At 59.0% G+C, this 56254-nt stretch carries 57 protein-coding genes and 1 pseudogene (1 of these 58 cut by a window edge); 27 read left to right on the forward strand and 31 right to left on the reverse strand.

Annotated features, from left to right (window positions below; genetic code table 11):
• The coding region (locus ABMC88_RS15650) for a hypothetical protein (RefSeq protein WP_349577822.1) at window positions 1-2406 on the forward strand (2406 nt) is incomplete at its 5' end.
• On the opposite strand, the gene ABMC88_RS15655 is transcribed toward ABMC88_RS15650, so the two are convergent.
• The 3 genes from ABMC88_RS15655 to pcaQ all read right to left on the reverse strand — a co-directional run bounded on the left by ABMC88_RS15655 (window position 2403) and on the right by pcaQ (window position 4347).
• Window positions 2403-3002, reverse strand: coding sequence for an ATPase (locus ABMC88_RS15655; protein ID WP_349577823.1), 600 nt, complete (start codon window positions 3000-3002; stop codon window positions 2403-2405). The genes ABMC88_RS15650 and ABMC88_RS15655 overlap by 4 nt on opposite strands.
• The gene (locus ABMC88_RS15660) at window positions 3002-3355 is read right to left on the reverse strand and encodes a TA system antitoxin ParD family protein (protein ID WP_349577824.1); all 354 of its coding nucleotides are present in this window, start codon (window positions 3353-3355) and stop codon (window positions 3002-3004) included. Before ABMC88_RS15660 ends, ABMC88_RS15655 begins: the two co-directional genes overlap by 1 nt.
• A gap of 92 nt (window positions 3356-3447) precedes the next feature.
• Window positions 3448-4347: a pca operon transcription factor PcaQ gene (gene pcaQ, locus ABMC88_RS15665; protein WP_349577825.1), complete on the reverse strand. Its 900-nt coding sequence runs from the start codon at window positions 4345-4347 to the stop codon at window positions 3448-3450.
• A gap of 95 nt (window positions 4348-4442) precedes the next feature.
• Between pcaQ and pobA the strand changes: the two genes are divergently transcribed.
• From pobA to pcaG, 4 genes are read left to right on the forward strand one after another with little or no spacing between them, the layout of a single operon-like run.
• The gene (gene pobA, locus ABMC88_RS15670; RefSeq protein WP_349577826.1) at window positions 4443-5612 is read left to right on the forward strand and encodes a 4-hydroxybenzoate 3-monooxygenase; all 1170 of its coding nucleotides are present in this window, start codon (window positions 4443-4445) and stop codon (window positions 5610-5612) included.
• 22 nt (window positions 5613-5634) lie between these two features.
• On the forward strand, window positions 5635-6015 hold the full coding sequence (gene pcaC / locus ABMC88_RS15675; protein ID WP_349577827.1) for a 4-carboxymuconolactone decarboxylase: 381 nt from the start codon (window positions 5635-5637) through the stop codon (window positions 6013-6015).
• Window positions 6012-6746: a protocatechuate 3,4-dioxygenase subunit beta gene (pcaH, locus tag ABMC88_RS15680; protein ID WP_349577828.1), complete on the forward strand. Its 735-nt coding sequence runs from the start codon at window positions 6012-6014 to the stop codon at window positions 6744-6746. The genes pcaC and pcaH overlap by 4 nt, the downstream gene beginning before the upstream one ends.
• Window positions 6747-6748: 2 nt before the next feature.
• Window positions 6749-7363 (forward strand): protocatechuate 3,4-dioxygenase subunit alpha, encoded by a 615-nt coding sequence (gene pcaG, locus ABMC88_RS15685; RefSeq protein ID WP_349577829.1) that lies wholly within the window; start codon window positions 6749-6751, stop codon window positions 7361-7363.
• On the opposite strand, the gene ABMC88_RS15690 is transcribed toward pcaG, so the two are convergent.
• Both ABMC88_RS15690 and paaZ read right to left on the reverse strand, forming a co-directional pair.
• Window positions 7360-8142 (reverse strand): PaaX family transcriptional regulator C-terminal domain-containing protein, encoded by a 783-nt coding sequence (locus tag ABMC88_RS15690; protein WP_349577830.1) that lies wholly within the window; start codon window positions 8140-8142, stop codon window positions 7360-7362. The genes pcaG and ABMC88_RS15690 overlap by 4 nt on opposite strands.
• Before the next feature lie 38 nt (window positions 8143-8180).
• Window positions 8181-10217, reverse strand: coding sequence for a phenylacetic acid degradation bifunctional protein PaaZ (paaZ, locus tag ABMC88_RS15695; protein WP_349577831.1), 2037 nt, complete (start codon window positions 10215-10217; stop codon window positions 8181-8183).
• A gap of 116 nt (window positions 10218-10333) precedes the next feature.
• On the opposite strand from paaZ, the gene paaI reads away from it, so the two are divergent.
• Genes paaI through ABMC88_RS15710 form a run of 3 tightly spaced genes read left to right on the forward strand, consistent with a single transcriptional unit; the run spans window position 10334 to window position 12699 of the window.
• A complete protein-coding gene (paaI, locus tag ABMC88_RS15700; protein WP_349577910.1) occupies window positions 10334-10759 on the forward strand; it encodes a hydroxyphenylacetyl-CoA thioesterase PaaI in 426 nt (141 codons plus the stop codon).
• A gap of 30 nt (window positions 10760-10789) precedes the next feature.
• Window positions 10790-12100: a phenylacetate--CoA ligase PaaK gene (gene paaK / locus ABMC88_RS15705; RefSeq protein WP_349577832.1), complete on the forward strand. Its 1311-nt coding sequence runs from the start codon at window positions 10790-10792 to the stop codon at window positions 12098-12100.
• A 2-nt stretch (window positions 12101-12102) separates the two neighbouring features.
• The gene (locus ABMC88_RS15710) at window positions 12103-12699 is read left to right on the forward strand and encodes a TetR/AcrR family transcriptional regulator (protein ID WP_349577833.1); all 597 of its coding nucleotides are present in this window, start codon (window positions 12103-12105) and stop codon (window positions 12697-12699) included.
• Between the two features lie 4 nt (window positions 12700-12703).
• On the opposite strand, the gene ABMC88_RS15715 is transcribed toward ABMC88_RS15710, so the two are convergent.
• The 11 genes from ABMC88_RS15715 to dctP all read right to left on the reverse strand — a co-directional run bounded on the left by ABMC88_RS15715 (window position 12704) and on the right by dctP (window position 23340).
• Window positions 12704-13774, reverse strand: a complete 1071-nt coding sequence (locus ABMC88_RS15715; RefSeq protein ID WP_349577834.1) for a 2Fe-2S iron-sulfur cluster-binding protein — start codon at window positions 13772-13774, stop codon at window positions 12704-12706.
• Between the two features lie 14 nt (window positions 13775-13788).
• Window positions 13789-14247 (reverse strand): 1,2-phenylacetyl-CoA epoxidase subunit PaaD, encoded by a 459-nt coding sequence (gene paaD / locus ABMC88_RS15720; protein WP_349577835.1) that lies wholly within the window; start codon window positions 14245-14247, stop codon window positions 13789-13791.
• Between the two features lies 1 nt (window position 14248).
• Window positions 14249-15010: a 1,2-phenylacetyl-CoA epoxidase subunit PaaC gene (gene paaC, locus ABMC88_RS15725; protein ID WP_349577836.1), complete on the reverse strand. Its 762-nt coding sequence runs from the start codon at window positions 15008-15010 to the stop codon at window positions 14249-14251.
• Window positions 15010-15306, reverse strand: coding sequence for a 1,2-phenylacetyl-CoA epoxidase subunit PaaB (gene paaB, locus ABMC88_RS15730; RefSeq protein WP_349577837.1), 297 nt, complete (start codon window positions 15304-15306; stop codon window positions 15010-15012). The genes paaC and paaB overlap by 1 nt, the downstream gene beginning before the upstream one ends.
• Entirely contained in the window at window positions 15303-16280 is a 978-nt protein-coding gene (paaA, locus tag ABMC88_RS15735; RefSeq protein ID WP_349577838.1) for a 1,2-phenylacetyl-CoA epoxidase subunit PaaA, read from the reverse strand. The genes paaB and paaA overlap by 4 nt, the downstream gene beginning before the upstream one ends.
• A 23-nt stretch (window positions 16281-16303) precedes the next feature.
• Window positions 16304-17506 (reverse strand): 3-oxoadipyl-CoA thiolase, encoded by a 1203-nt coding sequence (gene pcaF, locus ABMC88_RS15740; protein WP_349577839.1) that lies wholly within the window; start codon window positions 17504-17506, stop codon window positions 16304-16306.
• Between the two features lie 154 nt (window positions 17507-17660).
• A complete protein-coding gene (locus tag ABMC88_RS15745) occupies window positions 17661-19172 on the reverse strand; it encodes a malonate--CoA ligase (protein ID WP_349577840.1) in 1512 nt (503 codons plus the stop codon).
• An 11-nt stretch (window positions 19173-19183) separates the two neighbouring features.
• On the reverse strand, window positions 19184-20422 hold the full coding sequence (locus tag ABMC88_RS15750) for a malonyl-CoA decarboxylase (protein ID WP_349577841.1): 1239 nt from the start codon (window positions 20420-20422) through the stop codon (window positions 19184-19186).
• The gene (locus tag ABMC88_RS15755) at window positions 20419-21735 is read right to left on the reverse strand and encodes a TRAP transporter large permease (protein ID WP_349577842.1); all 1317 of its coding nucleotides are present in this window, start codon (window positions 21733-21735) and stop codon (window positions 20419-20421) included. Before ABMC88_RS15755 ends, ABMC88_RS15750 begins: the two co-directional genes overlap by 4 nt.
• Window positions 21735-22283: a TRAP transporter small permease gene (locus ABMC88_RS15760; protein WP_349577843.1), complete on the reverse strand. Its 549-nt coding sequence runs from the start codon at window positions 22281-22283 to the stop codon at window positions 21735-21737. Before ABMC88_RS15760 ends, ABMC88_RS15755 begins: the two co-directional genes overlap by 1 nt.
• 70 nt (window positions 22284-22353) lie before the next feature.
• Window positions 22354-23340 (reverse strand): TRAP transporter substrate-binding protein DctP, encoded by a 987-nt coding sequence (gene dctP / locus ABMC88_RS15765; protein ID WP_349577844.1) that lies wholly within the window; start codon window positions 23338-23340, stop codon window positions 22354-22356.
• Window positions 23341-23478: 138 nt separating this feature from the next.
• Between dctP and ABMC88_RS15770 the strand changes: the two genes are divergently transcribed.
• The 3 genes from ABMC88_RS15770 (at window position 23479) to ABMC88_RS15780 (ending at window position 26306) form a co-directional block, all read left to right on the forward strand.
• Complete coding sequence (locus ABMC88_RS15770) at window positions 23479-24126, forward strand: GntR family transcriptional regulator (protein ID WP_349577911.1); 648 nt, start codon at window positions 23479-23481, stop codon at window positions 24124-24126.
• Window positions 24127-24291: 165 nt separating this feature from the next.
• Complete coding sequence (locus ABMC88_RS15775; protein WP_349577845.1) at window positions 24292-25074, forward strand: HAD-IIB family hydrolase; 783 nt, start codon at window positions 24292-24294, stop codon at window positions 25072-25074.
• Window positions 25075-25085: 11 nt separating this feature from the next.
• Window positions 25086-26306: a glycosyltransferase family protein gene (locus ABMC88_RS15780; RefSeq protein WP_349577846.1), complete on the forward strand. Its 1221-nt coding sequence runs from the start codon at window positions 25086-25088 to the stop codon at window positions 26304-26306.
• On the opposite strand, the gene ABMC88_RS15785 is transcribed toward ABMC88_RS15780, so the two are convergent.
• From ABMC88_RS15785 to ABMC88_RS15815, 7 genes are all read right to left on the reverse strand, one after another.
• Window positions 26303-28051: a sugar phosphorylase gene (locus ABMC88_RS15785; protein ID WP_349577847.1), complete on the reverse strand. Its 1749-nt coding sequence runs from the start codon at window positions 28049-28051 to the stop codon at window positions 26303-26305. The two genes, ABMC88_RS15780 and ABMC88_RS15785, sit on opposite strands and share 4 nt — an antisense overlap.
• 345 nt (window positions 28052-28396) lie before the next feature.
• Window positions 28397-28621 carry a DUF1127 domain-containing protein gene (locus ABMC88_RS15790; RefSeq protein WP_349577848.1) on the reverse strand — a complete coding sequence of 75 codons (225 nt, stop codon included), beginning with the start codon at window positions 28619-28621 and terminating at the stop codon, window positions 28397-28399.
• Window positions 28611-28835 carry a DUF1127 domain-containing protein gene (locus tag ABMC88_RS15795; protein WP_349577849.1) on the reverse strand — a complete coding sequence of 75 codons (225 nt, stop codon included), beginning with the start codon at window positions 28833-28835 and terminating at the stop codon, window positions 28611-28613. Before ABMC88_RS15795 ends, ABMC88_RS15790 begins: the two co-directional genes overlap by 11 nt.
• Window positions 28836-29393: 558 nt before the next feature.
• Window positions 29394-29504, reverse strand: coding sequence for a DUF2474 family protein (locus ABMC88_RS15800; protein WP_349577850.1), 111 nt, complete (start codon window positions 29502-29504; stop codon window positions 29394-29396).
• Window positions 29504-30505, reverse strand: coding sequence for a cytochrome d ubiquinol oxidase subunit II (gene cydB, locus ABMC88_RS15805; RefSeq protein WP_349577851.1), 1002 nt, complete (start codon window positions 30503-30505; stop codon window positions 29504-29506). The genes ABMC88_RS15800 and cydB overlap by 1 nt, the downstream gene beginning before the upstream one ends.
• A 10-nt stretch (window positions 30506-30515) precedes the next feature.
• Window positions 30516-31925 carry a cytochrome ubiquinol oxidase subunit I gene (locus ABMC88_RS15810; RefSeq protein WP_349577852.1) on the reverse strand — a complete coding sequence of 470 codons (1410 nt, stop codon included), beginning with the start codon at window positions 31923-31925 and terminating at the stop codon, window positions 30516-30518.
• Between the two features lie 27 nt (window positions 31926-31952).
• On the reverse strand, window positions 31953-32579 hold the full coding sequence (locus ABMC88_RS15815; protein ID WP_349577853.1) for a peroxiredoxin: 627 nt from the start codon (window positions 32577-32579) through the stop codon (window positions 31953-31955).
• Between the two features lie 106 nt (window positions 32580-32685).
• Between ABMC88_RS15815 and ABMC88_RS15820 the strand changes: the two genes are divergently transcribed.
• The 10 genes from ABMC88_RS15820 (at window position 32686) to ABMC88_RS15865 (ending at window position 40517) form a co-directional block, all read left to right on the forward strand.
• The gene (locus ABMC88_RS15820) at window positions 32686-33150 is read left to right on the forward strand and encodes an RrF2 family transcriptional regulator (protein ID WP_349577854.1); all 465 of its coding nucleotides are present in this window, start codon (window positions 32686-32688) and stop codon (window positions 33148-33150) included.
• Window positions 33147-33818, forward strand: a complete 672-nt coding sequence (locus ABMC88_RS15825) for a Crp/Fnr family transcriptional regulator (RefSeq protein ID WP_349577855.1) — start codon at window positions 33147-33149, stop codon at window positions 33816-33818. Before ABMC88_RS15820 ends, ABMC88_RS15825 begins: the two co-directional genes overlap by 4 nt.
• An 86-nt stretch (window positions 33819-33904) precedes the next feature.
• Window positions 33905-34117 carry a YgaP family membrane protein gene (locus ABMC88_RS15830; RefSeq protein ID WP_349577856.1) on the forward strand — a complete coding sequence of 71 codons (213 nt, stop codon included), beginning with the start codon at window positions 33905-33907 and terminating at the stop codon, window positions 34115-34117.
• Window positions 34114-34551 (forward strand): YeeE/YedE family protein, encoded by a 438-nt coding sequence (locus ABMC88_RS15835; protein ID WP_349577857.1) that lies wholly within the window; start codon window positions 34114-34116, stop codon window positions 34549-34551. Before ABMC88_RS15830 ends, ABMC88_RS15835 begins: the two co-directional genes overlap by 4 nt.
• Before the next feature lie 3 nt (window positions 34552-34554).
• On the forward strand, window positions 34555-34983 hold the full coding sequence (locus tag ABMC88_RS15840) for a DUF6691 family protein (protein ID WP_349577858.1): 429 nt from the start codon (window positions 34555-34557) through the stop codon (window positions 34981-34983).
• On the forward strand, window positions 34983-35561 hold the full coding sequence (locus ABMC88_RS15845; protein ID WP_349577859.1) for a hypothetical protein: 579 nt from the start codon (window positions 34983-34985) through the stop codon (window positions 35559-35561). The genes ABMC88_RS15840 and ABMC88_RS15845 overlap by 1 nt, the downstream gene beginning before the upstream one ends.
• A 37-nt stretch (window positions 35562-35598) precedes the next feature.
• Window positions 35599-36483 (forward strand): MBL fold metallo-hydrolase, encoded by an 885-nt coding sequence (locus ABMC88_RS15850; protein ID WP_349577860.1) that lies wholly within the window; start codon window positions 35599-35601, stop codon window positions 36481-36483.
• 38 nt (window positions 36484-36521) lie between these two features.
• On the forward strand, window positions 36522-37007 hold the full coding sequence (locus tag ABMC88_RS15855; RefSeq protein WP_349577861.1) for a bacterioferritin: 486 nt from the start codon (window positions 36522-36524) through the stop codon (window positions 37005-37007).
• Between the two features lie 60 nt (window positions 37008-37067).
• On the forward strand, window positions 37068-38741 hold the full coding sequence (locus ABMC88_RS15860; protein WP_349577862.1) for a bifunctional protein tyrosine phosphatase family protein/NAD(P)/FAD-dependent oxidoreductase: 1674 nt from the start codon (window positions 37068-37070) through the stop codon (window positions 38739-38741).
• Between the two features lie 57 nt (window positions 38742-38798).
• The gene (locus ABMC88_RS15865; RefSeq protein WP_349577912.1) at window positions 38799-40517 is read left to right on the forward strand and encodes a SulP family inorganic anion transporter; all 1719 of its coding nucleotides are present in this window, start codon (window positions 38799-38801) and stop codon (window positions 40515-40517) included.
• A 214-nt stretch (window positions 40518-40731) separates the two neighbouring features.
• Here ABMC88_RS15865 and ABMC88_RS15870 read toward each other — a convergent pair whose 3' ends face one another.
• The 6 genes from ABMC88_RS15870 to ABMC88_RS15895 all read right to left on the reverse strand — a co-directional run bounded on the left by ABMC88_RS15870 (window position 40732) and on the right by ABMC88_RS15895 (window position 46844).
• Window positions 40732-41427 carry an ABC transporter ATP-binding protein gene (locus ABMC88_RS15870; RefSeq protein WP_349577863.1) on the reverse strand — a complete coding sequence of 232 codons (696 nt, stop codon included), beginning with the start codon at window positions 41425-41427 and terminating at the stop codon, window positions 40732-40734.
• Window positions 41420-42139: an ABC transporter ATP-binding protein gene (locus ABMC88_RS15875; protein WP_349577913.1), complete on the reverse strand. Its 720-nt coding sequence runs from the start codon at window positions 42137-42139 to the stop codon at window positions 41420-41422. The genes ABMC88_RS15870 and ABMC88_RS15875 overlap by 8 nt, the downstream gene beginning before the upstream one ends.
• On the reverse strand, window positions 42136-43080 hold the full coding sequence (locus ABMC88_RS15880; protein WP_349577864.1) for a branched-chain amino acid ABC transporter permease: 945 nt from the start codon (window positions 43078-43080) through the stop codon (window positions 42136-42138). Before ABMC88_RS15880 ends, ABMC88_RS15875 begins: the two co-directional genes overlap by 4 nt.
• A complete protein-coding gene (locus ABMC88_RS15885; protein ID WP_349577865.1) occupies window positions 43077-44003 on the reverse strand; it encodes a branched-chain amino acid ABC transporter permease in 927 nt (308 codons plus the stop codon). The genes ABMC88_RS15880 and ABMC88_RS15885 overlap by 4 nt, the downstream gene beginning before the upstream one ends.
• A gap of 35 nt (window positions 44004-44038) precedes the next feature.
• A complete protein-coding gene (locus ABMC88_RS15890; RefSeq protein ID WP_439655615.1) occupies window positions 44039-45334 on the reverse strand; it encodes an ABC transporter substrate-binding protein in 1296 nt (431 codons plus the stop codon).
• Between the two features lie 103 nt (window positions 45335-45437).
• Window positions 45438-46844, reverse strand: a complete 1407-nt coding sequence (locus tag ABMC88_RS15895; protein WP_349577866.1) for a hypothetical protein — start codon at window positions 46842-46844, stop codon at window positions 45438-45440.
• A 44-nt stretch (window positions 46845-46888) separates the two neighbouring features.
• Between ABMC88_RS15895 and ABMC88_RS15900 the strand changes: the two genes are divergently transcribed.
• The 5 genes and pseudogenes from ABMC88_RS15900 (at window position 46889) to ABMC88_RS15920 (ending at window position 52296) form a co-directional block, all read left to right on the forward strand.
• Entirely contained in the window at window positions 46889-47650 is a 762-nt protein-coding gene (locus tag ABMC88_RS15900) for a copper chaperone PCu(A)C domain-containing protein (RefSeq protein ID WP_349577867.1), read from the forward strand.
• A 212-nt stretch (window positions 47651-47862) separates the two neighbouring features.
• Window positions 47863-49046 (forward strand): annotated as a pseudogene (locus ABMC88_RS15905) (M24 family metallopeptidase).
• 106 nt (window positions 49047-49152) lie between these two features.
• The gene (locus ABMC88_RS15910) at window positions 49153-50121 is read left to right on the forward strand and encodes an ABC transporter substrate-binding protein (RefSeq protein WP_349577868.1); all 969 of its coding nucleotides are present in this window, start codon (window positions 49153-49155) and stop codon (window positions 50119-50121) included.
• A 73-nt stretch (window positions 50122-50194) separates the two neighbouring features.
• Window positions 50195-51223, forward strand: coding sequence for an ABC transporter permease (locus tag ABMC88_RS15915; RefSeq protein ID WP_349577869.1), 1029 nt, complete (start codon window positions 50195-50197; stop codon window positions 51221-51223).
• A gap of 14 nt (window positions 51224-51237) precedes the next feature.
• Window positions 51238-52296 (forward strand): quaternary amine ABC transporter ATP-binding protein, encoded by a 1059-nt coding sequence (locus ABMC88_RS15920; protein ID WP_349577870.1) that lies wholly within the window; start codon window positions 51238-51240, stop codon window positions 52294-52296.
• 47 nt (window positions 52297-52343) lie between these two features.
• Here the strand turns inward: ABMC88_RS15920 and ABMC88_RS15925 are convergent, their stop codons facing one another.
• The gene (locus tag ABMC88_RS15925; RefSeq protein ID WP_349577871.1) at window positions 52344-54215 is read right to left on the reverse strand and encodes an FAD-dependent monooxygenase; all 1872 of its coding nucleotides are present in this window, start codon (window positions 54213-54215) and stop codon (window positions 52344-52346) included.
• A 580-nt stretch (window positions 54216-54795) separates the two neighbouring features.
• On the opposite strand from ABMC88_RS15925, the gene ABMC88_RS15930 reads away from it, so the two are divergent.
• Window positions 54796-55293 carry a hypothetical protein gene (locus tag ABMC88_RS15930; RefSeq protein ID WP_349577872.1) on the forward strand — a complete coding sequence of 166 codons (498 nt, stop codon included), beginning with the start codon at window positions 54796-54798 and terminating at the stop codon, window positions 55291-55293.
• Between the two features lie 137 nt (window positions 55294-55430).
• On the opposite strand, the gene ABMC88_RS15935 is transcribed toward ABMC88_RS15930, so the two are convergent.
• Window positions 55431-56254: the 3' portion of an amidohydrolase family protein gene (locus ABMC88_RS15935; protein ID WP_349577873.1), read on the reverse strand. It continues 52 nt past the right edge of the window; the window shows 824 of its 876 coding nt (coding positions 53-876); its start codon lies off the right edge, out of view; it ends in the stop codon at window positions 55431-55433.

Genomic DNA, 56254 nt, shown 5'->3' on the forward strand with positions numbered 1-56254 from the left:
AACGCCTATCCGACTTACGGCGATGACAGCACCTATGAGGAAGGCGCGCCCACCGATGGCAAATTCTTCCTGCGCGCTGAGCGCAACGGCAGCCACGTCATGTGGGGCAACTACAAAGCAACCGTGGACGGCGGATACTACCTGCGCAACACCCGCACGCTGTACGGGGCGCAAGGCGTCTACCGCAGCCCGCAAACCACGACACGCGGGCAATCGCGTCTCTCGCTTGAGGCTTATGCCGCCAACCCCGACAACCTGCCGGGCCGCGAGAGTTTCCTTGGCACGGGCGGGTCGGTCTATTTCCTGCAACGGCAGGATATCTCGGTCGACTCCGAAAGCCTGCGCATTGATGTGCGTGACCGTGACACGGGCCGCGTGGTCGAGACACGGACACTGACGCCGGGCCGCGATTACCGCATCAATTATCTCCAAGGCACGATCATACTGTCCGAACCACTGACGGGCTCTGCGTCCTCCGGCAATGTGGTCAGCGAGGCAGGCGGCGAATACGATGTGCTGCTGGTTGCGAACTACGAATACACGCCCGTCGCGGGTGACGTGGACGGCTACAGCTATGGCGGCCGCGCAGAGGCATGGTTGAGCGATAACCTGCGTCTGGGCTATACTGGCATCGTCGAGCAGACGGATGTGGCCGACCAAACCGCGCAATCCGTTGACCTGCTATGGGAACTGTCCGAGCGTAGCTATCTTGAACTGGAATATGCCCAGACCGAAGGGCCGGGCTTTGGCTCTAGCTTCTCGAACGATGGCGGCTTGATCGTGCAAAGCGACCCGACTGCGGGCGTGACGGACGGCACCGGCGATGCCTTTGCCCTGCGTGCGCAGGTCGATCTGCAAGAAGCGGGCTTGCGCCTGCCTGGTACGATCTCGGCCTACTACGAGACCCGCGATGCGGGCTTTTCGACGCTGGATTACGAGACGCGCACAGATGAAGAGCTCTGGGGTGTCTCCGTCGATATCGACGCAAGCGAGCGTGTCGGCTATCGCTTCTACTTTGACAGTTTCGAGGACGACGATGGCCGTGTGAAGCGTGAGGGCGGGGCCGAGCTGTCCTACCTTCTGTCGCAGCGCGTGAAGCTGGAATTCGGGATCGAGCATCTCGAGCGGTTTACTCCCGCAGGGGACGCGGATGAAAATGGCCGCCGCACCGATGTCGGGGTGCGCGCCACCTTTACCGAAAGCGATGACTTCGCGTGGTATCTGTTTGGTCAGGGCACCGTTGACCGCTCTGGCGGGTTGGAGCGCAACAACCGCATCGGCGCGGGCCTGCGCTACCGCTTTTCCGAGCAATGGGGATTTGAGGGCGAAATCTCTGACGGGAACCTTGGCGCGGCGGGTGCGGCCTTGCTGACCTATAACCGCAACGAAACGGACAACGTTTACCTCGGCTACCGGCTTGATCCGGGTCGCGAGTTCTCGGGCACTGATCTGGTAGGTCGTGATCGCGGGCAATATGTGGCGGGCGGACGCCGCGCCATGAGCGATAGCGTCGATGTCTACGGCGAAAATACCTATGATCTGTTTGGCCGCCACAAATCGCTGACCAGCACTTATGGCGTCGAATACCGCACAACCGAACAATTGACCCTTTTGGGCAGCTATGAATACGGCCAGATCCGTGACGATGTGAACGGTGACTTTGATCGCAAGGCGCTGTCGCTGGGTGCCCGTTACGAGGACCCAGAAGGCCTGTCATGGCGCGCCCGCGCCGAATTCCGCCGCGACCGTGGCGAGACGTCCGGCACCAACCGCGACAGTGATGCCTTCCTGTTCGTAGGCTCGGGTCGCTACAAGATCGACGAGAGCCAGCGCCTTGTCTTCTCGCTTGATTATGCGGATACGCAGACCGACAACACGTCGCTTCAGACGGGTGAATATGTGGACGCACAAATCGGCTATGCCTTGCGCCCTGTCGATAACGACCGCCTGAACATCCTGTTCAAATACCGCTTCTTGAAGGATTCACTGGGCGAACAGCTCGACAGCTCGACCGAGCGGGGGCCGCGCCAGACCAGCCATGTGTTGTCGCTGGATGCGGATTATGACGTCAACCAACTGTGGACGATTGGCGGCAAGATCGGTGGCCGCTGGGGTGAATCCTCGCCCGATGATACGATCCCGCTGACCGACAATGACGCTTATTTGGCGGTAGTGAATGCACGCTATCACCTGACCCACAAGTGGGACCTGCTGCTCGAAGGGCGCTATCTGGAAGCCTCTGATGCAGGCATTTCCGAGTTCGGCGTGTTGGGCGCGGCCTACCGTCATATCGGCAACAACGTGAAACTGGGCGTGGGCTATAACACGGGCAGCTTCTCGGATGATCTGACGGATCTGACCTATGACGACGAAGGTGTCTTCATCAACCTGATCGCCAAATTCTAAATCACCAGGTCCTCGGCATAGATGTCGAGGACCCATTGCGGCAGATGGGGCAGGGCGAATTTGAGCGTGCCCACCTCGAACGAGAGCATCCGTTCCGGCGGCTTGTTGAGCGCGGAGTTGTCAAAGACGTGGCCGACGTCGCTTTGCAATATCGCTTGCCGGATCAGCGGGCCGCTGCGCGTGTACCGCGCTCTGATCTTCTCTTCGGGGACGGGATGCCCGCCTTCAGTCACGCGGGCCCCGACGCGGGCAACCGATAGGTCTGGATGCGCCACGCTGATGTGAAAGGTCATCACGCGGTAGCCAAGGGATTTCGCGTGGCCGATAATGTCGAGCTTTGACGGGTGCGAAAAAACCGTCTCGGTGGCAAAGCTCGCCCGCGCGGCTATCATCGCGGCACGCCTGTCGGCGGCAATACGGGCGGCGGTGTAGGCCGCGCTTGCATCATCTGTTTGCAACTCGTCGCGCTGGATCAGGTCGGCGTTGATAAACGGCACATCCAGCTTGGGCGCGATGCGCGTGGCGAACAGCGTCGACTTGCCCGAGCCGTTGGGCCCCGCCAGCATTACGAGTGTCGGACGCGGGGCAGGGGGCATCAGGGGGCGGTGGCCTCTTGGGTTACGATCTCGCCTTGGTCATTCAGACCAACGCCGCGCCCCAATTGGCGGCGATTGGCATAGAACGCCTTTTCTTGTGCAGTGGGTTCGGTCATGTCATCGGCAAACTGCGTGAACCAGACTTCCTGTTCCTCAGCGCCAAGCGCGTCTGGCGAGCGGGTGCCCGCGAGGGCTGCGTTAATGTGGCGATAGTCAAAGGCGTCCGACTTTTCGATCGCGCGGCCGATGTTGATCCAATGGGTAATCTGCCCCGCGACAGAGCGGCTTTGCAAGCCCGATTCGGCCCGTACAACAGCCATCACATCATCCGCCAGCTTCACTGATTGCGCCATTTCATCCTCCGTCTTTAAGGGGGGGTGGCAAAATGCCACCTTATACATATAGGTATTTCAAAGCCTCTTGTCCAGTTCACGGACGAAGCCACTTAGGCGCAGATTTGACTCAATAGGTTGGTAAAGGCCCGTGTGGCCACGGCGGGTACTTCTTCGGCGCGGCTCATGATGCCGACTGCGCCGCGTGTGGGGCCCATATCCAGCGCAAGGGGTTTGAGCCTGCCTTGGGCGATATCCTCGGCGACGACACCGTGACTGGTGATCCAGACAGTGCCCGCTTCCTGCAACGTGACTGTGCGCCCGAACGCGGATGAGGCTGTCTCGATCCGGTTGCGAAACAGGGGCACGCCTTTGGCAATCAGCAGGCGGGCGACCAAAGGCCTGATGGCGCTGTCTTGCGGTGGATAGAGCACGCGAACCTGCGCCAGATCGGCAGGGTCGGTGATAGACAGGGCAGGGCTGTCGGGGCGGGCGACCACCACAACTTCTTCGGTATAAAGCTGCTGAAAGCTGAGGCCCACCATCGTGTCAGGCTTGCCCAACCGTCCGACCACCAGATCAAGCCCGCCACTGCGCAAACGGCGGGTCAGATCGTGGTGCGTGCCTTCGTAGATCTCGACCATTGTGTCGGGGTTGCGGTCACCAAACGCCAGCGCCGCGCGGGGCAGCAGGGCAGAGGCCACACTGGGCAGTGCCCCCAGCCGCAACTTGCCCGCCGCCGCATCCGTGGCCCGCAGGCTTTGCAATCCGTGGCGCAGGGCGGCGGTGCTTTGTTCGGCAAATTGCAAGAACACCTCGCCTTCGGGGGTAAGGGTCACGCCCGCACGGCTGCGCTGCATAAGCGAGACACCAAGGATGCCTTCCAGCTCTTTGAGGGTTTTGGAAATCGCGGGCTGTGTCAGGTGCAATTCAGTCGCGGCTGTTTTGAAACTGCCCGCACGGGCGATGGCGCTGAAGGCGTCCAGGTGACGAAACTTGATCCTGCGGTCCAAATGGTTTCCTTTTTGGGCAAGTATATGGCGCGATATGTTATTTTCAATGTCTATAAATACATGAGAGAAAGAAGGCCGAGCGACGGGAGATCCATATGAAGACGCAAGTAGCCATCATTGGCGGGGGGCCATCGGGCCTGTTGCTCGCGCAGTTGTTGCACACACGCGGGATCGAGAGCGTCGTGCTGGAGCGCAAGACCAAGGATTATGTTCTGGGCCGCATCCGTGCGGGGGTGCTGGAGCAAGGTCTGGTCAAGCTGATGGAGGAGGCGGGCTGTGCCACGCGGCTGCATGCAGAAGGGATCGTGCATGACGGCACGCTGATCTCTTACGGGGACGAGATGTTTCGCGTCGATTTCACCGAGCATACTGGCACGCCCGTCATCGTCTACGGCCAGACCGAAGTGACCCGTGACCTCTATGCTGCGCGGGAAGCGGCGGGGGGCAGGATCGAATTCAACGTCGAGGATGTGGTGATTGAGGGCGCAGACACCGACGCGCCCAACATTACCTACACCGTCGCGGGGCAGGCTCGCAGGCTGGCGTGTGATTTCGTGGCTGGGTGTGATGGTTTCCACGGGGTCAGCCGACAGACGATCCCGCAGGACGTGCGCCGCGAATATGAAAAGGTCTATCCCTTCGGTTGGCTCGGCATCCTGTCCGAAACCCCGCCCGTGAACCACGAATTGATCTATGCCAATTCGCCCCGCGGTTTCGCGCTATGCTCGATGCGCAACGAGAACCTGAGCCGCTATTACATCCAGTGCGCGCTCTCGGACAAGCCGGAGGACTGGAGCGACGAGGCCTTCTGGGAGGAGCTAAAGCGCCGTATCCCTGCCGATCAGGCCAAGACGCTTATCACTGGTCCAAGCATCGAGAAATCCATCGCCCCGCTGCGCTCATTCGTGACCGAGCCGATGCGCTGGGGTCGGTTGTTTCTATGTGGGGATGCCGCGCATATCGTGCCGCCGACGGGAGCCAAGGGGCTGAACACAGCCGCCTCTGACGTGCATTACCTCTATAATGGTTTTCGGGATTTCTACGAAAACGACAGCACGGATGGCATCGACAGCTATTCGCAAAAAGCGCTGGCCCGTGTCTGGAAGGCCGAGAGGTTCAGCTGGTGGTTCTCATCCCTGATGCATTCATACCCCGACCAGTCCGAATTTGATCAAAAGATGCAATTGGCCGAGGTCGAATTCCTGCGCTCGAACAAAGCGGCGCAGCAGGCGATGGCGGAAAATTATGTGGGGCTGCCCTATTAGGGGCCGCGATAGGAGATCGGATATGACCGAGCGTTTTACAAAAGGCATGGCGACCCGCCGTGCGGTTCTGGGCGATGCCCATGTTGACCGCGCCGAGGCGGCAAAAACGGAATTTGACCAGCCGTTCCAAACCATGATCACCGAAGGGGCATGGGGGACGCTGTGGGCCGACGACACGATCAGCCATCGCGAGCGGTCGATGCTGACCTTGTCATTGCTGGCGGCGACAGGCAATTCTGACGAAATCCCGATGCACATCCGCGCCACGGCCAATACAGGCGCCAGCCCGCAGGACGTGCTTCAGGCCTTTATGCATGTCGCCGTTTATGCGGGCGTGCCAAAAGCCAACCATGCGATTAAGCTGGCCAAACAAACCTATGCAGAGATGGGGATCGAGATATGAATGACGCGCCAAAGGGCGGCTACATCCCGCGGGACCGCACCTGGCAACCCGACGCGCTGACGCCCCCCTACAAGACCAGCGTGCGGCGGTCCCCGCAATCGGCGCTACTGTCTTTTCCAACCACGCTTAGCGAGGAGACATCGCCCGTATTCGGACACAACCTGATCGGCGCGCTGGATAACGATTTGATCCACAACTACGCGGCGGAGGGGCAAAGCGCGATTGGCCCGCGCATCATCGTGCATGGCCGTGTGCTGGACGAAAACGGGCGCGGTGTGCCGGGGGCATTGCTGGAATTCTGGCAGGCCAATGCAGGCGGGCGCTACCGCCACAAGAAAGAGTCCTATCTGGCCCCGCTGGACCCGAACTTTGGCGGTTGCGGGCGCACGATCACCGATGCCGAAGGGCGCTATGAGCTGCGTACAATCCAGCCTGGCCCCTATCCGTGGCCCAACGGGATGAACGACTGGCGGCCCGCACATATCCACTTTTCCATCTTTGGCCACGGCTTTGCGCAGCGCCTGATCACCCAGATGTATTTCGAAGGCGATCCGCATATCAAACTGTGCCCCATTGTCGGCATCCTCAAAACCCAAGAGGCGGTTGATGCGCTGACTGCACCGCTGGACATGAACCGCACGGTGCCGATGGACAGCCGTGCGTTCAAGTTCGACATCGTGCTGCGCGGGCAACGCCAGACTTATTTCGAGAACCGCAAGGAGGGGCTGTGAACATGACGCAGAAACTGGATTATCTACGGGAAAGCCCCAGCCAGACAGCGGGGCCATACGTCCACATCGGCTGCACGCCCAATTTCACGGGCATCGACATTTATGGCGGTGATCTGGGCGCCGCGATGAAGACTGGTCCCGTGCAAGGCACCGAGATCACGATCAAGGGCTGCGTTTATGACGGCACTGGCACCCCGCTGCGTGATGCAATGATCGAAGTCTGGCAAGCGGACGCGGCGGGGCTGTTCAACTCTGCTAACGAGACGCGGGGAAAGGCCGATCCGAACTTTACCGGATGGGGCCGATCCGCAGGCGATATGGAGACGGGCGCGTTCACCTTCGAGACAGTCAAACCAGGTGCCGTGCCATTCCCCGACGGCCGCCTGCAAGCGCCGCATATCACCGCATGGGTCGTTGCACGCGGCATCAATGTCGGCCTGCATACCCGCATCTATTTCGAGGACGAGCCGCAGGCCAATGCCGCCGACCCGATCCTTAGCCGGATCGAGCATCAGAACCGCGTGCCGACCCTTTTGGCGAAGAAGCAAAGCGACGGGACCTACCTTTTCGACATCCATCTGCAAGGACCGCGAGAGACGATCTTTTTCGACATCTAAGCGTCGATTGAGTGGGCCAAGGCGGCAAGGTCAGGCTTGGGGAACAGGGCCAATAGCGCAACCATTTGCGCACGGCACGCAGGCCCGCGCCAATTGTCGGGAAAGACGAAATCGGGCAAGTCGGGCGTTTTCAAAATGATGCGACGCCATGTATGGACCAGCAAAATCCGCAGGGTTGCCTGTTCTAACGGGGCAAGGGTGCCGTGCCGGGAAAGTCGGTCTTGCAGGGCGGTGAGGGTCTTGTGAAAAGCGGCCGCAGCCTCACGCGTTTGCGGGCTGCAAACCCCGGCTTTCATCCAATCGGGAAGCGGTGTGCCTGCATCCAGCAGTGTCGCAAAACGATCAGGGTGTTGGGGCAACTGCGATGTGATCTGTGTGTTCGCGTTCAACCATACGCCCGCGGTTTCGTCTTGCTGCGTGGGGCGCGCAGGGTCACACAGAACCAGCCACGCAGAGCCCGCGGTGGCGCAGGGCGCATATATGCGCGGAGAGGCGGCAGCGCTTTGGGCGCGACCCCAGTCGGTGAGCGAATAGCTGCTGGTTCGGCCTGTGCGCTGGTTCTGGGTCCAGCCGTCTTTGCGCAAGCGGTGCAGGGCGACGCGCATGGCCTCGGGTTTGATGCCGATCAATTCGGAAATATGGCGCAGCATCTGCCCGCTGATTTGCGCGCCGTCCTCTTGGGCCAACTCGCCGAATACGGTCACAAGGAGCGACCAGACCGGTGGGGTCTGGCCATCCGTCAGCTGGGTGACGATGGCGGAGAATGATGCGCTGCTCATGCGCTAATCTTACGGGCAGGGCGTTCGGTTTCCAAGTCTCAGGATGAATAGGCGTTCATGGTCAACAGCTCGTATTCGGCGACGTGTTCGTCGTTCTGATTGGCCAGCGTGACATGCCAGCGGACCTCGCCGTAGTCGGTGTTGCGCGGGGTTTTATGCTTTACCGTCAGGCGGACCTTGATGCTGTCGCCCGCCTCGACGGGTTTCATAAAGCGCAGATTGTCGAGACCGGTGTTGGCCAGAACAGGGCCTTCGTTAGGCTCTACAAACAAACCCGCAGCAAAGCTGAGCAGCAGGTAGCCGTGGGCGACGCGCCCGGGGAAGAAGGGGTTCCGTTTGGCCGCCGCGTCATCCATATGCGCATAGAATGTATCGCCGGTGAATTCGGCGAAATGCTCAATATCTTCCAACGTGACGGTGCGCGGTGCCGTGTGCAGCGTTTCGCCGATGTCGACTTCGTCAAAGTGACGGGTGAAAGGGTGCGCGGGGGCGGGTTTTTCGGTCGCGTTCGGCACCCACTTGCTGCCGATGGCTGTCAGGATGTCGGGGCTGCCTTGGATGGCGGTGCGCTGCATGTAATGCATAACGCCGCGAATGCCGCCCAGCTCCTCGCCGCCGCCTGCGCGGCCTGGGCCACCGTGGACCATATGCGGCATGGGGGCGCCGTGGCCTGTGGCCCCTTTCATGCTGTCGCGGTTGTTGAAATAGAGCCGCCCGTGAAACGCCCCCGCCCCCAGCGCAACCTGTCGCGCCACATCGCCGTCATGGGTAATGACAGACGCCACCAGCGAACCGCCCCCCTTGTTCGCCAGCGCAATCGCATGACCCAGATCGCCGTAGCCCATGATGGTCGAGACGGGGCCGAAGGCTTCGGTGTCATGTACGCGGGTGGCGCTGTCGGGGTCGGCACAGTGGAATACCATGGGCGGTAGAAATGCGCCTTTGTCAGCGTCCGCGCCTTCTGCGTGGAAATTGTCGGGGTCACCGATCACGCGGGTCGCCTCGGACCCGATCAGCGCGGCTTTGGCCAGCACGTCGCGCTTTTGCGCGTTTGAGACCAGTGCGCCCATGCCCGTGCCCTCGGCCCTTGGGTCGCCGATCACGGTCTTTCCGATCCGCTGGCCAAGCGCGTCGATGACGGCTTCGACATGCTGCGCGGGGGCAAGGATGCGGCGGATGGCAGTGCATTTCTGCCCCGCCTTTGTCGTCATCTCGCGGTGGACCTCTTTGATGAACAGGTCAAACTCCGGCGTGTCGGGCGTGGCATCCGGCCCCAGCACAGAGGCGTTCAGGCTGTCTTGCTCCGCCACAAAACGGATGGAGTTGCGCAGGATATTCTCGGTCGAGCGGAGCTTGAACGCCGTCTCGGCAGAGCCGGTAAAGCTGACCACATCCTGACAGGTGAGGCGGTCCAGCATGTCGCCCACCCCGCCCGAGACAAGCTGCAATGCGCCAGGTGGCAAACTGCCACTGTCGAGCATGATGCGCACGGCAAGCTCGGTCACATAACAGGTCGCGGTGGCGGGTTTCACGATTGCAGGCACACCAGCCAGCAGGGTAGGGGCGAGCTTTTCCAGCATCCCCCAGACGGGAAAGTTAAAGGCGTTGATATGCACGGCCACACCCTGCAACGGGGTCGCGATGTGTTGGCCAAGGAAGGTGCCATCGCGGGCCAATTGCTCGACCTCGCCATCAAGGTAGACATGGGCGTCGGGCATCTCGCGGCGACCTTTGGAGGCGTAGACGAACATCGTCCCGATGCCGCCGTCGATGTCGAAAAGATGGTCCGCTTGCGTGGCCCCCGTGGCAAATGACAGATCATACAGCGCTTGTTTGTGGCTCGTCAGCGCGGCCGCCAAGGCTTTGAGCATCCGCGCACGGTCATGAAACGTCAGCGCCCGCAGGGCAGGGCCGCCGACATTTCGGGCATGGTCCAGCATCTCTTGCACATCCAGCGCACGGTTGCCCGCCCGCCCCATCGGCGCGCCCGTGACGGCATTTTCGATCATGCGGGCGTCTGTGTCGGGGGCAATCCAGCGCCCTGCGGCAAAGCTTTGAACGTCGAGCAGGGTCATCTTTGTATCCTTTTGCAAGGGCGGGAAGGGTGCCAGTTATTAATTGACCAACCGGTCGGTCTATGCAAGTTTATTCTGAATTTACCCGTCCCGTACCCCAGCAACAGGCCACCACCATGACCCCTCAGGACCGTGCGACCAAATCATCGGAGGCCCTTTGGCAGGGCGATCATGCCGCCCGTTGGCTGGGCATAACGGTTGTTTCGGTGGGCGAGGGGACATCGGTGCTGAGCCTCAAGGTCGAGCCGCATCACTGCAACGGCCACGGGATGTGCCATGGCGGGATCACCTTTGCGTTGGCGGACACTGCCTTTGCCTATGCCTGCAACAGCCGCAATCAGGCGACGGTGGCGCAGCACAACACCATCAGCTTTATCGCGCCGGGTCAGGTCGGCGATGTGCTGACCGCCACTGCGCACGAAGTCTCGCTCACGGGGCGCAGCGGCATCTATGACATCCGCGTCACCAATCAGGATGGGACCGTCATCGCCGAGATGCGGGGCATGTCCCGCGCCATCAAAGGCCCGCTTTTCCCCGAATAAACACTCTGTGTCACGCCAAAGGACTCGCTCATGAAAGACCTCAGCCCCAAGCCTTCTGATCTGGACCCGATCGAGATCGCCAGCCGCGACGAGATCGAGGCGCTGCAACTGGAGCGGATGAAGTGGTCCGTGCGCCACGCTTATGACAACGTCGCGATGTATAAGGCGCGGTTTGACGACGCGGGCGTGCATCCCGATGACCTGAAAGAGCTAAAGGATCTGGCAAAGTTTCCCTTCACCCACAAAAACGATCTGCGCGATAACTACCCCTTTGGTATGTCGGCGGTGCCGCGTGGGCAGATGGCGCGTATCCATGCGTCTTCGGGCACGACGGGCAAGGCGACTGTGGTTGTCTACACCAAGAAGGATATCGACATCTGGGCCGATACGCTGGCGCGTAGCTTGCGGGCGTCTGGCCTGCGGGCGGGCGATATGGTGCATAACGCCTATGGCTACGGGCTGTTCACGGGCGGCTTGGGCGCGCATTACGGGATTGAGAAGTTGGGCGCGAGCGTGGTGCCCATGGGCGGCGGGCAGACCGAAAAACAGGTGGGGCTAATCACCGATTTCCAACCCGACGGCATCATGGTCACGCCGTCCTATATGCTCAACATTCTTGAGGAGTTCGAACGGGCGGGTATTGATCCGCGCACCTCGTCTCTCAACGTCGGTATCTTTGGCGCAGAGCCTTGGACCAACGCCATGCGCGCGCAGGTCGAGGACGCATTCGACATGCACGCTGTCGACATATACGGGCTGAGCGAGATCATGGGCCCCGGCGTCGCGAATGAATGTGTCGAGACGAAAGACGGGCTGCATGTCTGGGAGGATCACTACTACCCCGAGATCATCAACCCCGTGACCGGCGAAGTCGTCGCGGATGGCGAGGAAGGGGAGCTGGTCTTTACCACGCTCACCAAAGAGGGGATGCCGATGATCCGCTACCGCACCCGAGACCTGACGCGGCTTTTGCCTGGTACGGCACGCAGCATGCGGCGGATGGAAAAGATCACAGGACGGTCGGATGACATGATCATCCTGCGCGGCGTGAATGTTTTCCCGACCCAGATCGAAGAGCAGTTGTTGGCGACAGACGGCCTTGCGCCGTACTTCCAGATCGAGCTGTTCAAATCGGGCCATATGGACGCCATGCGCGTGATAACCGAGGCCGCGCCAAATGCTGCCGATGAGCCATCCAAAGCGGTAGCGGCACAGGCATTGACCAAACGGATCAAGGATATGGTCGGCGTCTCGACCGAGGTCGTCGTCGGCGCGCCCGGGACGGCGGCGCGGTCGCAGGGCAAAGCGGTGCGGGTGATTGATAACCGCACCAAAGCCTAGCCGTGGCACGCCCTATCGCAAAGGACCACGACGCCAAGCGCGTGCATATCCTGAAAACCGCCGCCCGCGTTTTCGCGCAGACGGGGTTTGCGCGCGCGTCCATGTCTCAGGTCGCCCGCGATTGCGGAGTCTCGAAGGCGAATATCTACCACTATTACGACAGCAAGGACGCGCTGTTGTTCGATATTCTGGACACCTATCTGCTGGCGCTGCGCGACCGCATCCTGCTGCTTCCCTTGGGCGGAATGACCCCTGATGCGCAGTTGCGTGCTATCGTGGCCGAGACGCTGCACGCCTATGATGGTATGGACGACGAACATAAAATCCAGACCGAAGGCCTGCCATTGTTACCGCCTGCGCAGCAGGCAATCCTGAAGGGCTATCAGCGCGATATGGTCGCACGGTTCAGCGATGTGATCGCGGCCAACGCGCCCGGGGTTTTCGCCCACGATCCCCAAAAGCTGCGGGCCACGGTGATGTCGGTCTTTGGCATGCTCAACTGGTTTTATATGTGGAACAACGCCGCAGATGACGCGGCGCGAGCCGAGTATGCCGAGCTGGTCACCCGCCTTACCCTATCGGGGGTTGCGGGGCTGTAGCTGTTTAGTGCTGATCGTAGTCGACCACAACGCGATCACTGATCGGGAAGGACTGGCACGACAGCACAAAGCCTTGGGCGACTTCGTAGTCCTCCAACGCGTGGTTCGCGACCATCTCGACCTCGCCCTCCAACACTTTGCATTTGCAGGTCGAACAGACGCCCGCCTTGCAGGCGTAAGGCGCATCCAGCGCATTGGACAATGCCGCGTCCAGAATGGTTTGATCCTTGTCCATGGTGAAACTGCGTGCGGCCCCGTCCATGGTGATAGTGGCCTCGGTTGATTTTGTGGCCGCGGCATCGCCCGCTGCTGTGGCCTTGCGCTTCAGGCGGCCCGGTTGGGCGCTGGCAAACAGCTCGAACTTGATCTGGTCATCGGTCAGCCCGTGGTCGCGCAAGGCTGCTGCAATGGCCAGCATCATCGGCTCTGGCCCGCAGATGAACGCGGTGTCGACGCTGGTGATGTCGATCCAATTCGCGAAAAGTGCGGCACATTTTGCGCCGTCGATGCGGCCCGTGAACAGGTCGATGTCCTGTGCGTCCGACTCCAGTATATGGATCACCGTCAGGCGCTGCATATACTGGTTCTTCAGGTCCTCCAGCTCTTCGCGGAACATGATCGTGTTCACACCGCGGTTGGCATAGACCAGCGTGAAGGTGCTGGCAGGTTCCCGCATCAGAACGGTTTTCAGGATCGAGAGTACAGGCGTCACACCAGAGCCGCCCGCAAAGCCCAGATAGTTCTTGCCTACGTCAGGCGTGATCGGCGTGTGAAAATTGCCCGCAGGGGGCATCGCCTCCAGCGTCATACCCGCCGTCAGATGCTCATTGGCCCAGGTCGAGAACGCGCCGCCTTCGACACGTTTTATGCCAACCTGCAAAATGCCATCATCCTTGCCCGCACAGATCGAATACGACCGCCTGACCTCGGTTCCGTCAAATTTCTGTCGAAAGGTCAGGTACTGCCCTTGGATGAAATCAAAGTCACCGCCATTCGCAGGCTGTAAGCTCACCACCACCGCGTCGCGGATGGTTTTGCGCACGTCTGTTACGGTCAATTCATGAAAGCGGGCCATCACTCAGACCTCCCCTAGATACATTTGAAATAGTCGAACGGCTCAAGACAATCCTTGCACTGCCATTGCGCCTTGCACGGGGTTGAGCCGAACTGGCTGATCCGCACAACATGGGTGGAGGTGCAGCACGGGCACTGTTCGGGCCCCCCTGCGGCGCGGGGTGGGGCGATGCCGTATTCCATCAGCTTGGCGCCGGCGTCTTCATTCAGCCAGTCGGATGTCCACGGCGGGCTAAGCTGGTTTTTGATGCGCACCTTTTCAAGGCCGCGCTTATGCAAGGCGGTCTCGATGTCCAAGGCAATCACCGAGGTCGCGGGGCACCCTGAATAGGTCGGAGTTACCGCAACCTCGACCGTGTCACCGTCCCACGCGACCCCGCGCACAATGCCCAAATCCACAACCGAGATCACAGGGATCTCGGGGTCGGGCACATCTGCCAGCCACGCCCAAACCTGATCGACGCTGGGCTGCATGTTACCAGCTTGCACCCGGATAGGCGCGTTGCAGCCATTGCATCTGCGTAATCATATGCCCCAAATGTTCCGAGTGTTGCTTGCCCGATTTGCCGCCCTTATGGGCGAAGTCGCTGTCGGGGATGCGCAGGGTGGCTTGACCCATAACATCGGCAAGGTGCGCGTCGAAAGCGGCGCGCAAGCTGGTCAGATCGGGCGCGATGCCCGCCTGCGCCATGGCGGTATCCACAGCATCGGGCACAAACAGCTCACCCACGTAGGGCCACAACAGATCAAGCGCGTTTTGCATCCGCTGGTGGCTCTCGTCAGTGCCGTCGCCCAGACTGATCACAGTGTCGCCAGACCGCTCGACGTGGTATTGCACTTCTTTGATCGCTTTGGCGGCAATCTCGGCCACGCGCGGCTCGGACGATTTTGTCAGTTCGGTCAGCATCCCCAGATGCCAGACGTCGAACAGGAACTGGCGCATCATGGTCTGGCCGAAATCGCCATTCGGCTGTTCGGTCAGCAGACAATTGCGGAAATCCCAAACATCACGCAGCATCGCCAGATCGTCGGCACTGCGGCCCGCGCCTTCGACTTCGGCGGCAAGGCCCAGCCACATCTGCGTCTGGCCAATGAGGTCCAGCGCGGTGTTGGCCAGTGCGATGTCTTCCTCCAGCACAGGCGCATGACCGCACCATTCGCTGACGCGGTGGCCCAGCACCAGCGTGTTGTCCCCCATCCGGCAGAGGAATTCGAAATAGGCCGCTTGATCGCGCATCACATCGCGCCCACTGCGTCGGGGATGTCAAAGAACGTGGGGTGGCGGTAGACTTTGGATTCCGATGGCTCGTACATCGGCCCTTTGTCCGAGGGCGAGGAGGCCGCAATATGCCGCGCCTCGACGACCCAGATGCTCACGCCTTCGTTGCGGCGGGTATAGACATCACGGGCGTTCTTGATCGCCATTTCCTCGTCAGGGGCGTGCAAGCTGCCGACGTGGCGATGGCTCATCCCGTGTTGGCCACGGATAAAGACCTCCCAAAGAGGCCATTCGGTGCGGGAAGGGGCGTTCATTGTGCAGCTACCTTTGCGATGCGACGTTTTTCGGCGTGGGCTAGCATGCCATCGCGGACCCATTTGCCGTCGTCCCATGCCTTGTTGCGCGCCGCGAGACGTTCCGCGTTGCACGGGCCATTGCCGCGCAGCACGTCGAAAAATTCGTCCCAGTCAGGCTCGGCAAAGTCGTAACCGCCCTTTTCTTCGTTCCATGCCAGTGTTTCATCCGGCACGGTCAGGCCAAGGTATTCGGCCTGTGGCACGGTCTGGTCCACGAACTTTTGACGCAACTCGTCGTTGGTGTTCATCTTGATCCTCCACTTCATCGATTGCTCTGAGTGGGTGCTTTCGGCGTCCGACGGGCCGAACATCATCAGCGACGGGAACCACAGACGGTTGAGCGCGTCTTGGGCCATTTTCTTTTGCGCAGGGGTGCCCTTCGCCATCTTCATCATGATGTCGTAACCTTGGCGCTGGTGGAAAGATTCCTCTTTGCAGATGCGCACCATGGCGCGGGCATAGGGGCCGTAGGACGTGCGTTGCAGCGGCACCTGGTTCATGATCGCGGCGCCGTCCACAAGCCAGCCAACTGCGCCCATATCGGCCCATGTCAGCGTGGGGTAGTTGAAGATCGACGAATACTTCATCCGCCCGTCCAACAGCATCTCCGTCAGCTCGTCGCGGCTCACGCCCAGCGTTTCCGCCCCGCAATAAAGGTAGAGGCCATGGCCTGCCTCGTCCTGCACTTTGGCCAGTAGGATCGCTTTGCGCTCCAGTGTAGGCGCGCGGGTGATCCAGTTGCCTTCGGGCAATTGGCCCACGATTTCAGAGTGCGCGTGCTGGCCCATCTGGCGGATCAGCGTTTTGCGATAGCCCTCGGGCATCCATTCCTTCGGCTCGATCTTTTCGCCCGCGTCAATGCGGGCCTGAAAGGCCGCCAGCTTTTCGGGATCATCCCGCGTTGCTTCGGATTTCACCATTTGGGCGTACATAACGGTCTCCTCAAAAAAGGGTCTTAGATACGTTCGATAATCATCGCAGAGCCTTGGCCCACGCCCACACACATGGTGCAAAGCGCATAGCGCCCGCCCGTGCGTTTGAGTTGGTGTGCCGCCGTCAGGACCAGACGTGCGCCCGACATGCCCAGCGGGTGCCCCATGGCAATCGCGCCGCCTTGGGGGTTCACGCGGGGGTCGTCATCGGCCACGCCCAGCTCACGCAGGGTGGCGATGCCTTGGGCGGCGAAAGCCTCGTTCAGCTCGATTATGTCCATCTGGTCAATGGTCAGGCCCGCCCGCTCCAGCACCTTTTGGCTGGCAGGAACGGGGCCGATGCCCATGATGCGGGGGGCAACACCTGCGGATGACATGCCGATGATGCGGGCCATTGGTGTGAGGCCGTGTTGTTTGGCGGCAGCCTCTGACGCGATGAGCAGGGCGGCAGCGCCGTCGTTCACGCCGCTGGCATTGCCTGCGGTCACGGTCAGATCGGGGCCGTTGACGCCCTTAAGTTTTGCCAGTCTTGCCGCGTCCGTTCCGGAGCGGGGGTGTTCATCGGTGTCAAAGGTGATCGGATCGCCTTTGCGCTGGGGGATTTCAACTGAGCAGAGCTCATCCGCGAAATGTCCTGCGGCATGGGCCGCGGCCCAGTTGGCCTGAGACCGGGCGGCCATCGCGTCCTGCGCATCGCGGTCGACGTTGTAATCGGCGGCGACGTTATCGGCGGTCTGCGGCATGGAATCGACGCCGTATTGCGCCTCCATCTTGGGGTTGATGAAACGCCAGCCGATGGTGGTGTCATAGACCGCATTGGCGCGGGTAAAGGCGCTGGTCGCTTTGGGCATCACAAAGGGGGCGCGGCTCATGCTCTCGACGCCGCCTGCGATTGTCAGGTCGTAATCGCCCGCTTTGATCCCGCGTGCGGCAAAACCCACGGCGTCCATGCCACTGGCGCACAGACGGTTGATTGTGGCGCCGGGAACATCCTGAGGCAGACCAGCAAGAAGGGCGGCCATGCGAGCCACGTTGCGGTTGTCTTCACCTGCCTGATTGGCAGAACCGTAGACGACTTCGTCTACTTTCGCCCAATCAACACTTGGATTGCGCGACATCAAGGCGGCGATCGGAAGGGCCGCAAGGTCATCGGTACGCACTGATGACAACGATCCACCATAACGGCCAATGGGTGTGCGGACACCATCACAAATCAAAGCTTCCACGACACTCTCCCTACTGTGAAAATACTATTTTCACAGGGTGTACGTGACGGAGCGGATTTTTTCAATAATTAAGTTACGAAAATTTTCAAACCCCCAACATCAAGTAACATGTTGGCGCAACCGTTTGATGCAACCGCCGTGCTGAAGATGCGCCTTATTGAAAGATCGCCGCGAACTGCTCACGGAGTGATTTCTTTTGAACTTTGCCCATTGTGTTGCGCGGCAGTTCGGGCAGAACGACCAGTTTCTGCGGCTGCTTAAAACGGGCCAAGGAATTCGAGAGGCTCGCCTTGATGTGGTCCAGATCCAGATCCGCCTCAGGCTTTGCCACCAGAACGCCCACGACGCTTTCCCCGAAATCGGCATGGGGAACCCCGATCACCGCACTTTCCAGCACGCCATCCTGATCATCGAGAAGCAATTCGATCTCTTTGGGATAAATGTTGTACCCGCCCGAGATGATGAGGTCCTTGTTTCGCCCGACAATGCTCACGTATCCGTCTGCATCCATCTGGCCAAGGTCACCGGTGATGAAAAAACCATCACTTCGCAGCTCTTCTGCGGTCTTTTCGGGCATCTGCCAATAGCCCTGGAACACGTTAGGGCCGCGCACTTCGATCTCGCCTATTTCGCCTTGGGGAAGGGTGGCGCCGGTCTTGCTGTCGGTGATCTTCAGCTCGACACCGGGCAGGGGGAGGCCAACAGTCCCTGCGCGCCGCTCTCCCTCATAGGGGTTCGAGGTGTTCATATTGGTTTCGGTCATCCCGTAGCGTTCCAGAATGCGGTGGCCCGTGCGGTCTTCGAACTGAATATGCGTTTCCGCCAAAAGCGGCGCACTGCCAGAGATGAACAGGCGCATGTCTTTGGTTAGTTCTTTGGTAAACCGCGCATCCCCAAGAAGGCGTGTGTAAAAGGTGGGAACCCCCATCATCGTGGTGGCACGGGGCATGTCCGCGATCATCTGGTCCAGATCAAATTTGGGCGCAAAAATCATCTGCCCGCCCGCGAGCAAGGTAATATTGCTGGCCACAAACAGCCCGTGGGTATGAAAGATGGGCAGCGCGTGCAGCAACACATCTTGGGTCGTGAATCTCCATTCATCCACCAGCGTCTGCGCGTTGGACAACAGGTTGCCTTGGCTCAGCATTGCGCCTTTTGAACGGCCTGTTGTGCCGGAAGTATAGAGGAATGCGGCAAGGTCATCGCGACTGCGTGCGACGGTCTCGAACCTTGTGGGCAGCGAGGCCGCCTGTTGCGCGAAGCTGCCGGAGCCGTCCGCGTTCAGTGTTTCCAGAATCGCGCCGCACCGCGCTGCGATTGGCGCCAGATCGCTGCGTTTGCGATCGTCACACAGCACAATACCCGCGCCGCTGTTTTCGACAAAATACGCAATCTCGTCGGCTGTGTATCCAGTGTTCAGCGGCAGAAAAACCAACCCCGATTGCGCACAAGCCGCATAGACGGCCAGCGCTTCGGCGGATTTTTCAATCTGCACGGCAACGCGGTCGCCTGCCCGCAAACCCAGTTGGGTCAGGTAGCCCGCGTATTGCGCTGCGGTTTCCAGAAATCGCGCATAGGTCAGCGTGGTGCCGTCTTGCAGGTGCAGGAAAACAGCATCGCTTTGATCGTGTTGGCCAAACAGGGTGTCATACAGCGGGTTTGTCATTGTTTTGTTCCTCACGCTTCGGGCGGGATTGATGCACTCAACGTTCGCACCGCCGTCGAGGCAGCGACGGTCTTTTCGGTAACAAACTGTTCGTGGTTGGTGGTGACCTGTGACAGATCATAGAGATAGTTAACCATCGCACCTTTGGATTGGCGCATACCGTTGTCGGAGATGTCGGCATTGGCATGGACCGCATGAACGGCGGCCCCGTTGCCAAGATGGAACCGCGCCACCGGATCAACGGGCAACTTGTCGGCCCGCTTCGCGCTCAGCAAATAGTGCGCGGCCTGTGCTTCCACGGGCGCACGGTCAAGGGCGGGGTTTTGCGTTTTGTCCAGCCACTTCGTTAGGCCCGGGATCGGCGACAGCGTCACAAAAGTGTCGAGCGCCCCAAGATCCCCCGCCAGATCGGCGGCGACTTGTTTGATCAGCGAGTTGCCGAAAGAGATGCCCGCCAAACCCGCCTGACAATTCGAGATTGAGTAGAAAACGGCGGTGTCGGCCTCCTCTGCGTCGATCGGGGCGCGGCCATCGGTCAACAGGTTCTGTACGGAATTCGGAATGCCGATGGTCAGGGCGACCTCCACAAAAATCAGCGGCTCGTCTGGCATGGCTGGATGGAAAAAGCCGTAACAGCGGCGGTCGGCGGGTTGCAGGCGGCGGCGCAGATCATCCCAGCTGTCGATGGCGTGCACGGCCTCATAGGCGATGATCTTTTCCAGAACCTCCGCCGGGCTGGACCAGTTGATCCGCCGCAGGTCCAGAAAGCCGCGATTGAACCATGACGCAAAGAGGTGTTGGAAATCCACGTCCAGAGGCTCCAGCGTGGCGTCCTCGCGGATCATTTGCAACAGATCGCGCCGCATCGAGACAAGGCGCTGCGTGCCGCCGCGCACCTGATTGAGCCTGCGCAGCAGCTCCTGCCGCTTCGGTTCGCTTGCGGCGGCATAGGCGCGGTAACTGCGTTTTGACGGCGCGGCTTTGTAGTCCTTGAGGGTCTCGACGACTTCGACGGGGTCAATCTCCAGATCGCGCAACAAGAACTGAAAGAACGCCTTTTTGGCCGGGGCGTCGGCCTGCGTGTATTGGTCAAGGATGAGTTGGGCCAAGGTGCTGCCCGACACCTCCCCCTGCGTGCCAAGCAGGTCATGCGACAGATCTGCGATTTCGCGCCCCCGCGCATCGGTCGAGACAGCGCGCGCAAAGCGGCGCTCGAACACGGTTGAGAATAGGCCGTTCAGATAGCTCATATTGCCGCCCCCATGACCGCGTTCGGCAACCATGTCGCAAGCCCCGGAAAGAGGCACAGCAGGATGATTGCAATCACCATGCAGGCCACAAAGGGCAGGGACCCCGCGAGGATGGTCTTTAGCGAGATGTCGGGCGCGATACCGTTGATGACATAGAGGTTCAGCCCCACAGGCGGCGAGATCAGACCGATTTCCATGTTGATGGTCAGGACCACGGCGAACCAGATCGGATCAAAGCCCGCGGTCGTGATGATCGGCAGCAAAATCGGTGCGGCCATCAGGATCACAGCAACAGGGGGCAGGAAGAAGCCTGCGATCAATAGAAAGATGTTCACTGCCCCCATCAAGACCCAAGGGTTCACGTCCAGCGTGCCGATCCACGCGGCAATGGATTGCGTGATGAACAGGCTCGATAGCATGTAGGAAAACACCCCCGCCGCCGCGATGATAAACAGGATCATCACGCTTTCTTTGGTGCTGTCGCGCAGCACGACCCACAGATCGGCAGGGTTCCAGAGTTTGTAGATCACCATCGCGATAATCAGGCACAACAGCGCGCCAACTGCCGCTGTCTCGGACGGTGTCGCCACGCCGCCATACATCGCATAAAGGACGCCCACGATGATGAACAGGAACGGCAGGACACGCGGCAGGATTTCGATCTTCTCTTTCCATGTGTAGGACCCCTGCGCGAGCAATTGCTGGTCGCCGGATTTCCACGTGGCATAAAGCGACCACGCCATGAACAGTCCGACCAACATCAACCCCGGAATAACGCCCGCAAGAAACAGGCGGCCGATGGATTGCTCGGTCGCGATGCCATAAACGATCATCGTGACGGAGGGCGGGATCAAAATGCCCAGCGTGCCACCCGCCGCGATAGAGCCTGCGGCGACGCCGTCAGGATAGCCGCGCTTGCGCATCTCGGGGATGCCCATCTTGCCAATGGCCGCACAGGTTGCAGGGCTCGACCCCGACATGGCAGCAAACAGCGCACAGGCCCCGAGGTTCGAGATCACCAAGCCACCCGGCACGCGGGTCAGCCAACGCTCAAGCGCCTCATAAAGGTCGGCGCCTGCACGGGTGGAGGCAATGGACGACCCCATGATGATGAACATCGGGATCGACAAAAGCGCGAAGTTATCAAGCTTTCCAAACAGGATTTCGGGCAACAGCTCGAGCGAGCGCATACCGTCGAAAATCATGATGAAACCGGTCGAGACGATCAACAGGCCAAGGGCCACGGACACTCCGGAAAACAAGACCAGAATAGTACAGACGGCAACAATCGCACCAAGGGTGAGCGGGTCCATTACACGTCCTCCAAGCCGAAGGGCTTTTCAATTTTCAGCACAATGGCAACCAGATCAGCGACCAGTTGCAGCAAGAACAGGGCAAACCCGACCGGCAGCGCCAGATAGGGTATCCACAGGCGCACGCCCCAGACGGTGTCGGATTTCCAGTTCCGCTCCCATGTGAGGTGCCAGAACTCATATGAATGCCACAGCATGATCGCCACCATCACAATCGACAGGGACAGTGTGAATATCGCCAGCACAAACCGCGCACGGGGCTTTAACGCTAGCGGAATCAAATCCACGTTCACGTGCCCGCGCAACCGCTGGACATAGGGCAGCCCGATCAGGGTGGCTCCGATTGCAAGGTAGATCACGGCCTCGGTCTGCCAGATGGTCGATCCGTTCAGCACAAAGCGCACAAAGATCATTTGGCAGGTGATCGCAATCGCCGCGACAATCATCGCAGCCGAGCACCAGCCCGCAAGTGTAGAGAGTACAGCCACGAGACGCAGAAACGGATTACCGCCCGTTTGCGCCACCGCGACAGAGCTTTGGCCCGCCATAACGATGTCCTTGGATGAAGTGGGTGGTGTAGACGGGCCGCATCAAAAACGCGGCCCGATCCGATGCGGTTTATTCGACAGCCAGCGCCATATCGAGAAGCTCTTGACCGCCGTCAACTTCCGATACGAATTTGGCATAGGAGGTTTCCTGTGCCAGCGCGCGCCATGCTTCAAAGTCGTCGGCGGACATCTGGGCAATCTCGACCCCTGCATCGCGGAAGACTTTCTCGGATGCGGCATCCTGCTTTTTGGCTTCTTCAAGATAGAATGCCTGCGCTTTTGCCGATGCATCCATCAGCGCTTTTTGCTGGTCCGCAGTCAGGCCATCAAATCTGGATTTGTTCATCAGCAGCGGCTGGTACATGAACCACAACGCCACGTCGCCCGCAGGGGTGTAGCAGCTGACCTGCTCGTAAATGCGGTAAGAGACAAAGGACGAAGACGACGTGTTCGCTGCGTTCAAAACGCCTGTCTGCATTGCGTTGTAAATCTCGGACGAGGCCATGCCGGTGATGGAGGCCCCCGCCCCCGCAAGCATTTGTTCAAACGCCTTGCCGGCGGCGCGGGTTTGCAGACCCTTCACATCCTCGGGCTTTGTAATGCATTTGTCTTTGCCGACGAAACCGCCCGCAAGATAGCCGTGCACCAAAACCATGACGTCATCTTCGGCCATCTTTTCCTCAAGCGCTGCCATAAAAGGCGAGGCGCTCAGACGGGCGGCGTGGTCGTGGTTTTTCACCATGCCGGGCATCAACGTCAGGTTATAGGCGGGCTGCTGCCCCCCCGCATAGCTAAGTGGCAGAACGGTCATATCCAGCTGGCCACGGCTGAGCGGGCGATATTGCTCGCGTGGTTTGAACAGGGACTTGGAACCGAAAATCTGGATATCCAGATCAACGCCCGCTGCGGCGACATCATCGGCAACCATCTGGGCGACCTGGTGGCGGACATCCTTGTTTGACCATTGATGCGACAGGCGCAGTGTTTCCGCGCTCGCCGCTGAACCGATGGCCAGAAACGCGGCCATGGCCGTTGCTGTGAGTTTTGAAAACTTCATATTTCCCTCCCTGGGTGTGAATCAACTTTCCGCTGACATTGCGCAGGAAGGTCACACGGCTTGCCGACCAAGTCAACGTTCTTGTATACAAGAAAATCCAGATTGCATTTTGCCCCCCTCAGATGCTATGGATTGCACATGGACATCAGGCGCGCAGATCAAATCGCAGACACGTTGGAACAGCTCGTTTTTGCGGGCGAATTTCAGGATGGTGATCGTCTGGACGAGCTGAAGCTGGCCGAGCAATTCAATGTTTCCCGCACCCCGATCCGCGAAGCATTACAGGTTCTTGTTACCTCTGGAATGGCCGAGCAGATCCCACGCAGGGGCGTCTTTATCCGCCAACCCGGTCCGGTTGAACTGATGGAAATGTTTGAAACCATGGCGGAGATCGAAGCCGTTTGTGGCCGCCTAGCCGCCACACGAATGAGCGATCAGGATTTAGAGGCTTTGGCCGCAGTCAACGACCGCTGCCAGCAAGCGATAGAGGCGTCTGATCATGATCGCTATTACGCAGAGAACGAAACGTTTCACCAGATCATCTACCGCGGCGCTGCAAACGGGTATCTGGAAAAACAGGCGTTACAGCTTCAAAACCGCCTCAGAGCCTACCGCAGAATTCAGCTCCGCTTTCGCGGGCGGCTTGAGCAATCCATGAGCGAGCATTTGGCAGTTCTGCAATTCCTTAAAGACGGTGATGCGGAAAGTGTCGCCAAAACACTGCGCGCTCATGTGGCGATTCAGGGCGAGAAATTTCACCAGCTGATCGCGAGCCTGCAACGGTAGAGTCTGCGCGTGGCGTGTGAACGGATCGGGGACGGGGCAGGGGTGAAACGGACAACGGCTCAAAAACAGCAGCTTTTGAAGTGGTGTGATCTGTCTATGGGGCCATGGCCGGATTTAGGCAGGTATCGCTTGCACCTGCCGGGAATAATTCGCAAGCTTGCGGGTATGAGACCTCAACTGCCGCTGCTTGTATTCACTGACCTTGACGGCACACTGCTTTCTCACGTGGATTATTCTTGGGATCCGGCATCGCCTGCCCTTGAACGCCTTGCCGCAATTGGCGCGGGTGTTGTGATGGCCAGCAGTAAGACAGCGCCGGAAATCCACGCTCTGCGTCAAGACCTCTGTTTGCAGGCATGGCCCGCGATTGTCGAAAATGGCGCGGGGCTGCTAGCGCCTCATGCGGGCGATGACATGGACCGCTCGGGCTATGCGCAGCTGCGGGCGGGCTTGCAGCAGGTCGCCGCCCCGCTCAGAGAGAAATTTCAAGGCTTCGGGGATATGGATGCAAGAGAGGTTGCCGAGGCGACTGGCCTGTCGCACGCACAGGCCGTTCTGGCGCAAGACCGCGCATTTTCGGAACCTGGAACATGGTCAGGGACGGCGGATGAAAAGAGCGCGTTTCTGAAGGCGTTGCAGCCACTGGGCATATCTGCGCGGGAAGGCGGGCGGTTTTTGACACTCTCTTTCGGCGCGACCAAAGCGGACCAAATGGCGCGGATCATTCAAGATTATGCGCCGCAACACACCATTGCCTTGGGGGATGCGCCCAACGATGTCGAAATGCTGCAAGCCGCTGATAGCGGCGTCATTATTGCAAACCCGCACCGCGACCCGTTGCCAATTCTTGACGGCGAAACCGGGGGTCGCATCTTACGTACAACGCAGGCCGGCCCTGATGGCTGGAACGCCGCGATCCTCGCGCACCTGGCACGACTGAGTTTATAAAAGGGACGAACATGGCCGATTTTCATCAGAACGGGAACATCACAACACTGCACAATCTGCGGACCCGTTCGCTCGACGAGCTGACCTACGAGCTTGAGGTGTTCGCCGCGAACCGCAATATGTCGCTGGTCCTGCCGTGTTTGTATTCCGAGCTGGAAACAGACGCGATGCCCAAGATTTTGGACGAGCTGTCCAAAGTGCCCTACCTGCACCGCGTTATCATCGGATTGGACCGCGCCGACGAAGCGCAATACCGCCACGCGAAAGAGTTCTTTAAGGGGCTGAACCAGAACCACATCGTGATCTGGAACGACAGCCCCCGTATGCTCGCGCTTGGGTCGAAGCTGACAGAGATGGGTTTGGCCCCGTCCGAGCCGGGCAAAGGGAAGAATGTCTGGTCCGCAATCGGATATCTGATTGCCTGTGAAGACAGTGCCGTGATGGCGATCCATGATTGCGATATCCTGACTTACACGAATGAACTGCTGGCGCGTCTTATTTATCCCGTCGCAAACGTGGGTTTCCCCTATCAACTGGCCAAAGGATATTACGCCCGTGTGGGGCAGGACCGGTTGAACGGGCGTGTGTCCCGTCTGTTGGTTAGCCCCTTGTTGATTGCCCTGAAAAAGGTCGTGGGGGACCGGGATTATATCGATTACCTGCGCAGTTTCCGCTATCCGCTGTCGGGTGAATTTGCGATGCGCACGTCGATGCTGCCTGATCTGCGGATACCGTCGGATTGGGGGCTGGAAATCGGGATATTGTCCGAGGCATGGCGCAACCTTGCCCCGCAGGCGGTGTGTCAGGTCGAGATTGCCGACCAGTACGATCACAAGCACCAGGACCTGAGCGAGGAAGACTCAAATGCGGGCCTGAGCCGCATGTCGACCGACATCTGCAAAGCGATCTTCCGCAAGTTGGCAGCAGACGGCACGGTGTTCACGCCCAACGTTTTCCGCACGCTCAAGGCGACATACTACCGCTGTGCGCTGGATCTGCTTGAGGCCTATTACAACGATGCCAAGATGAACGGGCTGTCGATTGATCGCCACAAGGAAGAACGCGCGATCGAGCTGTTTGCGGAAAATATCATGCGGGCTGGGCAGTTCTTTTTGGACAATCCGCACGAGACGCCGTTCATTCCAACATGGAACCGCGTGCATTCCGCTGATCCCGAATTTCTGGGTGAATTGCGCGCCGCTGCTACCGCCGATGAGGCCGAATATGTCTAGTGGTGGTTCGTGATCCACATGCATTGATAGGGGGCTACGGTGATCTGTGAGGCTGCGGTGTCGATCACCGCACCGCCAAGCAGGTCAACCCAATGCTGGTCCTCGATCAGGTTCAGCGCAGCAACAGATATTGTAACCGCCGCATCGCTGACGTTGTGCAGCGCAAAGATGGACTGACCCCGATCGAGGCTTTGACGCCAGACCCCGAACACACGCTCGTCCCCCATGTTGACCGTAAATTGCGTGGCGTTAGGGTGGAATGCAGGCTGGCGTTTGCGAATTTTTAGACGCTCGGACAGGTCTGACAGGGCGCGGGCCTGCGGTGTGGCGGGATCGCTCAACAGGTCGCGCAAGTCGGGATAGTTCCAGCGGTGGCGGTTGATGGCACGGTTCATCCCGCGGTGCGCGACGCCTTTGTGATCATTCGGAGCGGCCAGCATGGCGTGAATATAGAAGGCGGGTATCCCTTCAAGGGACATGACAATGGTCTGCGAACAGACAAACCGCGCATGGTGATGCGCATCGGCCCCCGCAAACGTCTGTGACATGGCATCGTAAAAGGTCGTGTTCAGCTCATAAGGGCTTTCGCTGCCGTCGGGCATCGTGCGCATAGAGACCAACCCGCCAATCTGCTTCACAGTGTCGATGACTTGTTGCTTTTCACCTTCGGGCAGCAACCCTTCGGCGGGGCGCATTCCGATGCCATCGTGGCTGGCCGTAAAATTCAGATAAGCGCACCCCATCGGGGCGGGGGGCATCCCGCGCTGCCAACGGCGCAGATACTCGGCGTTGCCGGACATCATCGCATGCAAGATCAGCGGCGGAAGCGGAAAGTTATAGATCGCGTGCGCTTCGTCCCCATCGCCGAAATAGCTGAGGTTCTCGGCCTTCGGCACGTTGGTTTCGGTCAGCAAGATCACCTTCTCGGCGGCAAAGTCACACAGCAGCCGCATCAGTTTGATTACCGCATGGGTTTGCGGCAGATGTATCGAAGGCGATCCGATTTCCTTCCACAAAAACGCAACTGCATCGAGGCGGATGATCTGCACGCCATTGTCTACATGCAGCCGGATGATGCGCAGAAATTCAATCAGGACCTCGGGGTTGCGAAAATCCAGATCAACCTGATCATGGCTGAAGGTACACCACACGTGGCGGGTGCCGTTGCTGGTCTCGACCTCTCGCAATAATGGCGTTGTGCGGGGGCGCACAACATCGCGCAAATCGTCCTCGGGCGAGGCTTCAAAGAAGAACTTGTCATAGGGCGCTTGGCCTTGGCGGTAGGCGTTGAACCAGTTGCCCTGACTGGACACATGGTTCAGCACAAGGTCTGACATCAGCGTGAAGCGGTCGGCAATGCGGTTGATGTCTGCCCAATCCCCCAGCTGCGGGTTAACCGCGCGAAAGTCCGATACCGCAAAGCCATCGTCGGATGTGTAGGGAAAGAAGGGCAGGATATGCACAGCGTTCAGCGTGCCATCCAGATAGGTCGCAAGGAAGTCCGACAAAAGATCCAGCGGCTTGTGCGCGCCGTCGATGATAGAGTTGCCGTAAGTGATCAGCAGGGCGTCTTTCTGCGACCACAAGGAATTGCCCCGAACGCGCCCGCGCTTGCGGCGCTCTGTACCGTCGGGCCAAAAGGCGTCGATCACTTTGCTGGTCAGGATATCACCGTCCAGCTCCGGATATATTTGACGCAACAGACCTGAAATTTTCGGACCGATCGAACTGGCGGGATCTTTCATTGAAACATGACTCGTATTTCCGTTTTCAGCACCCCTGACCGTACCAACGCATCCACGCCTTAGCGAGGGCATACCCGTCAGGGGCCGCATCAGATCAACAAGTTCGCGGGCAAATCCGCATTCGCCCAGAATTTAGGCAATCTGATCCGTCAATGTCAAAAATCAGAGCCGAGGATTGGCAGGATCACAACCTGCGCCTGCCTGTAATTTTCGGTCAGCATCTTCGGGAGGAGGGTGAAGATGCTGACCTTATGCTCGGGTCGGACCCGCGCAGGCTGGAACCCTCGGGGAGGAGTGAGGGTCAGCGTATTTCGTGGGGCCACGCACCTCGCGGCCCGTGACTGCTTATTTCGCGGTCAGCTTTTGCGCGTATTGGCCGATTTCGGAACGCGTGATGCCGATCTGTTTGAGCTGTTGATCGCTCATGTTTGTTAGCACCGACACCATGCGTGCGGTTTGCAGTGCATGAACAAACTTGCCTGCCTTTGCGGCTGTGGCGCTTGCCATGCGTGACAATGCTGCTGCGGGATGGAACGAGGTGCCCTCGTTCGTGTGTGAATTAAACGCCATTTGCTGCCTCCAGTGCCAGTCTTTTGATGTTGCTACGCGGGATGCCCAGATCGCGAAGTTCGCGGTCGGAAAGGATGGCCAGCTCGCCCCGCGTTGTGCGGCAGACGCGGCGGCGTTCCAGTGTCTTCAGGAGCGCGTCCCATTTTTGATGAAAGAATGCGTGGGCAGCGTCCGATACGGCATCCAGCCCGGAAATAGATCTTGTGATCGCCATGATGTTACCTCGTCTTATTGCTGCGTTGCAGTATTTATGCTGCACTGCAGAAGTACGAAGTTTCGGTAGCGCTCACAACCGGGTGATTTGGCATAGCTGCCATGCCATTTTGGAATAGGCGAGTGGTTGGGAGGAGGCAGACCACGCAGATGCCAGTCTTGCCGAGAAGGGCAGAGGCCTCCAGAATTGGACCGCTATGATCGAGCAGCCGTTCAGCTTGGGACGCGTGACTCGTTTACTTTTCAGGTATGGGACAGTCAAACTTTGCGGGCGGTGTGAGAAAAGTTGTAATCAATCTTATGTAAATAAATCGGGGATGTGTCCCCGTTGACCTGCCTTACCAAAAGAACATAGCCGAATGACGGTAGTGAGAAGCGCAGGAATGCGCCCGCCACGGCTTTGGTCGCATCACCGGCGCCCTACCTTCTGCTCGACCTGTCCAACGTTTTGCGCACCTACATCAAAAGTCATCTCAGCATGAGGCCGCGAAGGGCGGCTCGTGCATTGTCACGCTCAGTTTCGCCACTCATCCAGTTTGGTTTTAGTAAAGCTCTGATTTCAAACGTGGATGGCCAAGCGGATTGCGTAAGCGACAAGCCCAAGCGCCGCGACACTTGCGACCCAGATCGCGATGAACCAGCCAATCCTTTGCAAAGTTGCGCGCCCCATCAGTGGTACCCCTCTTCAGGATCGATTTTACCGCGAAACACCCAATAGGCATAGGCAGTATAGGCAAGGATCATCGGCACCAGAACGACGGTCCCGACCAGCGCGAAACGCAGACTTTCGTCAGGGGCCGCAGCCTCGGCGATGGTCAGGCTGGGGGGGATGATATTGGGGTAAAAGCTGATCCCGATACCGATGAAGCACAAAACAAACAGGCTGAGCGCTGCAAGAAACGGTTGGGCATCCTTGCCCGCATTCAGACCTGTGAACAGCGCCCAAGCGACCGCAATAACCGCACCCGGCATGAGCACGCTAAAGATGCTTCCAGGCAGGCTCAGCCAACGTTGAAAATACTCGGGGTCCTGAAAAGGTGTCAGGATGCTGACCACAGCGATGAAGGCGAGAGTGGCAGCGCCCAAATACCAGGCATAGTGCTGCATGCGCCGTTGCAGGGCGTCCTCGGTCTTGAGGATGATCCATGTCGCCCCCAACAGGGCGTAACCAACAACAACCGCGACACCCGTCAGGATCGAGAAGACGCTAAGCCAGTCCCACCAGCCGCCCGCATAGGCACGGTCCGCTACCTCGATGCCTTGGACCAACGCTCCAAGGGCGATGCCTTGCATAAAGGCGGCAACGATAGACCCGCCAAAGAACGCGGCGTCCCAGATGTGTTTCCCGTCCTCGGTGCGCCAGCGATATTCAAAGGCAACACCGCGAAAGATCAGCGCCAGAAGCATCAGGATAATCGGCATATAAAGCGCGGGCATGATCACCGCATAGGCCAGCGGGAAAACCGCAAACAGCCCGCCGCCCCCCAGAACCAGCCAGGTTTCATTCCCGTCCCAAATGGGCGCGATGGAGTTCATCATGGTGGCCTTTTCCCGCTCTCCATCAGCAAGAGGGAACAGGATACCGACACCCAGATCAAAGCCGTCGAGGATCACATAAGTCAGGACAGCAAAGGCGATGATGCCCGCCCAGATAAAGGAAAGTTCAAACATGGGTTATCTCCTATTCGCCGAGAATGGCGTCTGGTTTTGATTGGGCAATCGGGGTGATGCCTGCGGTGCGGATTGGCCCGTCGCGCAGGTCCAGCTTTGCGTCCGCAGGGGTTATGTTCATCATTCGCAGCAGGTAGATGGTGCCCGCGCCGAAGACAAAGAAGTAAACAATGATGAAGGCGATCAGCGATGCGGCCACAGCGGGGGCTGCCACAGGTGCCAAACTGTCCGAGGTGCGCAGCAAGCCGTAGACGGTGAACGGCTGGCGGCCGACCTCGGTAGTGATCCAGCCTGCAAGAACTGCGACAAACCCCATTGGCCCCATCACAATCGCCGCACGGTGTAGCAGCGGCGTATCGAAAAGCCGCCCGCGGATTCGTCGCCACAAGGCCCATCCACCAAGTCCCAGCATCGCAAAGCCAAGGCCAACCATGACGCGGAAGCTCCAGAAAACAATCGCCACGGGGGGTTCTTCGTCGTCGGGGATGGTGTCCAGACCATCCAGCGGCGCGTCCCAATGGTGCTTCAGGATCATGCTCGACAGGTAGGGAATTTGCACAGCGTAATCGATACGTTTCTCTTCCGCGTTTGGAATGCCGAACAGGATCAACGGCGCGCCGTCAGGGTGGCTATCATAATGCCCTTCCATCGCCATTACTTTGGCGGGCTGGTGTTCCAGCGTGTTGATGCCGTGCATATCGCCTGCAAGAATTTGCAAAGGCGCCACGACAATCAGCATCCACATCGCCATAGAGAACATGCGACGCGCAGGTGCGTCTTCACGGTTGCGCAACAGGTGCAGGCCGCCAACGCCACCAACGACCAAAGCGGTGGTCAGATACGCAGCCAGCACCATATGGGTCAGGCGATAGGGGAAGGACGGATTGAACACAATCTGCCACCAGTCTTCCGGCACAAATTGACCCAGCTCGTTAATGCTGTACCCCACTGGCGTCTGCATCCACGAGTTTACAGACAAAATCCACGTGGCCGACATCAGCGTGCCGAAGGCAACCATAGCCGTCGCAAACATATGCAGCTTGTCGCCCACCCGTTCGCGCCCGAACAACATGATGCCAAGGAACCCAGCCTCAAGGAAAAAGGCCGACAGGACTTCGTACGCCATCAACGGGCCCAGCACCGGACCCGTCTTGTCGGAGAAGACCGACCAGTTCGTCCCGAACTGATACGACATCACAATGCCCGACACGACGCCCATGCCAAAGGCCACGGCAAATATCTTTTTCCAGTATGTGAACAACGTCAGATACGTCTCGTCGCGGGTGCGCAGCCAAAGACCGTTCAGGACGGCAAGGTAGCTTGCCAACCCGATGGAGAACGCAGGAAAGATAATGTGGAAGGACACGGTGAACGCGAATTGTATCCGCGCCAGTGTCTCTGCTGTGAAACCATCAAACATGGGCGTGCTCCATCGGGTTGGCGGGGGTTAGATTTTGACTTTACGCAGATACGGACGAAGTGTTTCGAAACCCTGGGGGAAAGCAACCTTTGCATCCGCGTCAGAGACGGACGGCGGGATGATGACCTCTTGGCCTGGCACCCAATCCGCAGGGGTTGCGATCTTGTGCTTGTCGCCGGTTTGCAGCGCATCAATGACGCGCAGAATTTCATCAAAGTTGCGTCCCACGCTCATCGGATAGGTCATCGTCAGGCGAATCTTCTTGTTCGGGTCAATGATGAACACCGAGCGTACGGCGGCTGTCTCGCTCTCGTTTGGGTGGATCATATCGTATTGCTTGGCGACGGTCAGGTCGGCATCCGCAACGATCGGAAACCGCAGGTCGGTGTTCTGGGTGTCGTTCACATCGTCGATCCACTTGACGTGCTCGCTTACCGTATCCGTGGACAGGCCGATGGGCTTCACGCCGCGTTTGGCGAATTGTTCCGACAGCTGCGAGGTGCGGCCCATTTCCGTGGTGCAAACGGGGGTGAAATCCGCAGGGTGGCTAAAGAAGAACGCCCAATCATCGCCGATCCAATCATGAAAGCTGATCGGGCCGGTTGTTGTGTCTGCTGAAAAGTCGGGTGCGGTGTCGCCGATTCTGAGTGTCATCTCGTATTTCCTATATTTAGAATAGTTCTATTCGTTGATTTAGCGCAGCCTCTTTACAAAAGCAATAGTTTGAATGTATCTTTTACTGCGGCAACAGGATGCACCCATGAAACTTACCAGTTACACGAACTATGCGATGCGCTCGCTCCAGCTTGCTGCGCTGAAGGCGCCTGACCTTGTGCGGATTGACGATGTGGCCCAAATCCACAATTTGTCCCGCCCCCACATTATGAAAATCGTACACGAACTGGGCAAAGCCGGGTATCTGGAAACAGTGCGCGGGCGCAACGGAGGCTTTCGGCTGGCCCGCCCGCCCGAACAGATTATTGTCGGCGAGGTCGTCCGCATTACCGAAGGGCCGCTGGATGTTGTCGAGTGCTTCAATCCCGAGAAGAACACCTGTCCCCTGATGGGCATCTGCATCCTGTCGCGCAAAATGCAAGAAGCAACCGCGGCCTTCATGGCCGTTCTGGATGATCTGACCATCGCGGACATCGCCGCCAATCGCGGTCAGTTGATGGAGCGGATCGCCCCGCTTGAAATTCCCCGAACGGAAACGGTCGCGCCATGACCGACGATGCCAATTGGGTCGAAAGGTTCCCGGGTTTGTCCCGCTTGGACCTGCCAACCAAACAGCTGCTGACAACCCGCAGTACAATCGTCAGCGTTGCCAAGAACACCATGGTTTTCGGCCCCGGCAACTCACCTGAAAACATGCTGTTCCTACTGGACGGGACGGTGCGGGTGCAGCAGGTCTCCGAGACGGGTCACCAGATTGTCCTGTACCGTATCGAAGCGGGCCAAAGCTGTGTGCTGACCACGGCCTGCCTGTTGGCGTATGATGACTATTCCGCAGAAGGCATTGCAGAAACCGTGGTAAAGGCCGCGGCGGTTCCGCGTGGCGTGTTTGACGATCTGGTCGCAGGTTCCAAACCCTTTCGGGATTTCGTTTTTGCGGCCTTTTCCAAGCGCATCACCGACCTGTTCCTGATGATCGACGAGGTCGCCTTTCAACGGATTGACGTGCGGCTGGCGGACAAGTTGGTCAAACTCTCTGGCGGGTCTGATACCGTATCTACTACGCACCAAAAACTGTCTGTCGAACTGGGCACCGCCCGCGAAGTCGTCTCGCGCCAGCTGCAAGAGTTTCAGCGCCGCGGCTGGATCGAACAGGCCCGCGGGAGCGTGACGCTCAAAGACAAACGCCAGCTTCAGACCCTCGCCGACCATAGCGCGTAAAGAAAGTTGAATACTTGGTGACAATGTCACTGAACCATGCGGGTGAAAGCGCTATCTTGAATGTATCTTTAATGAGAGGCAACGACATGACCACGAATCTAGGCAACCTTGACCGCATCTTCCGCGCGGTTCTGGGCATCGTTCTACTGGCCGCACCCTTTGTGAGTGGGCTGGCCATTTTCAACGGAACCGCCGCGACGGTAATATCGGTTATCGCAGGTTTGGTGATGCTGGGCACATCGGCAATGAAGTTCTGTCCGCTGTACCGCATCTTTGGCATTCGGACCTGCAAACTATGATATTTGAAACCGCATTCACACCGTTTCAATCGCTGGGTGGCGGGGCCTTGATCGGCCTTGCGGCTGTTCTTTTGATGCTGGGCCTTGGCCGCATATTCGGGGCGACGGGCATTCTGTCGGGGCTGGTGTTTTTTGAGAACCGTGACGAGCTGTCATGGCGTGCGGCACTGGTCGTCGGGATGGTCCTGGCCCCTGTGCTGTTGTTCGCTGTCACAGGCACGATGCCCACGCTCACCATTCCTGTCAGCCCTGCCATGATCGCCATCGGCGGCGTCATTGGGGGCATCGGCGCAAGCCTTGGGTCTGGCTGCACGTCAGGCCACGGTGTCTGCGGTTTGTCACGCCTCTCCGTGCGGTCCATCGTGGCGGTCCCGACCTTTATGGTCACGGCTGCGATCACCGTTTTCCTGATCCGTCACGTTTTTGGAGGTTAAGCCATGAAACTGATCTTTGCACTTATTACCGGCCTTGTTTTTGGCATCGGCATCGCGATTTCGGGCATGATGGACCCTGCAAAAGTTCTCAACTTCTTTGACCTTGCAGGCACATGGGATCCCAGCCTTGCCTTTGTGATGGGTGGCGCGCTTGTTATTACCTTCTTCGGGTATCGGCTGGCGTGGAAGCGTGACACGCCCTTGTTTGGCGGGCGCTTTCAGGTGCCGACGGGAACAAACATCGACATGAAGCTTGTCGGCGGGTCTGCCTTGTTCGGCATCGGCTGGGGCATCGCAGGCTTTTGCCCGGGTGCTGCTATCCCTGCGCTTGGAACGGGCCAATGGGAAGTTGCCCTTTTCCTTGTCGCAGTGGTTGTCGGCTTTTATCTGCGCAGGTTGCTTGGCACTTTGGCACCTGCAAAGCCAGCTTGATGCGGTCCGTGTCCTCTCCCAAACGCATCGCGATGCTGGTTCTGGCGGTTGGCATTTCCACCACCGGCGCGTGGAGCGTGGCGCAAACGGTGCACGGCGGCGGGCACACCCATGGTGCAGGCCATGTGCATGACAAAGTCAACATGCCCGGCCTGCGCGGAGAGAACGCAACGCCCCAAGAAAGCGCCGAAATCGCCGCGCTGTTCAAGGGCTTCAAGACGATCACCCGTGAGGTGGAAAACCTGCCAAACGGGATCAAGACCATCACCCGCTCCTCTGATCCCGCGGTAAGCGCGGCCTTGATCAGCCACTCACTCGGGATGATCGACCGCGTGGACCAGTTGGATGATCCCAAGATTATCATCCAGAGCCCGACGCTGGATATCTTCTTTCTGAGGGGTAAGGCGATCACGTCAAACATCGACATCACCAATGATGGTTTGGTTGTGATCCAGACCTCGGATGACCCAGCGGTTATCGCTGCCCTGCATACCCACGCCGCCGAAGTAACGGCAATGGCGGAACGCGGCATGGACGCCGTACATGACATGATGACAAAGCGCGGCATGGGCCACTAGGCCCCGCACCGCGCATCGCAAAACTGGAGGAAATGAAATGACAGACTATCCCGTAGACATGAGCGTCAAACCCGAAGTCGAAGCCTTCTTTGACGAAGCGACAAACACCATCAGCTATATCGTCAAAGACCCGACATCCCCCGCCTGCGCCATCATCGATAGCGTCATGGACATCGACTATGCCGCGGGGCGCATCACCTATGATCACGCGGACGCGATGGTTGCGCGCATCAACGAGCTGGGCGGCAAACTGGAGTGGATCATCGAGACCCACGTTCACGCCGACCACCTCAGCGCAGCCCCCTATATCCAGCAAAAGCTCGGCGGCAAAATCGGCGTGGGCGAAAAGATCATGGTCGTGCAAGAGACCTTTGGGAAAATCTTTAACGAAGGCACCGAGTTCCAGCGCGATGGCTCGCAGTTTGATGCGCTATTCAAGGATGGCGACACCTACCAGATCGGCAACATGCAGGCCTTTGCCATGTACACCCCCGGTCACACGCCCGCGTGTATGGTGCATGTGATCGGCAATGCGGCCTTTGCTGGTGACACGTTGTTCATGCCTGACGGCGGCTCTGCGCGTTGTGATTTCCCGGGCGGGTCCGCAGGTGAGCTGTATGACAGCATCATGAAAGTCCTGTCCCTGCCCGACGAGACACGCCTGTTCATGTGCCACGACTACGGCCCGAATGGTCGCGCAATCGAATGGGAAACCACAGTGGCCGAACAGAAGGCCAACAACATCCACGTAGGCGGCGACAGAACCCGCGAGGATTTTATCAAGTTCCGCACCGAACGCGACGCACAGCTGGCCATGCCAAAGCTGATCATTCCCTCGTTGCAGGTGAACATGCGCGCGGGTGAAGTGCCGACTGACGCCAACGGCAACCCGATGCTCAAAGTGCCGGTCAACGGATTGTAACATCGCCCCAAGCGGAACCCATCTTTGAAGGAAATACCATGTCTAATTCCCAGACAGTCGAAAACCTGAACAAAGCGCTCCAGATGGAAATGAGTGCTGCGCATCAATACCAGCTACATGCGCATGTGCTGGATGATTGGGGCCTGAACATTCTGGCCGATAAAATGCGCGAAGAGCAGGCCGAGGAAACCGGCCACTCGGACCTGTTTATCGAACGGATCATGTTCCTGAAGGGCACGCCCGACATTGCGTTTGCCAAGACGCCTCAGCGTGCGGAAACTCTGGAAGCGATGTTCAAGGCCGATCTTGAGGATGAAAAAGACGCGATAAAATTCTACATCCAAGCCGCACGGCAGGCCCATCAAGCCGACGATATCGGATCGCGGACCTTGTTTGAAAAGATCGCCATGGAAGAAGAAGGCCACAAAGCATGGCTTGAGCTGCAGTTGGAGTTGATCCAGCGCATTGGCGAAAAGACATATAGCGCCAAGCAGGTCTCTTTTGCCCAAGACGGCGGCGCATAGCCCCGTCCACACCATACGCTTTTAAGGCGGCGGGATGTAAATGCCCGCCTGAAAGGACCCATGGAAATCAAAGCCCTCAGCGCAAACCTCTCCGTCACGCCGCAGATCAGCCAAGCTGATATGCAGGCGATCAAGGATGCTGGCTTTCGCGCAATCATTTGCAATCGCCCCGATGGCGAAGGCGCCGATCAGCCGACCTTCGCCGAGATCGAAAAAGCCGCCAACAAACTGGGGATCGAGGCCGCCTATCAACCTATCGTAGCTGGCAAAGTATCAGACAAGGATGCGGCAGCCTTTGATGCGGCCACAGCCCAACTGCCGGGTCCGATATTGGCCTATTGCCGCACGGGCACCCGCTCTGCCACGCTTTGGTCGCTGTCTCAGGCGGACACGCGCAGTGTGGCCGATATTCTCGCCGCGACCAAAGCGGCGGGATATGACATGGGCGGCGTTGTGCGCAGGATCGTGAACGGGGGTAAAACGCCCACCGATACGGGCGACGCGCAGTATGACATTGTGATCGTCGGTGCAGGCGCAGGCGGAATTGCCGCCGCGGCCAGCCTGAAATCCCGCAAGCCAGCGATTGAGATCGCGATCATTGATCCTGCCGACATACACTACTACCAACCTGGTTGGACGATGGTTGGCGGCGGCATTTTCGAGCCGCAGCAAACATCGCGCACGATGGGGTCGCTGATCCCGCAGGGCGTGCACTGGATAAAGGCCGCCGTTGCCGCGTTCGAGCCTGAAAAGAACGCCGTCATCCTCGACGGCTGCCGAGTGGTAAAGTACAATCGCATGATTGTGTGCCCGGGGCTCAAGCTGGATTGGACATCGGTTGAAGGCCTTGTTGATACGCTGGGACAGAACGGTGTGACGTCGAACTACCGCTACGATCTGGCGCCCTACACGTGGGAGCTGGTGAAGGGGATGAAAGCAGGCCGCGCGATCTTTACCCAGCCGCCCATGCCGATCAAATGCGCGGGTGCGCCGCAAAAGGCGATGTATCTGTCGGGGGATGCGTGGCACCGTAAAGGCGTTCTGAAAGACATCGACATCCAGTTCAACAATGCGGGCGGCGTGCTGTTCGGGGTCAAGGATTACGTCCCTGCCCTGATGGAATACGTCAAGAAATACGATGCTTCGTTGAACTTCTTCCACACCCTCGTGGCCGTTGATGGACCCGCCAAAAAGGCGTGGTTCGATGTGGCAAAGCCCGACACGCCGGTCGAGCGGATCGAGATGGAATTCGACATGATGCACGTTTGCCCACCGCAAACAGCCCCCGATTTCATCCGTGTCTCACCGCTCGCCGATGCGGCGGGCTGGGTCGACGTGGATCAGGCCACGCTGCGCCATAAAACCTATGACAACATCTGGTCTTTGGGCGATGTGATGAACGCACCAAACGCCAAAACCGCCGCCGCTGCGCGCATTCAGGCCCCGATCGTGGCCGAGAACATCGTGGCGGATATGCGGGGTGGCTCGCCTGTAGCGCAGTACAACGGCTATGGGTCGTGTCCGCTGACGGTTGAGCGCGGCAAGATCGTTCTGGCCGAGTTCGGCTATGGCGGGACGATGCTGCCCAGCTTTCCAAAGGCTCTGGTCGATGGCACCAAAGCAACGCGTGCGGCGTGGTTCCTCAAGGAAAAGATCCTGCCACCAATCTATTGGAAAGGTATGCTCAAAGGCCGCGAATGGATGGCAAAGCCGGAAAAAATCGCTGCTGAATAACCTCCCCGCCGCTTTGCCTTGACTAAGGGCAAGGCGGCCAACCTGTCCGAGACATCCATGACCCTGTCCCAATATATGCCGATCCTTAGCTGGGGTCGCACCTATACCCGTTCGGCCCTGTCAAACGATCTGATGGCCGCGTTGATCGTGACGATCATGCTGATCCCGCAATCGCTGGCCTATGCCCTGCTTGCAGGATTGCCCGCCGAGGCGGGGCTCTATGCGTCGATTGTGCCGATCCTGCTCTATACGGTGTTCGGCACCAGCCGCGCTTTGGCGGTTGGTCCTGTCGCCGTTGTCTCGCTTATGACGGCCGCGGCGCTCAACAATATTGTTGAGCAGGGCACCATGGGCTACGCCGTTGCGGCGCTGTCACTGGCCGGGCTGTCAGGCGTCATGCTGCTGGCCATGGGGTTGTTCCGACTGGGCTTCATCGCGAATTTTCTGTCCCACCCTGTTATTGCAGGCTTCATCACCGCCTCGGGGATCATCATCGCGACGAGCCAGCTGAAGCACATCCTCGGGATCGACGCGGACGGGCATAACCTGCTGGATCTTGTGATCTCGCTTGTTGGGCATTTGTCGCAGATCAACTGGATCACCGCAGTGATTGGCGTGTTGGCCACAGGGTTTCTATTCTGGGTCCGCAAGGGGTTGATGCCGCTATTGATCCGTCTGGGCCTTGGTGTGGGCCTAACTGGCGTGTTGGTCAAAACGGGACCCGTCTTCGTTGTCGTTGCAACGACGCTGGCGGTTTGGGTCTTTGACCTTGCCGAACAGGGCGTCAAGATTGTCGGTGAGGTGCCGCAAAGCCTGCCTCCCCTGACCCTGCCGTCATTCTCGCCTGATCTGCTGGGGCAATTGCTGCTGCCCGCCTTCCTCATTTCAATCATCGGCTTTGTCGAATCCATTTCGGTTGCGCAAACGCTGGCCGCAAAAAAGCGCCAGCGCATAGACCCTGACCAAGAGTTGATCGGCCTTGGTGCCGCGAACATAGGCGCGTCCCTGACGGGGGGGTTCCCGGTGACGGGCGGCTTTTCGCGGTCTGTCGTGAACTTTGACGCAGGCGCGCGCACACCCGCGGCAGGCGCGTTCACGGCCATCGGCCTTGCCGTCGCAGCACTCGCCCTCACCCCGTTGATCTACTTTTTGCCCAAGGCGACTTTGGCCGCGACGATCATCGTTGCCGTGCTCAGCCTCGTGGACTTTTCCATTCTGAAACGCAGTTGGCGCTATTCAAAGACCGACTTTGCGGCAGTATTGGCCACCATCGTAATCACCCTCGCCATGGGCGTCGAGGCGGGCGTATCCGCAGGGGTTGGGCTGTCGGTCCTATTACACCTTTACAAATCTTCGAAACCGCACATCGCCGAAGTCGGCCAAGTGCCCGGAACCGAACACTACCGCAACATCCTGCGCCACGAGGTCATCACCGACCCCACTGTCGTGACCTTACGGGTCGATGAAAGCCTGTATTTCGCCAATGCCCGCTTTCTGGAGGACAAGATCCAGGCCCGCGTCGCTGGTGACAAAGCCATCCGCCACGTGATCCTGCAATGCTCGGCCATTAACGAGATCGACCTCAGCGCGCTGGAGTCCCTTGAGGCGATCAACGAGCGCTTGCGCGAAATGGATGTGTGCCTGCACCTGTCCGAGGTGAAAGGCCCTGTTATGGACAGATTGCAACGCGCGCACTTCTTGTCCGAGTTGACGGGAAAGGTCTTCCTTTCGCAGTTTGAAGCCGCCAACTCTCTTGAAATGAACGCTCCGCGCTAATCAGGAAAGATGGCTCCATGCGGGAAGACCAAAGCGCTGATTGAGTTCATAGCGCGAAGACGGGCACCTGAAGCCGATGCAGAATTATTGACCAGATGTGCGCAGCTGGCCGGTTGTTCAAACGCCGCCACGCCCGTTTGCGCGGTACAATCCGCGAGGATCACCAACGGCGAAATTATCTAGAACCGTGTTGCACCAGTTGCGGATGCACGCATCACACGCCCAGATATTTGGTGATCTTGTCCGGAGACTGAGCAAGCTCGGCTGGCGTGGCCGTATCAACGGACCTGCCATTCTCGATGAACACCGCACGGTCGGACAAGGACAGGACCGTGTCCACCCGCTGCTCGACCAACACGATGGCCAACCCTTCGGCCTTCATCTTGACCACCACGTCGATAATCAGATCAATCATCGAGGGTTGCAGGCCTTCTGTCGGCTCGTCCAGCAACAGCAGCTTTGGCCGCAGGCACAGCGCACGGGCAGTGGCCAACATCTGCTGCTCGCCCCCCGACAGCGTGCCCGCCGTTTGCTTGAGCCGCTCGCGCAGGCGGGGGAACAGGTCCAGCACCCAGTCGCGGGTCTCGCGCCCTTCGCCACGGGTCATCAGGCCGACCTCGATGTTCTCCTCAACGCTCAGTTCAGGAAACAGGCGCCGCCCTTGGGGGATATAGCCGATGCCCTCACGCGGGATCATATGCGCGGGCATTTCCGTGAGGTCACGGCCATCCAAAGACACCGCACCCGAAGACACAGGCAGCAGGCCCATGATCGACTTGATCGTCGTCGTCTTGCCCGCACCATTGCGCCCGACAAGGCAGACAATCTCACCCGCGTTCACGCTGAACGAGACACCGCGCAGCGCTTGCACCTGCCCGTAGGCTGCGTGAATGTCGCTTACCTCAAGCATCGGATTTCCCCAGATAGGCCGCCTGCACCGCCTTGTTGTTGCTGATCTCGGTCGGCGTGCCGGAGGCAAGGACCGACCCTTGGTCCAGCACGGTAATATAATCCGCAGCCTCCATCACCACCTTCATATTATGCTCGATCAGCAGGATCGTCGTCTCGCCCGCGAGCGACTGGATGAGAGTGATGAAATTGGCGATCTCGGCCTCGGCCAAGCCTTGGGTCGGCTCGTCGAGGATGAAGACTTTGGGATTTTGTACAAGACCCATGGCGATCTCCAGAAGGCGCTGGTGGCCATAGCTCAGATCGCCCGCGATCTGGCTTGCGCGGTCCTCCAGCCCGACACGGGTCAGCGCATCTGTCACGCACTTGGCAAAGACCGCATGGTCGCCCTTGAACGTGCGCCGTGCCGCGAGGGCTACGTTTTCATGCACCGATAGCCCTTCAAAGACCGACGTGATCTGGAACGTATAGGCAATTCCAAGCTGGATGCGTTTGTGGGCGGGCAGATGGCTGATGTCTTGGCCGTCAAACATCACCTTGCCACGGGTCGCGTCAATGCGGCCACTGACCATGCCGACAAAGGTGGATTTGCCCGCACCATTAGGGCCGATCAGCGCGGTGATTTTTCCCTTGGTCAGGGTGAAATCCACGTCCGTGTTGGCCGAAATCCCGCCATAGATTTTGGTCAGACCCGTTGTCTCAAGAATATTCACGGCAGCCATGGGAATGCCCTCCGACGCAATTCTCCGCAGATGCCTTTGGGTGCGAACATGGTCAGGATGACCAGCACGATGCCAACGACCAGCAGATAGGCGGTGGTGAGCGAGCTGGAGAAATCGATCAGGTAGAACATGAAGAAGACGCCAATGAGCGGGCCAACGGTCGTCCCTGCCCCGCCCAACAGGACCCACAGCAGCGGCAGGATGGAATATTGCACGGTGGCGAAGGTCGCCCCCACATAGCCGAAGAGCATCGCATAGGCCGCCCCCGCGACCCCCGCCACCGCGCCCGAGACGATGATCGCCTTGAGTTTATGCGCGGTGGTGTCATAGCCCAGCATCCGTGCGCGCTCCTCATTCTCGCGGATGGCGACCAGCGTTTTGCCAAAGGGCGTTTGCACCAGCCGCGCCAGCGCCAGAAAGCAGATCGCAAAGAGGACAAGCGCGGTGACATAGCGGGCGGTGTCGGTGGTGAAATCAATCCCCGCAAAGGTGCGCTGTGCCTGTTGCACGACGAACCCTTCGTCACCTCGGGTGAACTCGCCAAAATGAAGCACAACCAGATAGGCGGTTTGCGCGAACATCAGTGTCACGATCATAAAGGCCACCCCCGTTGTGCGCAGCGCAAGCGCGCCTACCACAGCGGCCAGCGTGCCCGCACCCAGCACGCCGATGAGAAAGGCCAGCGGCAGCGGCACCGCGCCAAGGTTCGCGGCCAATCCGAAGCCGTACATGCCAGCAGCGAAAAACATCGCGTGCCCAAGGCTAAGCAGCCCCGTGTAGCCGAACATGATGTTGTACCCCATCGCATAGATCGCCAGCACCATGATACGCGACAGGTTGCCCGCGTGATAGGGTGGCAGGATGAAATAGAGCACCACCAGCGCCAGCAGCACACCAATATGCAGCGCGTTTGGTTTGGACAGGACATTCATCGGATCACCTTCCCGAACAGCCCTTGCGGGCGCCAGATCAGCACCATGGTCACAAACAGGGTCGCGATGATTTTGGCCACGGTAGGTGAGAAGAAGACCGAGATGATGCCATCGCTCATCCCGATCAGAACGGCGGCGACAACCGTGCCGGGCAGGCTGCCAAGCCCGCCGATGATGACAACGATAAAGGCCAGCAACAGCGGCTCACCCCCCATCAGATAATGCGCCTGCTGGATCGGCACGACCAGCACCGCGCCAAGGGCAGCGAGCGCCGCGCCAAGGCCAAAGACAAGCGAATAGACGCGCCCCACAGGGATGCCAAAGGCCTGCGCTGTCTCGCTGTCTTGTTGCGTGGCGCGCATGATCAGCCCGATCTTGGTGCGGGTGATCAGCACCCAAAGGCCGATCAGCACGACAACAGCCGCACCAATCACAAACAGCTTGTAGCTGGTAATGCTCAGGCCCCATGGCCAGAACATCTGCCAACCAGCCTCGGCCTTCTCGAACCACGGCAGGGCAAGGCGGTGGTTGAACGGCGCCTCGACAGGGCGGGCATCGGGGCCGAAGGTCATCAACGTACCCTGTTGGAAAATATACAAAAGACCGATGGTCGCCACGATGGTGCGGTCGGGGTCGTATTTGATGTGCTTCAGGATCAGCCTATCGGCAGCCGCGGCAATGACGCCCACCAACAACGGGGCCACCACCAGCGCCGCGACAAAGCCAAGGGCGGGATGCCCGCCAATGGCCGAGGTGACAAACCATGCCAGAACAGCGCCCAACATATAGAACTCACCATGGGCGACATTCACGACGCGCATGACGCCGAACACGATACTCAACCCCATTGCAGTCAGGGCAAGTATCGCGGCGACGACCGCCCCCTCAAGGGAGGCGAGCATCAGGTGTGGTCCGAATTCCATGGGCGCTGCTCTGGCTATTTATACGGTGCGTGCGATCAGAAAGACTGTGTGGTGTAGTCCACTTCGTCCTCATACATACCATCCTCGATCGAGGCTGTGTGTTCGACCACAAGGGTGCCGTCCGTCACCTTCGAGATGAACTGCTTGCCGAAGACTTGGTGCGTCTTGCCGTTGAACAGTTTCTCGCCCTGCGGATGATCGTCGGAATGGGGCATTGCGCCCATCGCCTCTACCGCCTCAATCAGCTTGGGACGGTCCGCAGGCGATTGATAGCCCGACGCCTCCATCCCTGCCTTGATGACATTGAGCGTCTCCCAGCAGCCGAACATATGCGCGTAGGTTGACACATCCTTGCTGTCGGTCAGGGATGCGCCACGGGCATCGACCCCCACGGCCGCACGGAAATTCGTGTCAAAGGTCGAGTTATCGGCCTGCGCGTGGCGCGGGTTGCCCTCCCAGAAATAGGTGCCTTCGAGGAACTCAAGACCCGGGCTTTTGATGTCGACGGCCTCAAGGCTGTCGATAAAGCCAAAGATCTCGGGGCGGCTGGGGCCAAAGAATTCGCCCAGCTCTTTCACAAATGTCAGCACGGCGGGGCCGACCATGACGTGATAGACGACTTCAGTCTCACGCGGGATTTTCGGGAAGTATTTGGTAAAGCTCGTCTCGGCCGGAGGCACGGCGATCTGGGCGACGACTTGACCGCCTTGGGCCTCGATCGCTTTGGTGAAGAAGTCGCGGTGGTCGTGGCCAAAGGCGAAATCGGGGAAGATCATCGTGACCTTCTTGCCCAGATTATTGGCAACAAACGGCGCCATGGACTGCACCTGACTTTTCACATCCGTGATGCCGGGCTGGAGCGTATAGCGGTTGAGCATCCCGCTCGCGACATGGTGGCCTTCGGAGACTACGAAATAGGGCAGCTTCAGCTCGGCCGCACGGGGGGCAGAGCCGATGACGACGTGGCTGAACAGCGTGCCGAAGGCGACATCACAGCTGTGCTGGTTTGCGAATTTCTCTAGCACTTCGGCACCGCGCTTGGGGTCGGTGCCATCGTCTTCGGTCACGATTTCAACGGGGCGGCCATTGATGCCGCCCATGTCATTGATCCGCTTGGCCGCGGCCTGCGTGGTCGCGTCATACCAACGGCCATAAGCCGATCCGATGCCCGTAGCGTGTTTCTGGAACCCGATCTTGATCGGGGCCGAACTTTGCGCCTGCGCAAAGCCCATTGTGCCCGGCAGCAACCCCGTCGCCGCCAGCGTCCCAACCCCTGCGCCCATCCCTTGCAGGGCGGAACGGCGGGTGAAATTTGCTTTCTTATTGTCCATGATCTTTTCCTTGTTCGTGGTGGCACGCGTTACTTTGTGCGTTTGCTTTAAGACCACGGTGTTGCGCATGTAAACGATGTGTCCACTGATTTGGCCACACCGCTCAGGCCCCGCGGGGCGTCGACAGCAACCACAGCCCGAAAATGGTATATACAATCATCAAGATGCCCAATCCGCATTGGATGAGCAACAGGTCACGGCGGCTATTGCAAAAACGGCCCGCCAAACGGTGCGTCATGATGACCGAAAGCACATGCGACGCAACGACCACAAAAACATTCACAAGCAGGATCGGGCGGACATTGTCCATTGAGTTCAAGAACCCCGTCGAGACGGTGATACGCCCAAGGCCAAACAGGTTCCAACCCTTTGCCAACGGGTCCGCAAGCGTGGCCGCCAGATACTGCACCTGCACCAGAAACGAGACAAAGTAATGCGCGAAATGATAGCCTAAAGCGATCGGCAAGATCGCGATAGCAAAGGTATTAAACGCCTCGGCAAAGCGGACTGGCGGCGCAGAACCCGGCAAACGCAGCAGGCTCAGCCCTACCCAAACCGACACCGCAAACACGCCAACACCCATCAGGTTCGCCCCCAGCAGCCCCAGCGACGAGGTCCAAACCACAGCCGAGCGCCCTGGAAACTCCAACGGGTTGATCCCGATTTGACCCAGCCACCAGAATGTTTCGTGCAGCCCGTCAAAGCTGCCCGAGACGAGTATCATGATGCAGAAAACGGCGCGGCTGGACTCCAGAGGTCCGGCAGAAATGCACGCCCATCCGGGGGTGCCGATGGCGACATTCCCGTCGCTTTGCACCGCACGAAGCGATCCGATCAGGCGGAAAAGGACCGAAAAACACTCGACCCGCCCCAGCCATTGATCCGTGCCAAACAGGACAATCCCCGCGAAGGTGAACAGCCAATACCCCAGCACAACTGTGGCCAGCCTGTCGGGGTCACTTGGCGCGATGTCCGCCAATAAAAACAGCTGAAAGCACAGGAAAACGGCAACCGCAGGCCAATGAGCCAGTCTTCTTGGCAAGGTGAACACCGCCGCACCCTCAACCGACAACAGCCGCGCCAGCCCCGTCCACGGGTTGATCAGCCGCCAGATATCAAACACGATCCCCTGAATGACAAAAACGCCGACCCACCATCCGGTCCAGATAAACAACGGCAAAAGATTGCTTTGCGGATCATTGGGGCCGTTAAACCCGACAAAAACCAACCCCACAAAAGCACCGAACCCCAACAGGGAAAACGGCACCTCTATCCTGCGAAGCAGCCGATCCCGCCCAAGGTTGCGGTGCCTGAACACGCCCGTTAAAGCTGTGGCAGGCAGACATGTCATCAACAAGATCGACGCCGCCACGGCCAAAGTCCCCCCCAAGGTATAAAGACCTGTGGGCAGCAACATAACCAAACCCTGCTCGGAGGCATGGGCGCAGGCGGCCACTGGAATGGCAACAACAGCCAACGCCAGCAGAAGGCTTTTCAAAGCGGCGGTCATACCGTCAGCACACACATAAGTTTCGAGACCGGAGAATTCTTGACATGAAGCGCATTCTTATCCTGCTGACGTTGGTGATAATAGGGGTCGCGGCATTTGTGTTGAACGGCAAAAGCGCCGAGACTATCACTTTGTTAGACGCCCGCGCCGTACCGTCCGCCATGAACGACAAAATGTTCATGGTCGGCTTGCGCATTGAAAACAGCGGCCCTGCGGATCGTTTGATCGGGGTCTCGTCCCCGTCTGCCATGCATCTCTCGGTCATGAACCCCGCAAGTGACACCGCCGCGCTGATCATTCCGCAAGACAGCGCGGGCATTCTGGCCATGGACGGGGCGCATATTATGCTGATGCCCCGTGCGGGCTCATTTGACGAAGGCGGTTTTATTCCGCTTGATCTGGAGTTCGAGAACGCTGGTACCGTCTCTGTCAGGGTCCGGAACGCGGGCGCGTCTACGATGGATCATAGTCTGGAAAACGGGATCGTGCAGACCCCCTCGCCCGGGCTCACCATCGCTTGGGAAACGCCACCCACAGAGCAGGGAGCAACTGTGAGGTTGAGCACAGAGAACTTCACATTCATCCGCACCAAAGACGATGCCGCCCATACGCCGAACCACGGCCACGCGCATGTCTACCTAAACGGGCTGAAGCTGGGACGGCTCTATGAGCCTATGTTTGAACTGGGCGCGCTGGCGGCTGGCGACTACACCCTTTCAATCGCGCTCAACAGCAACGACCACAGGCCCTATGTCCGCGACGGGCAGAGCGTCAGCGCCGCGCTGGAATTCACCATCACCCCCTAGCATCCAAAACTCCGCGAAACGTGCTTCGCAAACAAAACACTTGCTCGAAACGCTACATACCCTCTAGCCTCACAGCCATTCTTTAGCCAAGGATGGCGAGTGTTGAGTAAGAGTATGCGTGAAACAGGGGGGCAAAGCAGGCCCGCGGTCCGTCCGTCTGCAGATTTCAGTCGCACCCCGGCAGGTTGTGTCAGCACCGCTGGGACATGCCAATGACCACCGCGCCCGCGCGCGGGTTTGACGCCGCTGAATTCAGCGCCCGCACCGCGAAGGCGCAGACGGCGATGGCGGCCTCTGGTCTGGCGGGCATGTTACTGATGAGCGAACATGACGTCCGCTATTTCACAGGGTTTCAAACGCTCTTTTGGCAAAGCCCCACGCGCCCGTGGTTTCTCTTTGTCCCCGCAAGCGGCAAACCCATCGCAGTCATCCCCGAGATCGGCGCCGACCTGATGCGCCGCAGCTGGATCGACGATATCAGAACATGGAGCGCCCCCGCCCCGCAGGATGACGGCATCACCCTGCTGACGGAACTTTTGTCCCCTCTGGCCAAAGCGGGTGACAAGATTGGCGTGATGAAGGGTCACGAGACGAAACTACAGATGCCGCTGGGGGACTGGGAGCGCCTGATGGCGGCCCTGCCCGACCTGCAAATTGCGGATGTGACCGCCCTTGTGCAAGGATTGCGCAGGGTCAAATCCCCCGCCGAGATCGAAAAGCTGGCCCATAAAAGCTGGCCCATAGCTGTGCCATAGGCTCTGCCGCTTTTGGCAAAATGCCCGAAGTTCTTGAGACGGGGCTGCCGCTGGAGGACGTGTTCCGCCAGTTCCGTCTGGCAGCGATTGGCGCGGGCGCGGATGATGTCCCCTATCTTGTGGGCGGTGCGGATCAGGGCGGATACGCCGATGTTATCTCACCTCCGTCCCGCAGGCCGTTGCAGGCGGGCGACGTGCTGATGCTCGATTCGGGCTGCACATGGGACGGATATTTCTGCGACTTTGACCGCAACTGGGCGATTGGGCACGCGACCGAGAATGCAAAACGCGCCTATGACGTGCTGTGGCGGGCCACGCAGGCAGGGATCGACGCGGCCAAACCCGGCAATACCTGCCGTGATCTGTTCATGGCCATGTCTGCGGTCATCGCCGAAATGGACAGCTCGGGCGGGGATATAGGGCGGCTGGGGCACGGGTTGGGAATGCAATTGACCGAGCAACCCTCGCTTGCGGCCTTTGACGAAACCGAGCTGCGCGAGGGCATGGTTCTCACCCTTGAGCCGTCGTTGACCTATGGTAACCGGCAAATGATGGTACATGAGGAGAACATTGTGTTAGACAGCGGCGCGGCGCGGCTTTTGACGTCGCGCGCGGCACCCGAATTGCCGATTTTGACCTAAGGCAGCCCGTGACCGCGGATAACATGAATACCAATGCACCGCCAATTGCCCATGGCACGCATCGGGAAAACAACAAGGGCAACAAAACCGACTGGAGAGAACCAATATGAAAACCAACTTGCTGAAAGGCGCGGCCGTTGCTGCGTTGATGACATCAGGCACTGCCGCTTATGCAGATTGTGGCGAGGTCACGATCACCGAAATGAACTGGGCGTCTTCTGCTGTTGTCACGGCCGTGTCCTCGTTCCTGATGGAACAGGGCTATGGCTGCAAAGTGCAAAAAGTACCGTCCTCGACCGTGACAGCGATCACATCCATCACCGAAACAGGTGAGCCTGACATCCTGACGGAAGTCTGGGCGAACTCGACCCCCGCCTACCCTGGTCTGTTGGAAGAAGGCAAACTGGTCGAAGTGGCGGACGTGCTGTCGGACGGTGGCGTTGAGGCATGGTGGATCCCTGCCTATCTTGCGGAATCCAACCCCGAGCTGACAACATGGGAAGGCATCATGGCCAACCCCGCAGCCGTTGGTGGCAAGTTCCACGATTGCCCGTCGGGCTGGGCCTGTGACATCATCAACAACAACAACCTGATCGCACTGGGCGCAGAAGGCAAAGGTCTTGAGCGGTTCCAGCACGGTTCAGGCGAGACGCTGCAAACATCCATCGCGGCAGCCTTTGAAGAAAAAGCGCCGTGGTTCGGTTACTACTGGGCCCCCACAGCCGTGTTGGGCAAATACCCGATGGTTGCGGTTGAAGTTGGCGCATACGATGCCGACGCGCACACCTGTAATGGTGATGTTGACTGCGCCACGCCGTCCTTCTCGGCCTATCCTGCGTCCAAAGTTGTGACAGCCGTCGCTGGTGGCTTCCCCGAGCGTGAACCACAAGCCGCAGCTTTGATGTCCAAAGTCAGCTTTACCAACGCGCAGATGGGTGAAATCCTTGCATGGCGTCTGGACAACAACGCGTCTTACGACGAAGCCGCCGTGTACTTCCTGACGAACTACAAAGACGTCTGGGCCGAATGGCTCGACGATGACGCACGTGGCCGCCTGGCCGCGCTGCTGAAGTAAGCCATAACGCCGAAGTGCCCCCTGCCCCAACGGGCGGGGGGCATTTTCAATAATAATAAGGGACAGGGAACACATGGCTTTCTACGATAAATTATTCAGCGCCTTAGGACTAAGCGACTGGTGCGACGAGGCCGGAGACGGCGCGCCCCTGTCGATGGCAGACCTGATGGCGCAAGCAAATGGGAGTGAGGCCTCCGGCCCGTTCTTCCCGTTTCCATCCCTCGATAACCTGAATGAGAGTTGCAGCAGCGTGCTGCAATCGCGCGATGTCACCAAAGGCATCGAAGAAGGGTTTCTGACCGCGAAGCCCGCGCTCAAAACTGTTCTGGACCCGATCACCCAACCGCTGAGCTGGATGCTGGATGGCGCGCTGTGGCTGTTCGAGGCGACGCCGTGGTTCATCATGGTGCCGATCCTTGTGGCGATCTCCTATTGGGCGTCACGCTCAAAACCCGTGACGGTTTTTGTCTTTGTCTCGATCATGTTGCTGGGTCTGGTAGATCACTATGATGTTGCGATGCAGACGCTGTCGATCATCTTTGTCTGTACGACCATATCCGTCTTGCTGGGTGTGCCCATAGGCATTGCCATGTCGAAATCCGACAGGCTGCAAAAAGTAACGGTTCCCGTGCTTGACCTTTTGCAGACACTGCCGACCTTCGTGTACCTCATTCCGCTGATCTTCCTGTTCTCTGTGACGGAATCCAAGCTCTACGGGATTGCGATTATTCTCTATGCCATTGTGCCCGTTGTTCGCCTGACCGACCTCGGAATCCGGTTGGTCGATGAAGACGTGATCGAGGCAGCGAATGCCTTTGGCATGAACTCGAAACAAAAGCTGTGGCGCGTGCAATTGCCGCTGGCCCTGCCCAATATCATGGCGGGCATCAACCAGACCATCATGATGAGCCTCGCCATGGTCGTCATCGCCTCGCTGGTGTCGGCACCGGGGCTGGGCGTCAACGTGCTGCGCGGCATCCGCAACCTTGAGCTGGGCGTCGGCATTGTCGCGGGCATCGGTATCGTTCTTCTTGCTGTGATCCTGGACCGCGTGTCCAAGGCAGCCCTGTCGCGGGTCGATATGACCCGCGTGAAACACTAACGGGGGCTGGGATTATGACAGAACCAATGGTGAGCCTGCGCGGGCTCTATAAAATTTTCGGGGCGAATGGCGAAAAGGTGCTGCCCTATGTCAAAGACGGCATGGGCAAGGAAGAGCTGTTGGCCCAGCACCGCCATGTGCTTGGCCTGAACGACATCAACGTCGATATGCAAGCAGGCGAGATCACGGTTGTGATGGGCCTGTCGGGATCCGGCAAATCAACGCTGATCCGTCACCTGAACCGGTTGATCGACCCCACCGCGGGCGAGATCATCGTGCAGGGCGAAGACGTGATGAAGCTGTCCGAGGATGGCCTGCGCAAGGCACGTCAGGAAAAGATGTCGATGGTGTTTCAGAAGTTCGCGCTTTTGCCGCACAAGACGGTCCTGAAGAACGCGGGCATGCCGCTGTCCGTGCGCGGCCACTCTGAAAGTGCCTGCGACAAGGAAGCCCAGAAATGGCTGGAGCGTGTGGGCCTGAACGGCTTTGAGAACCACTATCCCGCGCAGTTGTCGGGCGGCATGCAGCAACGTGTGGGCATCGCCCGCGCCCTGACCGCCAACACCGACATCATGCTGATGGACGAGGCGTTCTCGGCGCTGGATCCGCTGATCCGTACCGACATGCAGGACCTGCTGTTGGAGCTGCAAAAAGAGCTGCACAAGACGATTGTCTTCATTACCCACGATCTGGACGAAGCGTTGAAGCTGGCCGACCATCTGGTCATTCTGAAAGACGGCTATGTCGTACAACAGGGCGAGCCGCAGCACATCTTGCTGAACCCCAATGACCCCTACATCGAGGACTTTGTCAGCGACATCAACCGCGCACGGGTGCTGCGGGTACGCTCGATCATGACGCCGCTTGCAGATGGTAAGGTGCCACCGGATGCCCACGGCGAGGTAGACATCGACGACACACTGGAAAGCATGATTGCCAAGTCTGGCGGCGATACGTCCCACGCCTATGTCGTCACTCAGGACGGCACCCCCGTCGGCACGCTGGATATGACCAGCCTTGTACGCGCATTGGTCCCGCGTGTTGCCCCCGAAGACGGTGCGCGCAATTACTAAACCCCTTGTCCTTGCCTGTGACGGGCAAGGACAGCTGCACGCAGTCTTTAGGTCGAGGGCAGCATAAAGCCGTCAAAGAACGCCTCAACCTGCGCAAACGCGTCAAGCGGCAAGACGGACGCGACATATTGATCGGGCCGCACAAGGATCAATGCGCCTTGCGCCCGATCAATGCCGCGATGGTCGAAAATATCCGGTCCGTGTTTTAAATCCGGACAGAACGCCTTTTCATAATCAATCAGTCCATACAAACCTTTGCGCGGCACCAGAGCGCGTGGAAGGGCGCTTATATCCATCTCCCGATGTGAACACTGAAACACCGCACGCATGTCGAACACGCTATCCATGTCTGCTGCGGGATCCGTAAATCGCGGGATTAAATCATTCTGCAAAAAGCCACACAGCGCTGCGATCCGCTCCTCGGGCTGGCCCACATCCCCTGACGGCGCAAAAGCCACCAGCCGCCAGCGCCCATCCGCCTTGAGCATATGACCAAGGTGCATAGGCTTGGCATCCCCCAGCCGGATCACGGGGGCCGAATGAAACCGCATCCCCGTCTGATAGCCAGTGGCCAACCTTTGATACCGGCCCGCGTCGGTCAGCAAGGACGGCGCATAGCGCGTCTCTACCCCCGCTGTATAGCGCCCGTGTTTCTTGAAATAGGTCTGGAATTGCGCGGCATCGGCGGGGGTTTTGGTCTTGGCACTGAACAGCCGCGCCATGTCCTTGTCGAAATCAATCAGCTCTTTGGCTTTGGCCTGCCGTTCGGCTGTGTAGCTGTCCAACACCTGCGGCCCCGCCTGCCCGCGCAATACGGCGGCCAACTTCCAACCAAGGTTGAACGTATCGGCCATCGACACATTCATCCCCTGCCCCGCCTTGGGGCTGTGGGTATGGCAGGCATCGCCCGCAATGAAAATGCGCGGCTGTTTGGTCCCGCGCTGCGCGGGTGGCACGTCATCGAACACGTCACACACCCTTTGGCCGATTTCATAGGCCGACCACCACGCGACCTCTTTGACGTCCAGCATGTAGGGCGCAAAAATCTTTTGCGCTTTGGCAATTAGCATCTCACACGTCAGATTGCGGTCAGCCGCACGTTCATCCCCGTGCAGCGCGTCCAGCTCAATATACATCCGCACCAGATACCCGCCTTCCCGCGGGATGATCAGGACGCTGCCATCACCGCCCGACTGGATCGCCGCCTTAAGGCGGATGTCAGGGAAATCAGTCACAACAAGGACGTCCATCACCCCCCAAAGCTGGCGGGCCGCCTCGCCCTTCAACTCATGTCCAATGGAGCGGCGCACAGTGCTGCGAGCGCCGTCACAGCCAACAACATATCTTGCGCGAACCTCTTTCAGAGGGGCCTGTGATCCGACCTCGAACGTAGCCAACGCAGGATAGTCAGAGTCATCGGTTCGCTTCAAATCGACCAAGCGGTGCCCGTACTCAGGCACCAAACGCCGCGCCGAATTGCGCATCACCTCCAGATAGAAATCATGCACCCGCGCTTGGCTCAGGATGACGTGGGGCATCTCGGACAAGTCGTCTTCGACATCCTGAATGCGGTCTGCACGGGCCAGACCCGCGCCCCCTTCGACAGGCCGCCAGAACGCGACTTCGTTCACCCAATAGCTTTCCTTCAGCACCTTTTCCGCAAAGCCGAAGGCCTCGAACATCTCGACCGAGCGGCAGGCGATGCCATCCGCTTGACCAACCTCAAGAGGGCCTGATTTAAGGTCTGTAACCCTGGTTGAGATGTCGCCGAACGCCGACAACTGCGCCGCCAAGGTCAGGCCCGCAGGGCCGCAACCGACAATCAGAACATCAACTTCATCTGGCTTTGCGTCACTGGTGGTCTTAGCCAAGGCGACCGACGGATCGCCCGCTCGAAATCCATCCAAATGATACTGCATATCGCTGCCCTCACACTAGTAAGTACACATATCAATAGGGCAGCCCCAAAGAAGCTGTCAATGACCAAGACGGTTTGCCGTGTTCCCTGCAAACTGCATCAGGGGCGGGTCGTGACTGCTGCGCACCGCAAACGCAACGACGAGATTCTCGACGCGGCAAGGTCTTCCTTGGCCGGATCGCGCAGGCGGGAGACGACCTGTTTCGCGCCAGTTGTCTCGGCAGGGTGCATCAACTCACTATGCCAAGCCGAGAAGCCATAGCCAAAGGCCGGGACCAAATCTAAGTCCCGCGCAATCTGCAATATCAGCTTCGAGGGATGAGGTGTTCCACCCTTGCGCGCCACCCTGACTTGCGCCCACCCGTTGGTTCAAAACCACTGATGAGGTGTGTCGTCATTCATAATACGGCCAGAACCTGAGCGGTGAGGATCGCACGAATATCATCTACGGGCAGCTGTTCGCGGAAACGGTCTGCCACCATAAATCCGCTAACCGTACAGGTTGAAAGGCACAATTTGCCACCCTGCCCCGCATCCAACGGCGCCGTGATCGACGTCTTGCCCGGACGTTGAGGTCAAACATGACAGATCAGGCTGTGGGCAGCATCAGGATGGTCGCGGCGAACAGGCGGTCAAGTCTATTTCGTCACCGATCTTTCAATCTCACAGGTAGTTGGAGCAACCGCCTTCTCCTCGCGCTTCACGGAAAGTCAGACAGTTTGATAGGCCTCCCGTTCGCCCTCACGGCGGTTGAAGACGGTTTAGAGCAGCGGCAGATGCGCCTAGGGCAGCGGGGCTGTGAAGAGGTCAAAGCCAGCTGTGGCGGCCTCGAATACGGCCACCTCGCGCAGCTCTACCAACATGCAGCAGGAGCCTACGCAATCGTCGCAGCCCAGAAATCTCTCGCGCTGCTTTGCGGCGTCGGTTGCGTTGTTTGGCTAAATGCATTGCGCTCGATCAACATGATGCGCCACTTCCCCAAGCTTGACGTCATCAAAATCGCCCGCCTTCGGGCGACACGATCCATGTTGCGTGTGTACCCGCCGCGTGGCACGGCGCCATCAGCGATGGTGATATAGTCGCCATCCGCTTGCGTCGGGAGCCCTTCAGCCTTGCGCTTGAAATAGAGTTTCGCAAAATGGCTATGAGCGCCTCAAGGCAAATTTCAACGATTGGAACATTGCGTCATATCCCGCAATCAAGGGACGCCTGCGCCTTACTCCATCAGGCCAAGCAGCCTTGCTGCGTTGTTCTTGATAATGTCGGGGCGCACTTCATCCTTGATCGCGATTTTGTCGAAATCGGCCAGCCACCGCTCGGGCGCGATCATCGGCCAGTCAGAGCCGAACAGCACCTTTTTGCGCAGGATCGAATTAGAGTAGCGCACCAGAATGTCGGGGAAGTATTTTGGCGACCATCCCGATAGGTCGATATAGACATTGGGCTTGTGCTGGGCCACGGCCAGCGCCTCTTCCTGCCACGGGAATGACGGGTGGGCGAGCACGATTTTCAGGTCGGGGAAATCAACCGCGACATCGTCCATATACATCGGGTTGGAGTATTTCAGCCGCATCCCGTTGCCGCCCGGCATCCCCGAGCCTACACCCGTTTGGCCCGTGTGGAACAGCGCGATGCAGCCGTATTCCTCCAGCACCTCATACAGCGGATAGGCCATGCGATCGTTGGCAAAAAACCCCTGCATCGTCGGGTGGAACTTGAACCCTTTGATGCCGTAATCCTCAATCAGACGCCGCGCTTCGCGCACGCCCATTTTGCCCTTCCAGGGATCAATCGAGGCGAAGGGGATCAGCACATCGTCGTTCTGTTTGACCAGCTCGAAGACCTCGTCGTTGGAATAGCGGCGATAGCCTGTCTCACGCTCGGCATCGACGGGAAAGATTACGGCAGCGATGTTTTGGGCGCGGTAGTGGGCAGCGGTTTCGGGGATCGTTGGCGGGTGCTCCCACGGGGCGCGGAAGTATTTCGCCATTGTCGATTGCAAATCATCATAGCCGTCGTCCGAGTGGCACCCGCAGGGTT

This window comes from Sulfitobacter aquimarinus (assembly GCF_040149565.1).
GTDB classification, from domain to species: Bacteria; Pseudomonadota; Alphaproteobacteria; order Rhodobacterales; family Rhodobacteraceae; genus Sulfitobacter; species Sulfitobacter aquimarinus.

Coding starts and splice junctions, on each gene's coding strand:
- ABMC88_RS15760 (WP_349577843.1), bottom strand. CDS start 22,283: ATGGCGGGCCAAAGCTCTGTCGCGGTGGCGCAAACGGGCGGTAATCCG.
- cydB (WP_349577851.1), bottom strand. CDS start 30,505: ATGTTTGAACTTTCCTTTATCTGGGCGGGCATCATCGCCTTTGCTGTC.
- ABMC88_RS15780 (WP_349577846.1), top strand. CDS start 25,086: ATGGCCGATTTTCATCAGAACGGGAACATCACAACACTGCACAATCTG.
- ABMC88_RS15885 (WP_349577865.1), bottom strand. CDS start 44,003: ATGGAATTCGGACCACACCTGATGCTCGCCTCCCTTGAGGGGGCGGTC.
- paaI (WP_349577910.1), top strand. CDS start 10,334: ATGACCCCTCAGGACCGTGCGACCAAATCATCGGAGGCCCTTTGGCAG.
- ABMC88_RS15930 (WP_349577872.1), top strand. CDS start 54,796: ATGACAGATCAGGCTGTGGGCAGCATCAGGATGGTCGCGGCGAACAGG.
- paaK (WP_349577832.1), top strand. CDS start 10,790: ATGAAAGACCTCAGCCCCAAGCCTTCTGATCTGGACCCGATCGAGATC.
- dctP (WP_349577844.1), bottom strand. CDS start 23,340: ATGAAGTTTTCAAAACTCACAGCAACGGCCATGGCCGCGTTTCTGGCC.
- ABMC88_RS15880 (WP_349577864.1), bottom strand. CDS start 43,080: ATGAATGTCCTGTCCAAACCAAACGCGCTGCATATTGGTGTGCTGCTG.
- ABMC88_RS15845 (WP_349577859.1), top strand. CDS start 34,983: ATGCGGTCCGTGTCCTCTCCCAAACGCATCGCGATGCTGGTTCTGGCG.
- ABMC88_RS15925 (WP_349577871.1), bottom strand. CDS start 54,215: ATGCAGTATCATTTGGATGGATTTCGAGCGGGCGATCCGTCGGTCGCC.
- ABMC88_RS15745 (WP_349577840.1), bottom strand. CDS start 19,172: ATGACAAACCCGCTGTATGACACCCTGTTTGGCCAACACGATCAAAGC.
- ABMC88_RS15775 (WP_349577845.1), top strand. CDS start 24,292: ATGAGACCTCAACTGCCGCTGCTTGTATTCACTGACCTTGACGGCACA.
- ABMC88_RS15895 (WP_349577866.1), bottom strand. CDS start 46,844: ATGACCGCCGCTTTGAAAAGCCTTCTGCTGGCGTTGGCTGTTGTTGCC.
- pobA (WP_349577826.1), top strand. CDS start 4,443: ATGAAGACGCAAGTAGCCATCATTGGCGGGGGGCCATCGGGCCTGTTG.
- ABMC88_RS15800 (WP_349577850.1), bottom strand. CDS start 29,504: ATGGGGCGCGCAACTTTGCAAAGGATTGGCTGGTTCATCGCGATCTGG.
- paaZ (WP_349577831.1), bottom strand. CDS start 10,217: ATGACCCTGCTCGACGTTCAAAGCTTTGCCGCAGGGCGCTGGATTGCC.
- ABMC88_RS15865 (WP_349577912.1), top strand. CDS start 38,799: ATGACCCTGTCCCAATATATGCCGATCCTTAGCTGGGGTCGCACCTAT.
- pcaG (WP_349577829.1), top strand. CDS start 6,749: ATGACGCAGAAACTGGATTATCTACGGGAAAGCCCCAGCCAGACAGCG.
- ABMC88_RS15655 (WP_349577823.1), bottom strand. CDS start 3,002: ATGCCCCCTGCCCCGCGTCCGACACTCGTAATGCTGGCGGGGCCCAAC.
- pcaC (WP_349577827.1), top strand. CDS start 5,635: ATGACCGAGCGTTTTACAAAAGGCATGGCGACCCGCCGTGCGGTTCTG.
- ABMC88_RS15810 (WP_349577852.1), bottom strand. CDS start 31,925: ATGTTTGATGGTTTCACAGCAGAGACACTGGCGCGGATACAATTCGCG.
- ABMC88_RS15835 (WP_349577857.1), top strand. CDS start 34,114: ATGATATTTGAAACCGCATTCACACCGTTTCAATCGCTGGGTGGCGGG.
- ABMC88_RS15900 (WP_349577867.1), top strand. CDS start 46,889: ATGAAGCGCATTCTTATCCTGCTGACGTTGGTGATAATAGGGGTCGCG.
- ABMC88_RS15795 (WP_349577849.1), bottom strand. CDS start 28,835: ATGGCGATCACAAGATCTATTTCCGGGCTGGATGCCGTATCGGACGCT.
- ABMC88_RS15840 (WP_349577858.1), top strand. CDS start 34,555: ATGAAACTGATCTTTGCACTTATTACCGGCCTTGTTTTTGGCATCGGC.
- ABMC88_RS15820 (WP_349577854.1), top strand. CDS start 32,686: ATGAAACTTACCAGTTACACGAACTATGCGATGCGCTCGCTCCAGCTT.
- paaA (WP_349577838.1), bottom strand. CDS start 16,280: ATGTACGCCCAAATGGTGAAATCCGAAGCAACGCGGGATGATCCCGAA.
- ABMC88_RS15660 (WP_349577824.1), bottom strand. CDS start 3,355: ATGGCGCAATCAGTGAAGCTGGCGGATGATGTGATGGCTGTTGTACGG.
- ABMC88_RS15755 (WP_349577842.1), bottom strand. CDS start 21,735: ATGGACCCGCTCACCCTTGGTGCGATTGTTGCCGTCTGTACTATTCTG.
- ABMC88_RS15915 (WP_349577869.1), top strand. CDS start 50,195: ATGGCTTTCTACGATAAATTATTCAGCGCCTTAGGACTAAGCGACTGG.
- ABMC88_RS15790 (WP_349577848.1), bottom strand. CDS start 28,621: ATGGCGTTTAATTCACACACGAACGAGGGCACCTCGTTCCATCCCGCA.
- ABMC88_RS15770 (WP_349577911.1), top strand. CDS start 23,479: ATGGACATCAGGCGCGCAGATCAAATCGCAGACACGTTGGAACAGCTC.
- ABMC88_RS15690 (WP_349577830.1), bottom strand. CDS start 8,142: ATGAGCAGCGCATCATTCTCCGCCATCGTCACCCAGCTGACGGATGGC.
- ABMC88_RS15920 (WP_349577870.1), top strand. CDS start 51,238: ATGACAGAACCAATGGTGAGCCTGCGCGGGCTCTATAAAATTTTCGGG.
- ABMC88_RS15830 (WP_349577856.1), top strand. CDS start 33,905: ATGACCACGAATCTAGGCAACCTTGACCGCATCTTCCGCGCGGTTCTG.
- pcaH (WP_349577828.1), top strand. CDS start 6,012: ATGAATGACGCGCCAAAGGGCGGCTACATCCCGCGGGACCGCACCTGG.
- ABMC88_RS15815 (WP_349577853.1), bottom strand. CDS start 32,579: ATGACACTCAGAATCGGCGACACCGCACCCGACTTTTCAGCAGACACA.
- ABMC88_RS15855 (WP_349577861.1), top strand. CDS start 36,522: ATGTCTAATTCCCAGACAGTCGAAAACCTGAACAAAGCGCTCCAGATG.
- ABMC88_RS15890 (WP_439655615.1), bottom strand. CDS start 45,334: ATGGACAATAAGAAAGCAAATTTCACCCGCCGTTCCGCCCTGCAAGGG.
- paaD (WP_349577835.1), bottom strand. CDS start 14,247: ATGCAGCCCAGCGTCGATCAGGTTTGGGCGTGGCTGGCAGATGTGCCC.
- ABMC88_RS15870 (WP_349577863.1), bottom strand. CDS start 41,427: ATGCTTGAGGTAAGCGACATTCACGCAGCCTACGGGCAGGTGCAAGCG.
- ABMC88_RS15910 (WP_349577868.1), top strand. CDS start 49,153: ATGAAAACCAACTTGCTGAAAGGCGCGGCCGTTGCTGCGTTGATGACA.
- ABMC88_RS15860 (WP_349577862.1), top strand. CDS start 37,068: ATGGAAATCAAAGCCCTCAGCGCAAACCTCTCCGTCACGCCGCAGATC.
- ABMC88_RS15750 (WP_349577841.1), bottom strand. CDS start 20,422: ATGAGCTATCTGAACGGCCTATTCTCAACCGTGTTCGAGCGCCGCTTT.
- ABMC88_RS15715 (WP_349577834.1), bottom strand. CDS start 13,774: ATGGCCCGCTTTCATGAATTGACCGTAACAGACGTGCGCAAAACCATC.
- paaB (WP_349577837.1), bottom strand. CDS start 15,306: ATGAACGCCCCTTCCCGCACCGAATGGCCTCTTTGGGAGGTCTTTATC.
- ABMC88_RS15785 (WP_349577847.1), bottom strand. CDS start 28,051: ATGAAAGATCCCGCCAGTTCGATCGGTCCGAAAATTTCAGGTCTGTTG.
- ABMC88_RS15825 (WP_349577855.1), top strand. CDS start 33,147: ATGACCGACGATGCCAATTGGGTCGAAAGGTTCCCGGGTTTGTCCCGC.
- paaC (WP_349577836.1), bottom strand. CDS start 15,010: ATGCGCGATCAAGCGGCCTATTTCGAATTCCTCTGCCGGATGGGGGAC.
- ABMC88_RS15850 (WP_349577860.1), top strand. CDS start 35,599: ATGACAGACTATCCCGTAGACATGAGCGTCAAACCCGAAGTCGAAGCC.